We start from the raw sequence: 57,671 nt of genomic DNA on the forward strand, positions 1-57,671 counted from the left end.
GCCAGCGGCGCGGCACCGCATACATGGTCTCCCGGCACCATCAGGATCGACACCTCATGATCGCCAACGCACCGTTCGCGCCCAAAAACGACTGCCATTCCTGCCGCGCCGACCCGTTCGCCGCCGGCGCATGCGCCTCACTCATGCTGCGCACACCCGGTGTCACGGCCGGCCCGCGGCAAATCGACTATTGGCAGCAACCGAACCAGCGTTTTGCCGCCTGCGGAGTGAACAACCATTGCCGCCCGCGCCGATCGCATCGCCGTCCGCAACCTCGCGCCGCCGACAAATCCCCATAGCGTCCCGCGAACCAACCATCGTCGGATCGGTATCCCGCGGTTTCCTTCCCTGGAGGCTTTCCGACGCCGGCCCCGTGCCGCAGGAGTGGCCTTCGCTTGGGCCGGCATCCGAAACCCTACACATTGTCGGCCATAGAGTTCAGTTTTGCGTTTACCTGGAAGCGGACATCTCCGACGACGAGGTCAAGTTGGCCCGCTATGCACCAGTATCGGACGTTCCCGGCGACGGGGCGGCCGCGTTCGATGATTATTTAAGAGCGGAATTGATGCCTGCAATCAGCTTAGTCCATGAGTCCCGTTCGGCCTGGCTAAGATCATCAGCTGTATGATCTCGGGTCCAGCGGACGTAGGCCTTCGCAAGTTTGTATTTCGAGAAGTTCGCGCCGCCCTTTCCGGTTAGGACGTCAACCAGGGGTTTGTCCGGCGTTACCGCAACTTCCGCCGTGACATCGATGCCCAGCTCCTTCGCGGCGAGCGGAACAAGGACATCGCGGAGCAGATCTTCAATTTCAGCCCTCGGGCGGGGCGGGGCGGTAAAGTCCATCGTCCGGAGAATGCGCTTTGCGCCGAGGCGATGTACAAGCACGTCTTGTGTTGCTGCCTGGTCGCCGGCGTTGTCTGAGTCGAGGAGAGCGGCGACCTTGAGGTTGTGTGCGATGAGAATGGTCGCGAAATAGACAACCTTGCTGGCCGTATTGGCTGATATCAGGGCGATCTTGTCATTAAGATCAGCTACCCCCCCGAGCCGCAGCATCTCTGACGTGGCCTCAAGATACCAAAAGTCGGTCAGGCCTTCTAGGATCAGGTTACGCTGCTGCGCAAACAAGCTTTGCGCGAGATCGTAGCCCAACGCCTCCTGAAGCGGAAGCAAGGCCGCCGGGTCCGCTGCAGTAATCGTCGTATGCACCTTCGTGCCCACTTTCCGATCCGCCATTTCGACGACCCGCACCAGGTCGAGCTCATTCGGTCCGACAAGGAAGGGCGAATGCGTCGTGTAAACGGTCTGGTTGGATTCAGAAAGCATGGAGATGGTGTTCCGGAAATCGCGCTGTTTGAGCGCGTGCAGACTCATTCCCGGCTCGTCGAGGAGCAGAATGGCATTGGAATGCTTATCCTCCGTCTCGGAGAAGAAAACTACGAAGAACGATACCAGCCATTGGAAACCCTCCGAACGTTGATCAAGTTCGATCTCCACTCCCAGGCCGTCCTCCACGACCACTTTGAGGTACTGGCCGTCCGCCGTGATCCTGAGCCGGCTGGCTTCCGCCCGTTCAGGGTTGGGGTTCCAGACTTTGACGATTTGGTCAGTGAGACGAACGCTTGCAGCGTTCAGCTGGTATGAGCGATTGTCCAGCTGATCCCTGTACTTCTTCTGGGCGTCCACATCCGTGGCCGCAGGTTCGGCCGCTTTGCCTAGGTTTGAGAGCTCGCGCGCGGTAAAGCCAAGAAGCTTGAGGAGGCACTGATTTCCGTAGTCGTATTGGGCATCGTCCAGCAGCTTCTGTTCGACACGGGTTGCCAAGTGGTCAAGATGAATGAGCGGACGCACCCGAAAGTAGTTGCTAAACAGCACAAACACCGGAAGCCTCTTCCGCAGCAGATGCCGAGCTGCCTCCATACGACCGGTATATTTGCAGCGATCAATGAGCTTATTATATCGCCCCTCTTCCTTCTCATCGGCTTCATCGACGAGGGGGTAGAACTTCTCCAACCAAGTGATCAACCCCGTGGCGAGATCGCCCTGAATGTAGTAATTGCCGTCTTTATATTTAGCCAGGATGGTTTCCAGCTCTTTGCTGGGCAGGACTTCTCCGTCTTTTTGCCTACCATCCACATGAGCTGCGAAACGCAATAAATCCTTGTTCAACTCACCCGTGGTCCCCTTTTCGGGAACGCCTGCGAGGTTATGCCACCACGTGTTGTCGAGGCGTCGTCCGAACACGTAGATCGCCGACTGAAACTCCTTCTCGAGCGCCTTCTTGTCATCGTCCTCAAGCTCGAAATGGGCTACGACAACATCGATTTCCTCGGGCTTCGCTCGCTTCGTGGTGATGTCATTGTAACTGCCCCGGGGATAATCGCGGAGGGCGTCAAAACCATCTATGCCTGCAGGCGGGTTGATTTGCTGCAAGGCCTTCAGGAAAGCTGACTTGCCGGCTTCATTTGGGCCGACAAGGATTGTCTTGTTGGGCTCAAAATCAGTCCAGCCAGAATCTTTCACACTCCGATAGTTTGTGACCTTCGCCTTTTTCAATCTCATCGTCGTCCCCTACCCAAATTTTCTCTCTGTTTTCTTAGACGACTGGGTTTTCAAAGAAAATGGCGCGGCTTATAAAAACGGTTAGTTAACTCTTGAAGGTTGGCCTCAAGCGTCGCGCATTCCGCTTGCTCAGCCATCTTGCGGATCGGTCGGATATTCGGACATATCGAAGCCAATAATAGTTGCGTATTGATGCGCACGTGCGGCATCGGCCTTTGGAAGCGCGTAACTTTCATAGTTCACCGCCTCCGCATCCCGAAGGAAAACGCCCTTTTGCAAATCCGCGAGGTTCGTCCGGATAGGAATCTCCCCACTTTTGCTAATGATCGTCGCCCCGTCGTCACGCAGGAACAGCGTATTACTTCCCCCGTGCCTCGGCGGTGTCACGTCAACAAGAAAACCGTCCTCTGTCTCCCAAACACTGTGATGTTCCGCCATCATCATGGGGTGGGATTCGCCCGTGGTGTGATCCGTGTCGATCACTCTCCAAAAAGACCAGCCATGCACACGCCTGCCGCCCTTTTTCAAAGCAATGTCTTTAGCGGATATATGGCAGAAAGCGGGGCGGTAGCTGTGGTCTTGAAAAGTTAGGAGGATCGGAACGCCCGAAAGGCCATTTAATTGGCATAACAGCGCAACGTCTGCATCTGTTGCGCTAGGCAATTCCCAGCTTGTCGAAACCACGTGTATGCCCTCCACCTGCGTATGCCTGACCCGGTAACCGCGCCCATGCCGAAGTTGCGGCGCGGCGTGTAGCGGAAATTAAAATTCCTGCAGGAATGTCCAGGTAAGTCAATTCTCCACCTTCGTCATAGCAGGCCGAACGGCTGCAATCGTTATTGCGAATCCAGAAGCTGCCTGTCCGCTTCCGGCCCAACTCTAGCCATTCGCCACGTTGTCACTAACTAACCTCTGCAACTGGGATCGCAGGAATTCTTCGCCTCTAGTCCGCAGCCCGCAGCGAGGTGCGTCCTACACCTGTGACGACGAACGCATTCGACTCGGATTTCGGCCTCGACGCGCTACGCGACCTGCCCGACTTCGAAGCGCTCGAAGACGCCGGCCTGCTCAGCAAAGGTGTTGGTCGGGGATCTGCAAACGAGATGGCGTCGCCTGCGTGCTCATAGGAGCCGGTCTGTTTCAGGGCATGTATAGCCAGCCCGCGTCGCTTGCTCCCGGGCGGTCTCATCCATATAGCTCGGCGCAACAGAGGAAGCCCAGACGTGCAATAGTCGTCAGCCGCGACTTCTGCACAATTCGTGCTAACAAGGAAGAAACTATGAAGCGGCAGACCCGACCGTTCACTGTGGAGATCAAACAAAAGCGCAGTTATCAAAAACGGGGTCGTTCCATCTGGAGCGATGTCGATCTCTCCGCAGCAATGGCCGAGACAACAAGGGAACTTAAGAAGATGGAACTGCCGAATCGTCGGCTTATTGACTCTAATGTCATAGCCCTTGATGCTGAACACATGCACAAACCGCGAGCGGAGCATCTCATGGCAAATCCCCTGGACGCTGAATCAGTAGAAACTGCAACTAAACCGACAGCCAAAGTGGAGACGCCTGAAACGAAGAAGAAAGTCCCAAGGTCGCGGAAGGCGAAGGCTGAGCCTAGGCCGCCTGCTCGGAAGAATGGCGCCAATACGGTGTCTCAGGCGGAGGCAGCACCAGCAGCGGCCGTGCGGACCGGGCGGAAGATCTACTCTGAAAAGGAGCGCGCCCAGATGCTCGCCCAGATCGAGAAGTCTATCAGTGGCGGCGCCACTCACAAGAGCGCCGTAAAGCAGGCCGGCATATCGGAACAGACCTATTATCATTGGAAGAAGGCTGCGGCGCCTGCATCAGATGGTGACGATCTGAAGGACCTGGTCGCGCTCGAGGACGAAAACAAGCGACTGAAGAGCCTGCTCGCGGAACGCCTGCGCAAGGAGAACGCGGAACTGAAGAGGAAGCTGGGGCTGAAATGACGCTGAAAGTCCGCTGAATCGCAGATCGGAGCGGCAGCATTTCATCTTCGCCGCGTTAGCTAAGACGCCCCGCGTCGCAAACATTAAGTGGCGATGCCACGTACGCACCGTCCACGGTGCAGTGGCCACGATCAGGCCTCCCCATTTGACGCAACGCATTCAGACTCTCGATGGGCTACGAACCTACCTGCAGGTCCAGCGCCTGCCTCAGATCGGCGATCAAGTCGCCGTCGTCTTCCAGACTGACCGAGAGACGCATGAGGTCCTCGCCGACGCCATCGGCAAGATGAGCATCCTTGTGGATGCTTTTACGGGCACGTGTCAGACTGGCCGGATGGTAGATGAGACTGTCAGCATCACCGAGGCTGACCGCTCGAGTGATCAGGTTGAGCCGGTCCATCATCCGGCGCGCGCCCTCGAACCCGGCGTGGAGGCCGAAAGCCAACATGCCCGATCCTTTGGACATCTGCTTTCGGGCAATCGCCTGATCGGGATGAGAGTCGGGAAACGGGTAACTCACCTCTCGGCGGCCCCGGAATTGCTGCAACTGGCCGGTGATCGTCTGGAGCGACAGATCGGAGGTGGCGCATGAACGCCCTCAGCGCGACCTTGCAGGTGTTCTTCACCCGCTCGAGGCCGCCCACCCGGCATTCTCATACTGACTGATTGACGCGACGCCCCAGGGGAACTTTATGGTGAGGCAACGGAAAGATCGTTCGGGAGCATTCCAGGGTGAGGCAATACGCGCCCTCATCCAGTTTGTGGCCCCGCACAAAGCGAGTCAATGAGGGTGGCGACTGCCTTCTCGATATGTTCTTTCATCACCACGCAGGCCTCAGCATAGCGGCCCGCCGCGCAAAGGCTGAGTATCCTGGCGTCATCGCCAATGCCGATGTCCCGACTGGCATCATATGAGAGTTGCAGGCGCGTGTGTCGTTCGCTGTCCTGTAGCAGTCCGGCGACGATGCTGAGCGTCTTCTTTTGCCCAGCGTGACGGTATAGCCCCAGATGAAAGGCCGTGTTGAGCTCGGCGCATTCGGCGATGTTGCCTGCGCGATGGCCCTCGACGTAGCGCGCGGCGACTTCCCTGAGGTAGCTATAGTCTTCCGCGGTGAGCAGGGGCGCGCTGATCCTGAGCAGGCGAGGTTCGAGCAGCGCGCGGAGTTCGAACACTTCCCGGATTTCTTCCACGGAGGGGGTTGAAACCACCGCGCCGCGATGTGGATGGATCTTTACCAGGCCCTCGGATTCCAGCAGCACGAGCGCTTCTCGAATTGGCACCCGGCTGATGCCGAACTCGTTAGCCAGCATGTCCTGCCGCAGTGGAAAGCCACCGGCAAACCGTCCCGACACAATTCGCTTGCGCAATTCGCTCGCCACCGCCGAGGCGATAGTTTTGTGTTCCAACCCTTTATGGGGGCGTGGGGAATCTGTGTTCTCGATCATTGTGATTCAACCATGACTTGCCTGATTCTAGGGTACGTGAGCCGCTGTGCGGAGGCAAACCAAATCTGCGTTTTGAAGATTGTCGAAAATATACTTGCAACTTAGGCACGTTTGTGGTTCTTACCCTCGTGGCCAAGTTCGGGAGGAGATGAACTATGACCTTGACGCGTAGGAACCTGATGAAACTGACTGGTGCCGGCCTCGCCGGTGCCGGACTGCTGGCCTTAACCGGCCGCAGCTTTGCCGACGACAAAATGCCCTCGACGTTGCGCGTCGGTATGTCCAACCAGCTGCCCTATGCCTTTCTTGATAAGGCAGGCGACCTGACCGGGCAGTCCCCTGATGTGCTTCGTGCCGCGATGCGCGATGCCGGCGTCGAAAAGCTCGACGCCTCGCTGACCGAATTCGGCGCGCTCATTCCTGGCCTCGTCGCCCGTCGTTTCGACGTTATTTGCACCGGTCTCTTCGTCCGGCCGAAGCGTTGTGAGCTCATTGATTTTGCCAACCCCGATTCCCTGAGCCGCGAGGGGCTGGTGGTAGCTGCCGGCAACCCGATGGGCCTAAAGTCGCTCGGCGACGTGGCCAAGAATGGCAACGCCAGGATCGGCTTCATCCGCGGTTCTGTCGACGAGGAATACGTCAAAAACGCAGGTATTGCCGAATCGAACTGGGTCGTTCTGCCCGACGTGCCGACGCTGTTGTCGGCGGTCAAGGGTGGCCGCGCCGACGCCGTGATCAGCTCGCTTGTCATTATCGCCTCGACAATCAAGGCGATGAACGATTCCAGCGTTCAACTCGTCGACGACTTTGTCGACCCGGTGGTTAATGGCAAACCGGCGATCGATTATGCCGCCATGGGCTTCCACAAGGACAGCAAAGCCCTGCGCGAGGCCTACAATACCGGTCTCGCCAAGCTCGTTTCCAGCGGCGAACTCGCCAAGATAAATGAGAAATGGGGCTTGCCGGCCGCGCTGACCCCCACGGCCGAGACGCCGTCCATCGAAACGCTCTGCCAAGCCTGACTGCAAGCGGTCGGGTTCTACGCCCGGTCGCCCACCGGCTTCCCCGTGAAAGGCGACGATGACGGCTCTGCTCGACTTGCTCCCGCAATTGATGAAGGGACTGCAGACGACCCTCCTTGTGACCGCGTTTGCGGCACCGCTCGCGCTGGTAATGGCACTGGCGAGCGGCCTGGCGCGGCTCTCGCCGATCAAGCTACTGCAGTGGCTGGCCGTCATCTATGTCGAATTGTTCCGCGGCACCTCGCTGTTGGTTCAGCTGTTCTATTTCTTTTACGTGATGCCTCTGTTCGGGTTGTCGCTCGACCCGGTGACCACTGGCGTCCTGGTGCTGGCGCTAAATACAGGCGCCTACGGCTCCGAAGTGGTGCGCGCCGGCATAGGCAGTGTGCCCAAGAGTCAGCGCGAGGCGTGTATCGCCCTCAACATGTCGCCTGCAATGGCGCTGCGCCGCGTGATCTTCCCACAGGCTTTCGTGACGATGCTGCCGCCCTTCGGCAATCTGTTGATCGAACTGCTCAAGGCGACATCACTGCTGTCACTGATCACCATCTTTGACCTCGCCTTCGCCGGCAACACATTGTTCCAGACGACGGGCCGCACGCTCGAGATCTATGGCCTGGTGCTGATGATCTATTTTGCCACCGCGATGGTGCTGACCCTGGGGATGCGTTGGTTGGAAAAGCGCATGGGCGCCGGTCGTGACCTCGAGTTCCGCCCATGAATTTCGATCTCACCTATCTTCTGCAGATCGCGCCGCTGCTGCTCAAGGGCGCCGTCGTCACCGTGCAGGCAACGGTGCTCGGCACGTTGCTGGCGGCAGTGCTCGGCCTGCTCTTGGCAATCCTCAATCGTTCACGCCTTCGCATCGTCCGCTACGCAACGACGGCGGTGGTGTTGTTCATCCGCAATACACCGCTGCTGATCCAGCTCTTCTTTCTATTCTACATCCTGCCGCAGTTCGGCATCGCGCTTCCCACTTATCTCACCGGCGTCATCGCGCTTGGGATCCACTACGCCGCCTACATGTCGGAGGTTTACCGCGCTGGCATCACCGCAGTACCGCGCGGCCAATGGGAGGCGGCGCACGCGCTCAACATGCCCCGCGCGCTGGTCTGGCGTCGGATCATCCTGCCACAAGCGCTGCCGCCGATCATTCCACCGCTCGGCAACTACGCCATCGCCATGTTCAAGGATACGCCGGTACTGGCCACCATCGGCATTCTCGAGATGCTGGGCGTCGCCCTTGCCGAGGCGAACCGCAGCTATCGCTACTATGAGCCGCTCACCATGGTCGGAATCCTGTTCCTGATCTTTAGCTTGTTTTCCGCCGTGGCCGTCCGTTTGCTGGAGAAGCGCTATGCTGCCCGCTAATATCCCCCCATCGCCGGCTCTGCGGCTGCGTGGCGTCTCGAAAGCTTTTGGTAGCCTGACCATTCTCGACAAGCTCGACCTCGATGTCGCGCCGGGCGAGCGCATCTCGATCATCGGGCGTAGCGGCTCGGGAAAGACCACGCTGCTGCGGGTGCTGATGACGCTCGAAAAACTCGACGCTGGCTCCATCGAGGTCTTCGGGCGCTACCTGGGCCAGCGCCCAGAGGGCGGTCGTCTGGTCCCCGCCACGCCGGAGGAGACCCGCGCCGTGCGTGGCGACATCGGCATGGTGTTTCAGCAGTTCAACCTGTTCCCTCATCGCACGGCCATCGAGAATGTCATCGAGGCGCCAATCCACGTTAAGAAGATGGGGTCAAAGGAAGCCCGCGACATGGGCATGGCCTTGCTATGCACGGTGGGGCTCGCCGACAAGGCCGACCACTATCCCAGGCAACTTTCCGGCGGCCAGCAGCAACGGGTAGCGATTGCCCGCGCCCTCGCCATGCAGCCGCGCATCATCCTGTTTGACGAGGTGACCTCGGCGCTCGACCCGGAGCGCGTCGATGAGGTGCTCTCCGTGATCCAGGGATTGGCCCAGGAAAGCACTATCACCATGCTGATTGTCACCCATGAAATGCGCTTTGCCCGGGACGTGGCGACGCGCACCATCTTCATGGAGGAGGGCCTGATCGTCGAAGACGACGCGCCGGCGGTGATTTTCGGCAAGCCCAACAAGGCGCGCACGCAATCCTTCCTGCAAAGTGTGCTGGGGAGGGGGCTCTGACGGGCCATCCGACCCCTCCACCTATCGACCCGGCGCGGTTGGCGCTGGAGCCGGGGACCGTGCATCTGCTGTCCGGGGGGGAAGCCCCGCTGCCCCGCGCCGGGATCGCCGCCTACTCGCGCTATGCCACTGACAAGGGTGACGGCATTTTCGGCCGCCGGCGTCTTGAGGCCAAACTGGATGAAGTGCGCGGTCGCCTCGCCCTCCTGATGGGCATTGAGCAACGGGAGCGGATCGGCTTTCTGGCTTCTGCCAGCGCGGCATTGACGGCAGCACTTAACGCCATCGACTGGCGCGAGGGCGACAATGTCGTCGCCCTCGCCGACGACTTCCCTTCCGTCGTCCTGGCTGGTGCCGGCCTCGCTCGGTTCGGCGTAGCGCTACGCGTGCTCGATGCCAATCCGGATGCCGTGGAGGATGCCCTGCTGGCCGCCATCGACAGCCGCACCCGGCTCGTTCTCGTCAGCCATGTCAGCTATCGCCACGGCCGTCGGCACGACATCGCCGGCCTCGCCTTGCGCCTGCGTCAACGCGGCGTAGCGCTGGCGCTCGACGTGTCCCACTCGCTCGGAGTGCTGCCGGTTCCATCCGATGCCGCCGACATCATGGTGTCGTGCGGCCACAAATTCCTGCTCGGCAGCCACGGCACCGGCATCCTGGTCTGGAACGAGGCGCGGCTGGGCGAACCGAAAAGCCCTGCCTCTGGCTGGTTCTCCGTCACCGACTATGCGGCTGCCAGCAATGGCGTTGATTTCGCGCCCAAACGTGGTGCTGCAGCATTCGAACTCGGCAATCCAGACTTCCCGGCCCTTTATGCCCTTGGCGCCGGTCTTGACGTGCTGGCCAGCGCCCAGGCCAGCGCCGTGGCAAGCCACGCAATGGCGCTTTCGGGTGAGTTGCGGAACCGTCTTGAACGGCTCGGATGGCCGGTATGGACGCCGGCCGAAGAGGAACGCCGCGGCACGTCGATTGCGCTTCGCACTAACCACTCCGTCGAACTTGCGACCCGCCTGGCCGAGGCCCGCATCCTGGTGGCGTCGGGTGATGGCCGCCTGCGCATCTCGGTGCACGGCTTCAACAGCATGGCCGATATCGAGACCCTGCTCGTGGCCCTTGGTGCCCCCTGATCAGCCAAACGAAAAGGACGACGACCAATGACTGCAAAGGTACCCTACGGGTGGACCGATCGCGAACCCTGGCTGGAACTGGATTTCCCCGTCGCCGAGTTCGAGGGTCGCGTAGCTACGCTGCAAACCGCGATGAACGCCGCCGACATTGATGCCCTTCTGGTCTGGGAAGATGCAGATCGGGGGGGCAATATTCGCTATCTCTCCGGATTTAACATGATCTGGGGTACCTCGGTTGTGCTCATCCATCGCGAACGCGCGCCGGTTCTGGTGACCAATGCCACGGCTCACGGCGAGCCCATGCATTCGAATATCCAGACGAGCTGGCTCAGGGACATTCGGGTCTCCTTTGCCGGATCGGCCGACGACTTATTTGAAAAAAGCGCTGCAGTACTGGCCGAGTGGGGCATTCCCGACGATCGGGTCGTCGTCGCGGGCCACGCGCAGATCCCTTACGGGACGGCGCGATTGCTCGCCAAGGCTTATGGTGAAAGGGCGCTGCGCACCGGCGATAGCCTGCTCGCCCGGCAGCGTGCGATTAAGAGCCCGGCAGAGATCGCGGTCATTCGTCGCGTCGCGAACCTGACCTCGCGCGCCATGGATGTGGCGATGCGGGCAGCCGTGCCCGGGGCAAGTGAAAGCGAGGTCGCCGCCGTCGCCAACAGCGCTTGCATCGCGGCGGGCGCCGAGCGGATGTCATTCGGCTGCTTTCCCGCGACGGGCCGGCGGGGCAGCCTCAAAAACGTCTTCGCTCGCCCGGGCGGCATCATCGCGCCTACCGACCTCGTCGTCATCGATCTCGGCTGCAAATTGCTTGGCTACCAGTCGGACATGTCACGCAATGTCGTGGCGCATCCCTCCAGGCAGATCATTGCTCTTCTCGAGGCGGCAACAGCAGCGAACGATGCGGTATTTCGGCATACGCGGCCCGGAGTGACCACCACTTCTGTGGTCGAGGTCATGAACGAGGTAATCGCCGAGCGCGGTTTCTCCGCTTGGGACTTTTCGCTCTGCCACGGCTTTGGGCTCGACCTGACGGAAACGCCCCTGTTTCGCGGTCATCCCCCGATGCAGCTCGAAGCTGGGATGTGCTTTTACGTCGAACCGATCATCGCCGACCACAGTTTCGGCTGCGTGTGCATCGAGGACATGCTCCTTGTCACGGACGATGGCTGCGAAAAACTGTCGCACACGCTCGTTCCCGCCACCGGAAACTGAGATATGGCGCCCTTCCACAGCTGCTGGGGAGACGGCCGATGCTGATCGAATTGGAGGAGGCGCGGTCCGTCGCATTGCGAGTGCTGCGTGGTGTCGGGACGCCGCAGTCCCATGCGGATCTGCAGGCCGAAGTCTTGATCGAGGCCGAATTGCGCGGGCTGGCTTCACACGGCCTTTTGCGCCTGCCACGCATAGTCGAGCGTGTCCATAACGGCGTGGCGGATCCTCGCGCCACCGGCCGGCAGAACTGGCGCGGCGATGCGCTTCTGGACGTGGATGGCGAGGGCGGTCTCGGGCCAGTAGTAGCGTGCGAGGCCATCGCGCGGACATGCGAGCGAGCCGGCCGCCTCGGCATGGCCGTCGCTGCGATCCGCAATAGCGGCCATCTTGGAGCCATCGGCTGGTACGCGGAAAAGATTTCTCGCGACGGACAGATTGCCATCGTGCTTTCCACCAGCGAGGCGCTCGTTCATCCGTGGGGCGGGCGCAAGGCGCTGATCGGCACCAATCCGATTGCCATTGGCGTGCCGGTTCAGCCGGACCCCTTCGTTCTCGACATGGCGACCGGCTTGATCTCCATGGGAAAGGTGCATGACTACGCCAATCGCGGACAGCCGCTCGAGCCGGGCTGGGCGCTGGATGCCGAGGGCAACCCGACCACGGATGCCGCTGCCGCGCGCCAGGGCGCCATCGCGCCCTTCGGCGATGCAAAGGGTTACGGCCTTGCGCTTGGGTTCGAGCTTCTCGTCGCCAGCCTTACGGCCTCGGCACTTGGGACGAATGTCACTGGCACGCTCGACTCCACTTTGCGGGCCACCAAGGGCGATGTAATCATCGTCATAGAACCACACGCCGAGAGTGGGGCAAGTCTTGCTGCCTATCTCGACGAAGTACGTGCATGCCCGCCCATCCGCGAAGGCGAGACGGTCACCGTACCCGGCGACCGCTCACGTTCGCGGCGCGCGGAGAATCTGACGCGTGGTCTCGAAATCCCCGATGCGATCTGGTCGCAACTGCGCCACCTCGCCGATTGTTCATCTCTGGAGAGTTAGATGTTTGGAACCTTCCGCAGCCCGAATGCCGTCTATTTTGGTGCGGGGCAGCGCGCCATGTTGGGCCGCGTCGTCTCGAGTTTCGGACGCCGGACCCTGATATGCACCGACGAGCGGTTGGCCGCCGATCCGATGTTCAGGGCTATGGTAGAGGACATCGGAGCGGCCGGTGTCGACGTCTCTGTTTTCAGCCGCACCATACCCGACCTACCGCTCGGCTGCATCGACGAGGCGCTGGCGCACGCGCGCTCGGCAAAGCCGGACAGCATAGTGGCGATCGGCGGCGGAAGCTGTCTCGATCTTGCAAAGACCACCGCCCTTATCCATACCCTTGGGGGACGACCCCAGGACTACTATGGCGAGTTCAAGGTGGCTAAAGCGGTGTTGCCGGTCATTGCCGTGCCGACGACATCGGGAACGGGGTCCGAGGTCACGCCGGTCGCAGTTCTCTCCGACCCAGACAAGACCCTGAAAGTGGGCATTTCCGATCCGCGACTGATCCCGGCCGTCGCCATCTGCGATCCCGAGCTGACGCTCTCCTGCCCGGCCTCGCTGACCGCTGTCGCGGGTGCTGATGCGCTGACCCATGGCATCGAATCCTTTACCGCGATCCGCCGCAACGAGGGAGCGGACCTACCACTGGAGCGCGTCTTTGTCGGCAAAAACATCATTAGCGACCATCATGCACTGGAGTCGATCCGGCTGATTTCCGGGGCGCTGGTCGGCGCAGTCGAGGACGGGAGTCGGCTCGATTTACGATCACAACTCATGTTTGGCGCGATGCTGGCGGGCCACGCTTTCGCCAATGCCGGCAATGCCGCAGCGCATGCTCTACAATATCCCGTGGGCGCGCTGACTCACACGGCGCATGGCGTCGGCGTCGCCGCATTGATGCCTTACGTCATGCGCTTCAACCTTCCGGCCCGTCGGGACGAATATGCGCAGGTCGCGGCGGCGATGGGCGTGCCGCCCAAAGGTGACGCGAAGGCCATGGCCGAAGCCAGTATCGATGCGGTCACCGCCCTGTTTGCCGCTGTCGGCATCCCACGCACTCTCGCCGAACTGGGTTTCCAGGAAGGTAGGATCGGCTGGGCGGCTGAACAGGCCATGACTGCGGCCCGCTTGGTTCAGAACAATCCCATGCCACTCGACGTCGAGAGCATGAAGACCATCCTGCAGGCGGCATATCACGGCGACCCGCGGCTGCTTTCGTAGCTGCAGCCGCCTTTGCGGCCAGTTGACAAGAAACTCATTCAACGGATGAACATCATGGACGAAGCACTGAAGTCTTCCACCTATGCCTTCGACAACCTGCCGACTCGATTGCTGATCGGCGGAAACTGGCGAAAGGGACGGGGAGGCGAGGATATCGAGGTTCTTAATCCCTCCACGGAGGCTGCCATCACCTCCGTCGCCAACGCCTCGGTGGAGGACGGGATTGCCGCGGTCGATGCGGCAGCTGCCGCAGCTGAAAACTGGGCGAAAACCGCACCTCGTCAGCGCGCCGAAGTCCTACGGCGCGCGTTTGAGCTCATGACGGAAAGAGCGGATTTTCTTGCCGCACTGATTGCCACGGAAAACGGTAAGGCACTAGCAGATGCAAAGGGGGAGGTCGCCTACGCGGCCGAATTCTTCCGATGGTATGCGGAAGAAGCGGTGAGGCTTGCGGGCGAACTCGGCCCTTCGCCGTCAGGCGCCTACAATATTATGGTCCAGCACGAACCTATTGGCATCGCACTGCTGGTCACGCCATGGAATTTTCCGGCGGCCATGGCAACGCGCAAGATTGCGCCGGCCCTTGCCGCCGGTTGCACCTGCATTCTGAAACCGGCCACCGAAACTCCATTGACGGCCTATGCCGTCGCGGAAATCCTTGGGGAAGCCGGTGTGCCGGCCGGCGTCGTCAATGTGGTGACAACACGCAGCACCGGCAAAGTCGTGAGCGCCATTCTACAAGATCCGCGCGTGCGCAAGCTCTCCTTCACAGGCTCTACGGAAGTCGGGCGGGTTCTCCTGCGCGAGGCGTCGCATCAGGTGATCAGTTGCTCCATGGAGCTTGGCGGCAACGCCGCCTTCCTCGTCTTCGAGGATGCGGATTTTGATGCGGCGCTTGACGGCGCAATGCTCGCCAAGATGCGAAACGGCGGCGAGGCGTGCACCGCGGCCAATAGGTTCTATGTTCATCAGGCGCTTTACGAGCGGTTTGTGGAGGCGTTTGCCGCGCGCATGAGCGCTGTAAAAGTCGATGACGGTTCGCTGCCGTCCACACAATGCGGCCCGCTCGTCAATCAGGACGCTGTCGAAAGAATCGATGATCTCGTCAAGGACGCGGTCGCGTGCGGTGCAAAGGTGGTGACGGGCGGGCACCGGCTGAATCGCTCCGGCTATTTTTACGCGCCGACCGTTCTTCGTGATGTCCCGGGGCATGCGAAGATGATGAACGAGGAAATCTTCGGCCCTGTGGCGCCTGTTGCATCCTTTGTCGATGAAGGCGCCGCAATTGCCGCGGCCAACGCCACCGAATTCGGGCTGATTTCATACCTCTATACGAGCGATTTGCAGCGCGGGCTCAGGCTCTCATCGCAGTTGCAGACCGGCATGGTCGGTCTCAATCGCGGACTCGTTTCCGATCCGGCGGCGCCGTTTGGTGGAATGAAGGCCAGCGGCCTCGGTCGCGAGGGCGGGCGTCATGGGATTATGGAATATATCGAAACCAAATACACTGCTGTTGCTTGGTAGGCGCACCTTACGCCCTTCCGCTTTTTGATAGCGACTCCCTCGACCAGTTGTCATGCCTCATCATCGACAGCCACACCCGCACGCCCGACGGGATCACGGCAGTGCCTTTACCACCGCTGTAACCAGCGTGGGCATCGCTCCGGCGAAGATACCCACGCGGCTGCCCTTTACCACCGCGACGACAATAGCCGGCAGGTCATCATTGACAGCGGTGAGTGACATCTGCTGATTAAGGATATTCTCGTCGGCGCGATGGGCGTTCCGGAGCGATTGGCACGGGCGTTCTGAGAGCGCCTACACGGCACCATCGGGAAGGGAAATCATGGCTTTCATGAAGGTCACGGCATTCCCGACCAGAATGACTCGATCTTCGGTCAATTCGCAATCAAGCCAGCCGCCGCGCGCCGAGGCCTGATAGGCCATCAGCCTTTCGCAACCCAGCCGCTCGGCCCAGTAAGGAACCAGTGTGGCATGGATTGACCCGGTGACTGGATCCTCTGGAATGCCCGCTCCGGGGGCAAAGTAACGGGACACGAAATGCGCTCGCCCTTTGTCGGCTTCCTGCCCCGTCACGACAAGGCCCGTAGACCCCAGGCGGGCAATCGAGGCAAGATCAGGGACAAAGCTACGCACAGCATCCGCGCTGCCGAGATCGGCGAAGATGTTCTCGAAGTTTCGGAAGATGCCGACAGGTGGATTGCCGAAAACACGTGCGATTTCTGCGGGAAGCGCCTCCAATGGCTCTGGCGGCAGACGGGGAATGTCCAGTCGGTAGCCATGCGGGCCATGTGTAACTCGCAGCTCGCCGACGCGCGTGTGAAAGACAAGCGGAGCTTCGGCCTTGGCCTCGGTCAGTAGCACATGCGCGGTAGCTTAAGACCGGTCCCAGAAGGAGCTCACAGTCGATGCTGTTAATGGGCACTGTCGTTCGCAATGATACGGCAGATCGATGAACGACCTAAATTAGCTGCCGCGCGATCTCGACCGGTCCCAAACCAAAAGAATGCGTGGTGGACTATCGTCACGATGCGGCGATGAAGCTCGACTAGCCAATTTCCATACCGATGGCATTGAAATCATTATATTTTTGCTCTATTTGTTGCGCGGTTTGTTATACACAAATCTGCTTTTCCAGCTAAGCTGAATCGGGGGATTGATGTGATTGCGTGTCGGCTTCGCATTGTAAGCATACTTCGAGGTGCCAGAAATGTGACATTCCCTCGGGGGTGAAGCGCTTTCAAAAACCTTGCGCTTACTGGGGCCGCTCCGAGCCTGTCACGACCAAGCTCAAAAATTGTCCACCCCTAACTTCTCGATCTACTCTACGGTATAAAACTTACAGTTGGAGAGTGAATGCCAAAATCGAACTTTGTATTCACCTAAGCTTTAGTGGCGCGACGCTATTGGGCGTCATGCAATCTATTGATGCCTACTGCGATTGCTTCACGTCCCAATTTTCACCGGGCACGCCGCGCCAGTTATACAAATCTCTACAGCAGCGGCAATGAAAACCTTGCCTAGAGGGCAGCACGCCGGAAAGCCCATCGTGTTAGGCAGCAGAAGGTCCGAACATCTCTTCAGGGTCAGGAGCGGGCATTATCGAAATCTTGGCCTGATCTGACAGGCCATTCAATTTCGTAATTCGTAATTTGCAATAAGGTTCCAACATGGAAACGACGTGTTTCTAGTTTGCTGAAGTTAACACGGATCGTTTGTTGTTGCAGCCGGAGCTTGGGTAGGCTCTATTCGCTCCTGCTTTGCAGGGGGGCTACAATTGTCGGACGTCGAAAAATCTGTCTTCCAGAGTGACCTCCCTCTGAAGGAAAAGCTCGAGCGCGCCAGAACCGAGTTGCTGGATCTTTCCGCCCGCAATCGCCTTTTGAATGTGCCCCGGTTCTCAAAAAGCGCGAAGACAATCGATGTAGTCGATGAGAGGTCTTCAGAAATCTACCGACTACTGGTGAACGAAGGGAAGGCGTTCACTTTTCTGGCCGGGAAGCCTGACAGGTCGAAGGCGGTTCAGGCAGAAAGCGACGTTCCGGACGAAGAGATCGACTATTCCCTGGTTGGCCTTGCTCAACCAGAGGACGATCAAGGCGACGATAGGGGAGTGTCTGCGCGGCATTTGGATACCAAACTGCAGACGCGGATGACACCAACTGGTCTGCAACGACGGCTCCTCGACCTCTACCACGACGCCCGGACCCTTGAAGAGGAGCAGGGCGTTAACATCCTCTTCTTGGCGCTCGGCATGCTGAAGTGGGTGGACCCGAACAACAAAGAGAATATCCGGCACGCTCCGCTCATACTGGTGCCGGTTCGGCTCGAACGAGGGGCGGCCGGGGAAAGGTTCCGACTAAGGGCTCGGCCTGAGGATCATACCGCAAACCTCTCACTTGAGGCCTATCTCGACCGGCTGCACCAGCTCGCAATGCCTCCTTTCGAAGCGGGAGACGATTTCGATACCTCGGGCTATCTTGATGCTGTCGCGGAAGCAGTCTCGACGAAGGAGGGCTGGGAGGTGCTCCGCGACGACACGGTGCTGGGATTCTTCTCGTTCGCGAAGTTCCTGATGTACCGCGATCTTGATCCGGACATCTGGCCGGACGGCACAAGGATTATCGACCAGCCGAAGATTCGCTCGCTTCTTTCGGATGGATTCGAAACACGTGAGCCGCTGATGTCCGACGACATCGCGATCGATCCGCATATCGCGCCGGCCGAAATGCTGCATATCGTCGACAGCGACAGTTCTCAGACACTCGCGATCCATGACGTGAGGAAGGGCCGCGACCTGGTTATTCAAGGCCCGCCAGGGACGGGAAAATCGCAGACGATTGCGAACATCATCGCGTCGGCGGTAGCCGATGGCAAGACCGTGCTGTTCGTAGCCGAAAAGATGGCAGCGCTGGAGGTCGTAAAGCGACGGCTTGACACTGCCGGGGTGGGGGACGCCTGCCTCGAGCTCCATAGCAACAAGGCGAACAAACGCATGATGCTGGAGGAGCTGCGCCGCACCTGGCAACTCGGATCGCCTCAGGGACAGTTTCCCACGTCGCTGACCGACCGCCTCCTTGAGGCACGTGATAAGCTGAATGCTCACGCAGCCCGCATGCACGTTCCGCGCGGGGTTTCCGAACTCACCCCCTACCAGGTTCTTGGCGAGCTGATCCGACTCCAGCAGCAGGGGCAAAGACCCGTAGATATCCAGCTTGACGGCGCCACCGACTGGCCAGCCGACGGTGTCTCCATGCGTCGGGGGCTGCTGGACGAGGTTTCTCGGCGAATCGACGAGATCGGCCTGCCGATCCATCATCCCTGGCGAGGAGTGGGTCTCGACGGCGTCCTCCCGACCACCGTCGAGAGGCTGGTTCCTCGCATTGAGTCCTTACTGGCCCGGGCAAGGCCGCTCCGGGAGCAACTGGCGGCCATCTCCAAGGAGATTGAGTCCGAACCTTCGCAGATCCTCGGCGACAGCGGCCCAGTGCAGGATCGCGCGGAACTCCTTGCGGCAGCACCCTCGTTTCCTCCCGAGGCGCTGGCCTCGTCCTCCTGGGATGACCAGACAAAAGACATCTCATCACTGCTATGGACAGGCGCCGACTTCGCGCGCAAATCCGCAGAACTCTCTGAGCACTTGGCGATGGGGGCCGTCGACACTTTCATTGAAGGCCTTGAGCTGGAGCTCGAAAAGCTCCCCTCGGAGTTTCCCAAAGAAGGTTTTGTCCGCGCGCGACAGCTCACCATTCTGCTACCGCGTCTGAGAGAAGAGGCTGAACGGCTTAATCAGGAATTGGGGTCGACAGTCCTGCCAGACACGCTGGCAGGCCTCCTCAGGCTGGTCGTGACTGGCGAGCGAGTAGCGGCTGCTCCTAACGCGAGTCCTGAGGCCTTCGCCGCCACCGTCTGGGAATCTGGACTTGAGCAGGCGGGCGATCTCGCGGACAATATTGCGACGCTCGAAGCCGCTCGCGCCGAACTCCAAGGGAAGGTCGTGGACGCCGCGTGGAGCACCGACGTGGCCGCGGCACGGCAGGCGCTTGCCATCCACACAGGTATCTTGAAAGCGTTGAACAGCGACTACCGTCGGGCGACAGCGCTTATGCGTTCCATTGTAGTCGATTCCAAAGCTCCTACGGCGGACTTGGTCCGTCTGCTCGACATTCTGATGAAGGGACAGGCCGCCGCTGCAAGAATCCGCGAGGGCGACGCCTTTGGCCGTTCAGCTTTTGGCGGGGATTGGCGCGGGGAGCGGTCGCCTTCTGCACCGCTTCTGGCATTGGTGGAGTGGATGCGGACGCTGCGGGGGCTGGGCGCGGAACCTCGGCTCATCGCGGGCCGAATGGCGGAGCGCTCCGAGGCTGGCGCGCGTGCAGGGCGGGTTCGCAAGGTTATCGAAATCGGTAGGCCTATCATCGAGGGTTTCTGGAACGATCTGGGGCATCTCGCTTCGTCTGCGCTGGGTAACGTGGCTTCCGTCGAGCGTGCCGCATTGCACCTAGTGGAAGCGAAGGCGCAGGCCCTCAGCCGAGCGGACGAACTCTCACGGCAGGTTTTAGCTTCGCCGCCAGATCTGATCGTAGATCGCCTGGACCTCGTCCGCCGTATAGGGCAGCTACAGGAGCTTGCTCAGGCGGTCGACGCCGCCCACACTCTTGGGAATTCTGCTTTCGGCTCGGCGTGGGCCGGCCGTATGTCCGACTGGACTGGTCTGGCGGACGGCGAACTGTGGTTACGGCAGAATGGCGCGCTACGACATCTCGCAGCGCGTTTGTCCGGAAGGGTGGAGGTCGCCGCATCGGCGCGTGCCGCGCACGAAGTGTCCCAGGAGGTAGTCGAGGAACTCAAGGCGCTTGCAGGAGACTTGAAGGCTGACGCGGCTTCCTTGTTTGGAGCACAGGACTTTTCAGAGGTCGAGATATCCGAGCTCATTTCGAGGCTGAACTCGTGGCTTGAGCATCTGGAACAGCTCTCGAAATGGGTTGCCTACCGGGAACGATCCGACAGTGCGCGAAAGGCAGGGCTCGGGGAGTTGATAGATGCCCTAGCCAAAGGCCAGGTGGCTACTGGATCGGCGCGATCGACCTTTGACATCGCCTACTACGAGCGGATGCTGATGGCGATGGCGACCGACGAGCCGGAGCTAGCGAGGTTCGACGGAGAACTACACTCCAGGGCCGTGCGCGACTTCGCTGACTTGGACCGGCAGAGAATCAAGGCTGGTGCGATTGAGGTGGTAACCGCCCATCATCGAAGGATTCCTCCGAGAGACGGCGGAGCTGGACCAGTCGGACTGCTTCGTTCGGAGATGGCGCGTAAACGCGGCCATATGCCTATCCGGCAGCTGATGCAGAGGGCAGGTCCTGCGATCCAGGCGCTCAAGCCGGTGTTCATGATGAGCCCGCTCTCCGTTGCGCAGTTCCTGTCACCTGGGCGAATGTCTTTCGACCTGCTGGTGATGGACGAGGCTTCGCAGATACAGCCCGTGGATGCGCTTGGCTCGATCGCCAGAACCAGACAGGTCGTAGTCGTTGGCGACGAACGCCAGCTGCCGCCCACGACATTCTTCGCCAAGATGACGGGATCGCAGACTGAGGACGATGACGGGGAGGGTGCACAGGTTGCCGACATCGAAAGCATCCTGGGCCTGTTCACGGCCCGTGGTCTGCCGCAGCGTATGCTCCGGTGGCATTACCGGAGCCGCCACCAGTCCCTGATCGCCGTCTCGAACAGCCAGTTCTACGAGAACCGGCTCTTCATCGTACCGAGCCCCTACACCCAAGAGGCAGGTATGGGGCTGCGGTTCCATCATGTGCCGGAGGGAGTCTTTGACTCCGGCGGCACTGGAACAAATCCTGTCGAGGCCCGAACCGTAGCCGAGGCGATCATCCGCCATGCGAAGTCGAATCCTCAGGAGTCCCTTGGCGTTGCGACATTCTCAGTGAGCCAACGTCGTGCCATTCAGGACGAACTTGAGGCGCTGCGGCGGTTGAATCCCGATACCGAGGCGTTCTTCCACGCTCATTCGAGCGAGCCTTTCTTCGTCAAGAACCTTGAGAATGTTCAGGGTGATGAGCGCGACGTCATACTGATCTCAGTGGGCTACGCCAAGAATGCGCAGGGCTACATGGCTATGCGTTTCGGCCCTCTTGGAGCGGAAGGCGGCGAGCGCCGCCTGAACGTACTGATAAGCCGTGCCAAGCGTAGTTGCGAGGTCTTCGCTTCCATAACAGACGAGGATATCGACCTAGAGCGGGGCAAGGGAAAAGGCGTCTTCGCCTTCAAGCTCTTCCTGCACTATGCGAGGACGGGACGACTGTCGCTCGCCCAGGTCACTACTCGGGAGATGGATTCCGTCTTTGAAGAGCAAGTAGCAAATGCGCTGATCGCGAAAGGTTACCAGGTTCATGCCCAAGTGGGTATCGCCGGCTTCTTCATCGACCTTGCCGTTGCCGATCCCGAGCGGCCAGGGCGTTACATCCTCGGCATCGAATGCGACGGCATAGCGTACCACTCTTCGCGTTCGGCCAGAGACCGCGACCGTCTCCGGCAGGCGGTCCTGGAGGATCACGGCTGGATCATTCACCGCATCTGGAGCCCTGACTGGTTCCAGCGCCCGCGCGAGCAGCTGGAGCGCACGGCTGTGGCCATTGAGGCTGCGAGGAAGGAACTCGATGCGCGCCTCGAGTTGGGGGTCCAGAGACATCGCGCTGTAACCGTCGAGGTGGTTACCGTCGACCGAGGCAACGTGACTGAAATCGGGTTGGAGGACGCATCAGAAGCCGAGACTCCGCATCGAGCCTATGTGGAGACCGAGCTGAAGCGACCCGGACACTTCGACCTGCATGAAACACCAACCGGCATGCTGGCCGGACTGGTCGAACAAGTTGTAGCAACGGAAGCACCGGTTCATCTCGACGAAGTGGTCTCGCGTATACGAGACGCGTGGGGTTTGCAGCGCGCGGGCGGTAGGATTCTGGATGCTGTTGAGCGAGGTCTGATCGTGGCTGAGAGTCGCGGCGCGGTGGCCCGGCGTGGGAATTTTTGCTTCAAGCCAGATGCACCAATCTCCCTGAGGGATCGAAGTCAGGTTCTGTCCCCGGGCTTGCGGAAGCCGGAAATGATTGCCCAAGAGGAGATCGCCGAAGGTGCTATCGAGGTAGTGACGTCGAACCTTGGGGCGACAGAAGAGGAGATCGCCATGAGGGTTGCCCGGATGCTTGGCTTCAAAGCTACCAGCGCACAGTTGAGGTCTGTGATCTCGGCAGCCGTCTCGGATCTTGTTGTCAAGGGAATGCTGAGGTCTCAAAATGGGTTGCTAGTCATCGACAGCGCTAGTCCACTTTAGCGCGTAAGCGCTAGAAGAATGATAGCTCGAGCTGGAGACGACAACACCGAGTGTAGTGTAATTTTCTTATCGGCCGCGGTCGAACCCCGTATTTCCCGTGGCTGGAGACCGCCGAATGGCATTTCGATTTATACATACGGCCGATATTCACCTCGACTCGCCGCTCCGTTCCCTCGCGATGCGAAACCCCGATCTTGCCGAACTCGTCGGAGACGCCAGTCGCCAGGCATTTGTCGCAATAGTGGATCTCTGCCTTGCGGAGCGTGTCGACGCGCTCGTCATTGCCGGCGATCTTTATGATGGCGATCAGACTTCGATGAAAACGGCGCGGTTCCTGGCGTCGCAGATGACGCGCCTTCACCAGGCCGGCATCAGGGTTTTCAAGATCCGCGGAAATCACGACGCCATGTCGCGGATATCGAAACAACTCCTGTTTCCGGACACAGTAACAATCTTCGGCGGCCGTCCCCAGTCCGTGCTCCAAACAGCCGGCGGGCTGGAAGTGATGTTTCATGGATTGAGCTTCGCGAACCCCAAGGCGCCGGAAAGCCTGCTCGCCAAGTATACAGCTGCCCGTGAAGGGGCGGTCAACGTGGGCATCATGCACACCAGCCTGGCAGGATCGCCCGGTCACGACGTCTACGCCCCTTGCAACGTCGCTGATCTGCACGGCCATGGTTTTGACTACTGGGCACTCGGGCACATCCATGTCCGGAAAGTCCATCCTGGAGCGAGCACGGTGGTGATGCCAGGAATGCCGCAAGGCAGGGACATCAACGAGGCCGGAGAGAAATCCGTCACCTTGGTCACGATACGAGACGACCGTTCCATCGAGATCGAGGAAAGACTGACGAGTGTCGCGCAGTTCGAGCGGGTGAGCGTCGACCTGACTGGGACGGTCGAATGGTCTGAGGCCGTCGGGCGAGTACGATCCGCGTTCGAAGTTCTCCGGCCTTCGGTCAGGTCCCGCCATGTCGTGGCCCGTCTGGCCGTGACCGGGTCGTCGCCATTGTCGTGGGCGATTATCCGGGACAGGGATCTGCTTTTGGCCGAAGCCGAGCAGGCAGCGGAACAGGCAGGCGACACATGGGTGGAAAAGCTCGAGCTGGATCTTTCTCCACCCAGGACGGAAACGCTCGAAGGCATCGCGGATCCGATTTTCGAACTCGCCGAGTCCATGCGCACCGATGCCAGTTCGGAAGCCTTTCGTGCCGAAGCGAGGGCGTTTGTGCAGAAAACGATCGCGGATCTCCCGCCTGACGCGCGCGACTTCGCCGGAAAGGACGATGCTGCACTGGAGCTCTTCCTCGACAGCGTCCTTGCCAGCGGCGCCGACCTGGTCACGGCCCGCCTCAAGGCAGGTGGAGCGCAATGAGGCTCCGGCGCCTTGATCTCATTCGTTATGGAAAGTTCACCGACAGGACGATCGAGTTTGGACCAAAACCGAATTCCGGGCCCGACTTGCATATCGTGTTCGGGCTGAATGAGGCCGGCAAGTCGACCGCGCTTTCCGGCTGTCTGGACTTGCTGTTCGGGATTGAAGAACGCAGCCGCTACAATTTCCTGCATGAGTACAGCGCGATGCGCATCGGCGGTGTGCTCGAATTCGGAGGAGAGGAGCATGCGTTCTCGCGCACGAAACAACGCAACAACTCGCTGCTGAACGCGACAGGCCAACCGGTAAGCGAGTTGGCGATTACGGCGCATCTCGCAGGTTTGTCCCGGGACGCATACCAGACCATGTTCTCGTTGGACGACGAGACACTGGAAGTAGGCGGCAAATCAATCCTGGAGTCGCGTGGCGACCTGGGCAAGCTCCTGTTCACGGCCAGCGCCGGACTTGGGCATGCAAGCGACACATTGAGCGCGCTCGAGGCTGAAGCGGACGGGCTCTATCGCAAGCAGGCACACGGAACCGAACTTGCGCTGCTCAAGAAACGGCTCGCGGAACTGAAGTCCGGGAGAGAGGCGATCGACACCCTGGCGTCGACCTTCGAGACCCTTGAATCCGAACGGCTGGACGCGACGGAAAATTACGATCGCAGCATCGCCGAACGGTCAGTGCTGTCGGCTCGGCTTGATACCATTGCGAAGTACCTTCACGCAGTCCCGATCCTCGCGGATATCCGACGAAAGACAGCCCGGCTGGCTGAGTTGCCCGACATCGCCTCACCACCACGGACCTGGACAGGCAGTGTCGCCGAAATGATCGATGACGACGCCAGCCTGAGGACAAGGTTGTCAGGGAATACCGACGAGGTCGAGCGCGTGACGATGAAAATCGCATCGGTTGACGTAGATGAGGTGATCCTTGCGATCTCCGAGCGGGTTCGCAGCCTGGTGGATCGCAAGGTGCGCTATGTCTCGGCAGGCTTGGATCTGCCAAGTCGCAGGACGGAGCTGCAGATACTCGATAACGCCGTGGCGATTTGCCTTGCTGCTCTGGGAAGATCCTCCGAGCCAGACCCCGCTGCGCTGCTTCTGCCTGCTGCCACCGTTGGCGCTGTTCGCAATATGGTCGAGCAACGATCCGGAATTGCTACCCGTGCGGGCGTCGCCCGCGACGAAGCCGCGGCTGCCCTGGATGCGCTTCAGACGGCACGCGAGCGGGTTGGCGAAGAAAGGGCAGTGCCCGAACCTGCCAGGGCAAGGCTTGCCTCGGCTTTGTCGAAAGCGCGGGGGGGTGGGCACCTGAAAGACATCAAGGCGGCACGCGAGGCCGAGGACGCGAGCACAATCCGATGGGAGGCGGCAATTAGTCGCCTGCATCCCTGGTTCGGGGATGCTCGGGCGCTGGCCAGGGTGCCAGTCCCGAGCGCTGGGCAGGTTGGCGCATGGAAAACGCTCGCAGCAGAGCTTGGAAAGAGCAGGGCCGTGCTTTCCGAACGTCTTGCCGAACACCGGGGCAATCACGAATTGCTCTCAGCGCGGCTGGATGCCCTTCGTGCCTCGGCTGATGTAGCTGACGATGAAGCGGCCGCCGCCATCCGGCGCGCCCGCAACGAGGCTTGGGCAAAGCATCGAGGTGAGCTTACTGGCGAAACAGCCGACGATTTCGCGGTCGTGCTGTCTCGCGACGACAGTATTGGAGCGGTTCGGCTGGTCAACGCGCGGGAGCTCGCCGAGATCCGAACAACGATCCGCAGCCTCGCTGAAACGACGGTCGCCATCGCGCGTACGCGCGACCACCTTGCACAGATCGACTTGAAAGAGGAGGCAGCGCTCTCGGAACTTCGCGCGGCGGCCAGCGAGCTTCTGGCAAGCCTGGAATTCTCGCCCGAGCGTCTCATCGAACTGATCGAGAACTGTGCCTCTGCTCGCACCGATGCGCTCGCGGCCTGGGAGGTAATCGAGCTCGCACGGAAGAAGGCAGGGCGCGCGGTCGACGAGGGAGACCAGATACGCCTGGAGTTGATCCGGGCGCTGGAGAGCGTCGGGATAGGCTCGGATCCCTGCGAAGATCTGGAGACGCTCATGGCCGTCGCAGAACTGTTCCTCGACAGGCAGCTCAAAGTGGACGCAGAACGTGCCGAGGCGATTAGAACCGTGAGCGCGAAAGAGGAGGATCTGGCAGCGAGACGACGGGCTTTGGACGTGGCGGAAAGGCGCGAGGAAGAATGGCTGGCTGGCATTACCGAAGCGCTTGAGGGCACCTGGCTCGAGAGCGGCATTTCGGCGCCCGGCGTCGGCAACGTACTCGATCAATTGGCTGAACTGTCCAAAAGCATTCAGGAGCGGGATGCCATGCGGCTCCGCATCGAGAAGATGGAGGCAGATAGAGACAATTTCATTGTCGAGGTCACCGCTGCCGCGGCTGAAGCTGGTGAGTCGGCGAACAGCGACGAACCCGAACAGTTAGCGATCCGGCTTGCTGAGCGCCTGGAGCGCGCCGATCGCGCTCGCGAGACGAAGGCAGCCCTCGTCAATGACCTGCAGCGCCTGCAAGATACTCGCGACATTCTGAATGTCGAAGCAGCGGCGCATGAGCGGCGCAAAACCGAGGTGCTGGGCGTTTTTGGCGTAGCTACCCTGTCTGAAGTCGTGGAACGCGACGAGTTGCTGCGGGACAGGGATCGTCTGCGCGCTGCCGCAGCCGACCTTGAGGAGCAGTTGTCGGCAGAACTTGGGGTGGAAGGGTTCGCGCAAGCGCGGTCGATATTGGATGCTCTCGATTTCGATAGCCTCGCAATCGAGAAGGCTGAAGGCGAGCAACGGTTTCGGGATCTTGATGAAGCCATACAAAATCAGCTTATCCGGCAGACGCGAGCGGCCGACAAGCTGGATGCCATTGGTGGCGATAGCGCCGTTGCCCGAATAGATGCCGAACGACGCACCGTACTACTCGAGATCGAGGAAAAGGCCGTCCGTTACATCGAGCTGAAACTGGGAGTTATGTCCGCCGGGAACGCTCTGCGCGTATACCGTGAGCGTCATCGCTCCGGGATGATGAAGCGGGCATCTGACGCTTTCGCCCTCATCACGCGCGGTCAGTACTCGGGGCTGGCAACCCAACCTGTGAAGGGCGGAGAAGTCCTCATCGCATTGCAGCGCGACGGGCAGTCCAAGGTCGCCGACGCGCTGTCAAAGGGCGCGCGTTTTCAGCTCTACCTGGCCCTGAGGCTTGCCGGTTATTACGAGTTTGCCCAGTTTCGACCCTCAGTGCCATTCATTGCCGATGACATAATGGAAACCTTCGACCATTTCCGGTCCGAAGAGGTTTTCAGGTTGTTTGGCGAGATGGCAAGTGCGGGTCAGGTGATCTACCTTACGCATCACCAGCACCTATGCGAGATCGCCAAGGCTGTTGTGCCGGGCGTAACGATCCACGACCTCGGATAGTTGTGCGTCGTCGTGGCCGACGCACTGCTGCCAGTGTCCTGTCGAGCGCGCGGAGACCGCCATCTTGCGTGCGCAGACTGAACCACTCTCCCAATATTGCGATATTGGGAGAGGGGCCGCTTGTGCAAATGAAGCCACTCGAGAGGTCTCTTCTCTCACGACGCGCCTTACAAAGGGGTTCCTTTTGACGCCGCGGGTTATGGCCCCGCCTCGCTTCAGCGAGGCTGGGCCTGTTTTTGAATCGGCGGAAATGTCTGATTTGGCTGGCTTTAGCTTCCCAGTATTTGAGTTCGTGTTGAACGGTGCGCGTTCGATGTCGGCCCAACAGGGGGGTCGAGATGAGCCCGCCAGCAACGCTCAAACGTTACTGCGTGTCACGCACACTGGCGCAGGTTCAGGCCAATCCTCAGCACGTCAGTACCCCTTCCATCACGACTACACATTGGCCACTAAGCTGAACGACAGGGTCATGGCCTTCGCTCCGCGTGACCCTCGTCAAAAGAGTGCTAGGCCTCCCCATATCCACCCCCTGCCGGGTTCGGAGTGCAAGGTTATCGCTTTTCCTCAAGTCCGCTTGCAAAGCGGAAACAGCAGCGGTCCCGCTGCCGCACGCAGGATCCTCGGCCATGAAGCCCGTGAACATTCGTGCCTGAAGATCACAATCCGGCTGCTCTGGGTCCTCGGCAAGAGTGTAGGTGTAGACCGAACGCGCGCCGTCGAGCGGAAAGACCTTCGAGTAGGCAGCCTTGTCCGGTCGAGCCCGGCGCAGAGCATCGCGCGTTTTAAGCTCAACCGCCAGAAAGGGCAGACCTACGGAAACGACTTGAGGCGGGTGTTCTTCGGTGTGAATATCAGCAGGGTCGAGACACAGGCAGGCGGACGCCTGTTCGGCTGTGACCTGAGAGCGACGGCTGAATGGTTCGGGGCAGACGAGCTCGGCGGTCTCCAGCTTCGCGTCCTTCCACGTCAGGTCGATGGCGACCAGACCAGCCTTTTCCTCAAATGTCATTTGGTTCAGCTGGTTGCCATGCTTCGCGAACTCCCTCCCCAACACAAAAGCGGTGCCGATGTTGGGATGGCCCGCGAAGGGTACTTCCCGCACGGGCGTAAAGATGCGCACCTGAGCGGTGTGAGCTGGGTCTTTCGCGGGCAGCACAAAGGTGCTCTCGATATAGTTGAATTCGCGAGCGATGGCCTGCATCTGCTCCGTCGAGAGCCCTTCAGCATCGAGGACAACGGCCACCGGATTTCCCTGAAACGGGCGATCGGTGAAGACGTCTGCGGTAACGTATCGACGTAAGGAGTGCGCGGGCTGTTCCATGGCCGCCTTCTTGGCACACCTAAACAAACTGATACAATCGAATCATTGTCTCAGATACAATGGAGGGGCTGTTGAGATCCCGCGCGACGGAGCTTGCCACGGCGCTCGAAAACATGATCCGAGATCGGAGCCTTCCGCCGGGCGCAAGGCTGCCGACACATCGCGCGCTTGCGTATCAACATGGCGTGGCGCTCAACACGGCTTCCCATGCGGTGCGTCTGCTGACCGCCCGCGGTCTGGTCGTGGGAGAGGTCGGACGCGGCACCTTCGTGCGCTCGCCGCACCACTTCGACGCTAGTGCGTTCGATCTCCAACACACCGCCACATCGATCGATCTTTCGCGCAACGTCCTGCCATTGCCGGGCTTGGCGGAGCGGTTCGAGGGGGCGGCTCGCAAAGTGCTGAGACGCGAACGCGCATCTCTCTTGGACTACCATCCCCACGCCGGGCGGATGAGCGACCGTGCTGCGGCTGCTCGCTGGCTATCACGCAATGGGCATCTGCCCGACGACCCTTCTCGCATTATCTGCAGGGCCCAGCATGCACTCACCGTGGCGCTGATGGCGACGACTCGCCCAAGTGACACGGTCGCGGTCGAGAATTTGACTTGGCCCGGCATCCAGGCCGACGTGCAGGCGCTGCTGGAGCCGATCCTCAAGGCCGACGGCTTTTCGACCGAACAATGGGACGCCTTGCCGGGGCGGCCCAATCTGATCGGCGATGCAACGCCGCTCGTCGCAAAAAGTTGCTTTGATTGGCTTCTTGCTCAGACCCGCTTCTTGCTCAGAAATGTGTCGTCAGTGCGGACGCCGAAGCCGGCGAGGCTTGCGCAAAAGCGCAGACCTATTGGTTTGCCGGGTCGGTCTCAGCCTCATAAGCCATGCGAACGACTGTGATTAGGACATACACCGACGGCACAGCAAAAATCACGCCGAGGATCAGCGCCGCGGTTCCCGTGAGGCCGAGCGTTTCGGCAATCGCCCAATAGACGATTCCGATGCAGATGAGCGCCTGCACAGAGAGGAACAATGCGGCTGCGGCCGCGCAAGACAGGGTTTTGACTGTTTTGATGCGTTGCATTGAAAATATTCCGAACATGACGCGGCCGATGGACGGCCGACAGCCGCCGCACGGGTCGCGACGCGAAAAAGGGATGGGCTGGAAAAGTGCGGTCCAAGACCGCTCAGGTCAGGTGGACGGCGGCGCGCGGGGCTGGTTGGCACTTGCCTGCGGCGCAGGCACGGTCGCCGACGCAGCCACTGCCGAAACCGGCAAAGCTTGGTCGAGCAGGAGGAAAGCAGCTTCCGGCGGAAGCGCGCCCGGATTGCCGCCCGCGAATTTGATCGGGATCGGCCGGCCGGTGCGAATTTCGAGAGCTTGTGTCTTGCCGCGCAGCAGCGCAACCGCATCGCCCTGCCGGGCCATGCTGATGCTGGCGCCGCCCGACACGGCGGTCGTGGATGCTGTCGCCTCCGACTGGACCAGGCACAACAGCGACAGCAGCAGCAGGGCCATCAGGCCCGAGCAGGCTGTCATTATCGGCGAAGCAGGTGTCCTGGTGCGCTTGATCAAAAGGCGCGGTCTCCGAAATCTGCTACCGCCCTATCGTACGAGGACAAAAAAGGAAAGCTTCCGCGAAGTCCGATTGCCACGCTTGGAGCGAAGCCATCACCAACCGATAAATGGCGGACTTTCTCCACGAACTTCTCGGCGAACTCATCATGAACGCCCGACTGGACGTAAAGGCGATTCGCCGAAACGCAGGTCTGGCCGGCGGAACTTCGCCTGGATCGCACCGTCAACGGCAACGTCGACATCGGCGTCATCGAAGACGATGAACGGTGCATTGCCGCCGAGTTCGAGGCTGACCTTCTTGATCTGGTCCGAGCACTGGCGCATCAGCAGCCGCCCGACTTCGGTCGATCCGGTGAAGCTGATCTTGCGGACCTTGGGATTGGCGCAGAGTTCGCAGCCAACCGCATCACCTTCGGACGCATAGATCAGGTTGACAACGCCCTCGGGAAAGCCGGCCTGATGGGCGAGGGCGAACATTGCGCCAGCCACGAGCGGCGTCTGTTTAGCGGGCTTGAGCACGATCGTGCAGCCCGCCGCCAAGGCCGACGAGATCTTGCGCGCCACCATGGAAGCGGGGAAATTCCATGGCGTGATCGTGCCGACGACGCCGATGGGCTGCTTGATCACCAGCATCCGGCGGTCTGTCGACGGTGCCGAGATCGTCTTGCCGTAGATACGATTGGCCTCTTCGCGCCGATAAGCGGCCCTCCGCGCGCCCAGTTGATTTCGGCGGAGCCTCGTTGATCTTACAGGTCGAGGCCGCGCTGCGGCGGGCACTTCGCTACCTACCTTCATCGCCCAGCGAGGGCTCGTGCCAAGAGCTCGCCCGCGCGACCGGCGGCCTCAAGCCCCTTGCGTGTGCCCTCCAAGTCGGCGGCGTTCTCTTCCTCATTCAGTTTCCATGCTCCCTCGAGGCGCTCGACACGAAATTCCAGACCGACAATGCCCCGCATCATCCTGTCGATATATGCTTGCGGCGCATCCGACACGCTCCAGGGCGCTGTGCGTGTGGCCTCGTGCAGGTCCGTCAGGTCCTCAACCTGGCTCCGCAGCCAGGCCTTATCCTCAATCGCCGTCAAGCTTCCGTGCGCGTGTATGGCGATATAGAGCCATGTGGGAACGACCTTTCCCGTCTCGCGCTTGGTCGGATACCACTCCGGCGACATGTAGGTGTGAGGGCCCTGAAAAATCGCGAGACTGGCGTTGCCCTCTGGTACCCGCCAAACGCGCGACGTGGGCCGCGAGGATCAGGCGTCCATCCGGAGCCTGCCGCGCGATGGTCGGCACATGCGTGGCCTCGATGCCTGCAGGCGTTGGCGTAACGATTGTGGCGAAGCCGATCTCGCGGATCGCGGCCAGAAGCACTTCGGGGCGGTCTTCGACAGATCGACGGGGCCGGTACATCTAAGCTTCTCTCGACTGCGCGGCTTAAGCAGGGGTGGACGTATTCAACCCAGCGATTTCGATCTGGGCATCTGGGCACAGTGCCTCAATCACTCCGCTCAATTGCGCCCCAGCGGCCCTCAACCGCTCCGAAGGCATGGGCTCGAGCGCCTCGAGTACAAGCCAAAGGGAACGCGAAGCGGCCGTCACCATAGTCCGCCGCCCCTGCCGCCAGTTCCAGCGGCGGCAGGTGACTCCGGCGTCATCGCACCAGACGACTTCTCCCGGCTCAGGATGCTCGGTGACCGGTTCGCCTTGCTGGACGGTGTCGAACGGCTCCGCCCCCGTTGCGATCAGAAGTCTCGGAAGACCCTGATAGTGATCCAGGTCTTCACCCCCAACCGGAACGCCGTAGAGCAAGCTGACGGCGTTGTAGGCATCCACCAGGGGGGAAATCCGTGGCAATGAGCCATCCTTGCGAATTCGCTTGAGAAGCGCCGCAGCCGAGCAGGGTGTTCGATTAGCGTTGGCACCGAAGGCCCTGTAGGCTTCGGCCCAGGCTGCAAGATGCGCATCCCGTTGGGCATCGTCGCCAAGCGCGGCCTGCTCCGCGGCCGCGATCGCGTCGGCGAGCGCCGGGGCCTGCGGCACGCCGACTTCCGCGTTTCGCACGACGATGCTCAGCAAGTGAAAGTCCGGGTGCCGGGCGTAAATCTCGGGGGCGATCATGGGCGTGAAGGACATGGGCTGCACCGTGCTGGGGGAAGGCTCTTCGCTGCGGTTCATTTAGGGCGATATCCAACATCGCGGGCAAGGCGGACGCCCCGGAAGGCGCCGGGTCGTCCGGCCACCGACAAAGCCTGATCGAGGTCGTCGATGATGTCCTGGGGATGCTCGAGCCCGACGGAGAGTCGCAAGAGCCCCGACGGAGCCATCGACCTCGGCCCTTCGACGGAAGCCCGGTGCTCGATCAGCGAGTGCGTGCCCCCAAGGCTCGTGGCCCGCACCACGAGTTTGAGCCGGCCAGCAACCGCCACGGCGGCCTCGGCACCGCCGCCGACGATGAAGGAAAGCATGGCGCCATAGCCCGACATCTGCCGCCCGGCCAACGCATGCCCCGGGTCGCCCGGTAGGCCGGGAAAGAGGACGGCCTCGACAGCGGGATGCTTTCGCAACGCTTCGGCGACCTTTTGAGCGCCCTCGCAATGGGCTCGCATACGAACCGGCAAGGTCTGCAGCCCGCGCAGCGCAAGCCAGCAGTCGAACGGAGCGGCGGCGGTGCCCTTGTGCTTCTGGATCATGCGCAACGGGCGTTCCAGTGGCGATGCGTCCGGCAGGACGACGACCCCTGCCATCAGGTCGGAGTGGCCGCCGATGTATTTTGTTGCTGAATGCATGACGGCATCAGCCCCAAGTTCGAACGGGCGCTGTAGGATCGGTGTCGCCCAGGTATTGTCCACCACCGCGAGCGCACCGGCCTCGTGCGCAATATTGCAAGCCGCGCGGACATCCACGACACGGATGAGCGGATTCGAGGGGGTCTCGATCCAAACGAGGCCGGTGGGCGCGGCACCGACGGCCGCGCGCAACGCGTCCATGTCGCGCATGTCAACGGCGACGAAGTCGAACCGGTGCCCGATGTCGGTTTCATCGATCAGCGATCGGATACCAAAATACATGTCGTCCGGCACGATGATGCGATTACCCTTGCGGGGATACGCCTCGAACACTGCAGTAATCGCGGCCATGCCGGAGGAAAAGGCGACAGCGGCCTGGCCGCCTTCGAGTGCCGCCATCGCCGTCTCGAACGCGTGCCGAGTCGGGTTGTCATCCCGGATGTATTCGTAGCCCGACGGGAAGGATCCGTCCGCACCGCGCTCGAAGGTCGTACTGGGATGCAAAGGGATGGTGACGGCCCCGGTGGAAGGGTCGACGCCGCGACCCGCATGTATTGCCTTGGTTTCTAAGTGCATCGAGAACCTCCTTAGCTGGATTTGAGAAGGAAGATCGCAGGGATGACCAGAAGCAGTCCGATTGCCTGGGATCTCGAACGCCGCTCCCGCAGAGCGGCGATGGCCAGAAAAATCGTCGCGACGGGATAGAGCGAGGCGATGGTCGAGGTTTCCGCAAGCCCTCCGGTGGCGAATGCCATCATGAGCAGCAGGTTTGCCGTTCTATCCAGAAGACCTGCCCCGGCGGCGATGCCCAGGGAGCGCGGGTGCATCGCCTCACCTCGGCACCTCAGCGTCACGGCGACCGTTGCCACAAACGCCGTAGCGCGGACGAGCAGCACGCCCCTGATGCCCCCGCCTGCCGCGTCGACCCGGTCGAGCCCGATGAAGAAGAGGCCAGGCTTGCGGCCATCACGCTCATGCGCCGAACAATGCGGAATGAAGCGCGCCCGAATGTCGATGCACGTCCGCTCGCCCGATTGCCGGCCGAGCATCCTGCTGAGAAGTCATGGTCTTGCGAGCGCCGGGCGGGGCCATCCTCGTCGATCCTTGGGGCTTGAGACGGCGCGGTTGAACTGTCAGCACCGGTCATTATAGTGACCGTATGCGATGCGTTAGTGGAAGTCAATATAATGACCGACGATGAAACAGCAGCGGCAACGGAGAGGCAACTTGGGACGGCACTATCGTTGAGGGTGCAGCATCTGCGCCGGGCCCAGAACTTGAGTCTGGATGGACTTGCTACGCTCTCCGGCCTGTCGAAGGGCACCGTCGTGGCCATCGAACAGGGAAAGGCCAATCCGAGCATCGGCGTGTTGTGCCGGCTGGCGGTCGCCTTCTCTCTGTCAGTTACCGATCTGTTGGGCGCGTCATCCGAGGAGGTCTCGGTTGGTCCGATAGAGCGGACCAACCCCGCAACACTTTGGAAAACACCGCAGGGAAGCGAGGCGAAATTGGAAGCCTCGACCTCAGGCCGGACGATGTTCGAGATCTGGTCCTGGACGATTGTGCCTGGCGACGTTCATCGCTCGGACGCTCACAGCCGGGGCACCCGTGAGCTTCTTTCGGTCGTGCGAGGAAGTCTCAAGCTCACAGTCGGCTCAGAGACTATGACATTGCAGGCCGGCGAAGCCGCGCGACTCGTAACCGATCAGCCGCACTCCTATGCTGCCGCGGACGATCAGCCTGTTTCGTTTTCAATGGCTATACTCGAACGCGGAGAGGAGACATGACCCATCCGTCGTGATCGGCTTCGGATCGATGTGGCTCGTGGGCAACCGCCATCGTGGCAATCGCGCAAGACATCCGGCGGCGGCTCAAGGGAGCGACTTCAAATAGCGAATGCAACGTCCGGCACTGACCGCCTGCGCCGCATGCGCGATGGCATTCGCATCGAGTCCGTGGTGACGATAAAGTTCTGAAATCGTGCCGGTCTGGCCAAAATGCTCGACCCCCAGAGCCTTGACGCGATGACCGTTCACGCCGCCGATCCAGGCGAGCGTCACAGGGTGACCATCGATCACGGTGACGATCCCGCAATCGCGCGACAGCGGCGCCAGCAGGCGCTCGATGTGGCTCGTCGCGTCGACTGTTCCGCGCTGCCGGGCACGCTCCGCGGCCTGCCAGCCCGCATTGAGCCGATCAGCGGATGTAATCGCCAACAGCCCGACATCGCGCCGGTCTTCCGCCAGAAGACCCGTCGCGGCAATCGCTTCCGGCGCGACCACGCCCTGGTAGGCGATGATAACGCTGGCGTTCGGTCCGGGCGGGCGCAGCCAATAGGCACCGTTGACGATGTCGCGCGCCAGCTCCGCACCTATGTCGCGATGAGGCTGCTCCAGCGGTCGGGTGGACAGGCGCAGATAGACCGATCCGCCCGTCTGATCACGCAGCCACGTCGTTTCATCGGGATCGCCCTCGCCGTTCCGCTGCATGTAGTCGAAGGCGAAACGCATGATCACCGCGAGCTCATCTACGAAGGCTGGCTCGAAGGCGCAAAGCCCGTCCTGCGCCATGCCGATCAGCGGCGTGCCGATCGACTGGTGCGCTCCTCCCTCAGAGGCGAGGGTCACGCCGGAGGGCGTGGCGACCAGCAGAAAGCGCGCATCCTGGTAGCAGGCATAGTTCAGTTGATCGGCCGCGCGATAGATGAACGGATCATACACAGTCCCGATCGGCAGCAACCGCACGCCATTCACGGAATGCGACAGCCCCAGCGCCCCGAGCATAATCATGAGATTGGATTCGGCGATGCCGAGTTCGAGGTGCTGCCCCTTGGGGCCGAACTCCCAGGTGTAGGTTGAAGGGATACGCTCGGCCTTGAACGTATCGGCCATGCTCTCGCGGGCGAAGAGTCCGCGTCGATTGACCCAAGCGCCGAGATTGGTCGACACCGTGACGTCCGGAGAAGTCGTGACGATGCGCTCGGCGAGCGGCGTTTCACCGCGCGCAATCTCGTTGAGGATCTGGCCGAAACCCATTTGGGTTGAGACCTGCTTGCCCCCCTGTGCCGGCGCGGGCAGTGCCTCGGGAACCGGAATCCCGGGCGCGGTAAGCCGGCGTCGGCCCTCGCTGAAGAACGGCGCTTGGGCGATGAAGGCCTCTAGTTCTGCCGGAGGCAACGTCGCCGCAGCCCATTTATCCCATTCCTCGCCGGGCCGGACTCCCATCCGCTGGCGGAAGCCTTCCATCTGGGTGGGCGTCATCTGGCCGGCATGGTTGTCCTTGTGGCCGGCCAGCGGCAAGCCATTACCCTTGATCGTGTAGCAGATGAAACAGACCGGTCGGTCATGCTGCGAGGCCGCCTCGAAGGCTTCGAGAAGGCTCGGCAGGTCGTGGCCGCCCAGGTTGACCATGAGCGCTTGCAACTCGTCGTCAGAACGGCGTTCGATCAGTTCAGTGACCGGTCCCTGATCGCCAATCTCGTCGAGCAACCGTTTCCGCCACGCCGCACCACCCTGAAAGGTGAGCGCCGAATAAAGCTGGTTGGAGCACCGCTCAATCCAATCGCGCAGCTTTTCCCCTCCCGCTTCGGCAAAGGCGGCCTGCTGGAGGGAGCCATGGCGCAGGATCACCACTTCCCAGCCGAAGTTCTTGAATATCTGCTCGAAGCGCTGCCAGAGACCTTCGCGGATAACCGCATCGAGCGACTGACGGTTGTAGTCCACGATCCACCAGCAGTTCCGCAGGCCGTGCTTCCAACCCTCGATCAGAGCCTCGTAGATGTTGCCCTCGTCCATCTCGGCGTCGCCGATCAGGCTCACCATGCGCCCCTCGGGCCGACCCTTCATCCAACCATGGGCGGACACATAGTCCTGCACGAGGGAGGAAAAGAGCGTTTGAGCGACCCCCAGGCCCACCGAGCCGGTCGAGAAATCGACATCGTCCACGTCCTTAGTCCGCGAGGGGTAACTCTGGGCGCCCTTGTAGCCGCGGAAGTTTTCGAGTTTCTCGCGCGTCTGATTCCCCGACAGATACTGAATCGCATGGAAGATCGGCGCGGCATGAGGTTTGACCGCCACCCGGTCCTGCGGACGCAGCGCAGCGTAATAGAGCGCAGTCATGATCGTGCCGAGAGAGGCGGAGGAGGCCTGGTGGCCACCAACCTTGATCTCGTCGCCTTCGCGGACGTGGTTGGCATGGTGGATAGTCCAGGCGGCAAGCCAAGAGACGCAGCGCTCGATCTGGCTGAGATAGGCGAACTTCGATGTCATCCAAGTCTCCGCAACTGATGCGTCGCACCGGTGCTTCCGGATAGGGCTGTCTTCACAGATCGAGTCTCAGCACGCCGGTTGCGCGCGATATACATGGGATAAAACGATGAGTCCGAGCCTCCTTGGACAGGACAGCATCCCGATGGAGCGGCTGCCCTTCCAGGATTCCGCATTCGCAGGTTCCGCAAACTCCGTTCTCACAGGACGCCATAAGCAGTACGCCCGCCCTCCGCAGCGCCGCGAGCGCCGTCGTGTCGGCCGCGACAGGAACCACTGTCCCGTCGCGAAGGGTGATCGTGAAAGGTTCTGGTGGCGCACCGTCCTGCTCCGGCGGCTGAAAAGCCTCGAAATGCACGCTTCCTTCCGGCCAGTGCGCGGTCGCCCGATCCACGGCCGCCATGAAGCCCGGTGGACCACAATAATAGAGCTGTGCATCAGAGGAAGGGGTCGTAAGCAAAGATTCAAGATCCTGCCTGGTCTCCGGTTCGTCGTCGAAATGCAGCCACACGGTGCTGGAGTCGAGCTCCCGCTCGATGACCGACAACAGAGGCGCAAGTGCTCGGCTGCGGGTGAAGTAATGCAGTTCGTACGTCATGCCCTGCCGCTCCAGGGCGCGTGCCATTGCCAGGATCGGGGTGATCCCGATGCCTCCCGCCAGCAGCAGGGTTGGCCCTTCGCGTTGTGCAAGCGGAAAATGATTGCGAGGAGCAGAAACCGGGAGTGTGCATCCGGCGGCCACTGCCTCGTGGATCCACGCCGAGCCGCCGCGACCAACGTCTTCGCGCTTCACCGCGATTGTGTAGCGGCTCAGATCTGTCGGATCGCCGCAGAGCGAATACTGGCGCACTTTCCCGTCAGGCAGATGAACATCGACGTGAGAGCCCGGTTCGAAGGGTGGCAGCAGAGGTTTGCGTGTGTGTTTCAGGTCGATGACCAGGACGTCGCCTGGCTCCTTGCGGGCGGCGGTCACTGTCAGCTTCATGATGATGCGGGGCGAGGCCATGTCGATTTTACTCGTCAATCGGAAGAAACGGATCACCGGGGCGGATCACGCCGCCAACCTCGATCGCGCAGTTCAGGCCTGAGCGGTTTAGAAGCCCTTCGTAGAGACCGGGAATGCCGAGCAATTGCTCGATATACTTGCAGGGAAAATTCATTCGCGCCGCCCGCAGGACTGTTTCGCCTACCCGGAAGCGCTTGCCGATCAGATGACCCAGCGGTACGCCGCGCGTGGTCAGGTTTCGCCGATGATCTTCGGGCGCGAGCTTGGCCTTGAAACCCGGAATCCTGGGCTCGCCCTGTGCGATGGCTTCGAGGACTTCGACCTCGATCAGGGTCACTTCGCGCACGTCGGGTTTCGCAGAGTAGGTACCCGTTCCAAGATAGTACCGATCCCCGACAATGCCGCGCCCGGCAATGAGTTGTGCCTCCGTCAACTCCTCCATTTCGTACGATGCGGCTGGCGCGACATGGATGTGGAGCAGCGTTCCCTGCCACGTCATGCTTCTTCGCCCTCTATGACCGCAGTCGCGGCGTCCAGCTTCCAGCCGGACTTGGGGGTATCCTCGAGATGTCCGTTTGCCATGTTTGCTTCCGTGCTCCGGGGCAGGGTCACAGCCTGATCCAGCGAAACCTCTGCCCGGGAACTGGCCTGACTGACAGAGCCAGTTTTTGCGATTGTGCCTGATCCAGTCAGCAATCCCGCAGATCGCTGAACGTCGCTCTAACCGACAATCAAACCCAGCGGCTTGACGGTTATATCTGAGACGACGCACGGATATTAGGTTCGTCATCATGAGCGCGGTGCCGCGAAAACCTCGCGTTGGACTGGAGCAATTCCCCGTTTCAATCAAAACAGGACCGCTCTCGGACGACGGGGTGACCAATCCTTTTACACCTGCTCGCGGAAGGCCCGCCTTCATGCCGCTGGCAAAGCCCTTCCAAGACCGCAAATCGCTTGTCGTGGATTTACGCGGGTCCGATGAATGAGCTTCCATCAACGAGGTTCGTGTTCAAACTCCCAGAAGCTTGGCGGTTGTCTGCGCGCCCGGGCGGCGTAACTTCGTTGGCCGGCTGCGAAGCCTTCAGCCCGCCCATTTGCAAAGTGCGGCGAAAATTTACGCTTCTCGAGCCTGTGTTGTCATGACAAAGCCCTCCTCTGAGGGCGCCAAAGTAATCTTGACATCACCGATATCCGAAAGCCTCTCTACATGGGTCCCTCCGCAAGGGATGATGACCTCGGTGCCATCGAGGTTGCATCGCCACTGCCGAATTCCATCAAGCAATCCCTCGGAAGGCGTCAAACTGACCAACGTGTTCGTTTCCAGCCAGCGGCGTATCATTCCGTTAATTTCCACACCCACGGTTTCAAGGTTGTTGAGAAAACCATCACGATCAAAGCCCTTCTTCCTGAGGGACTTGCCCAATCGATAGACGTCCGTGGACACAGCTGGTTCGATCGAGGAGTTCTCTATTGCGGCCTTGTCGAGATTTGGCCGCCCAAGCGAATCGAGATCCGCAAAATCCTTGGTCCAGAAAGGAACTGAAGCCGCATTCAGTGCCAACGCGGCAAGATGCGCCGCCGTATGCGGTACCGATAGCGCCTTACGTCTACGCGGTTCAACCGTGAAGCGTGCTTCCTCACCGATATAGGCACCGAGGTCACGATCTGACTGAACGATATGTACTACCACGCCCTGCCACTCGCCCTCACCCTTCCTGACGGCTTTCGCTTCCTCCCCAATCAAAAGCACACCGGCGCCAGCATCGATCAAGCCTGTCCAAGCATCCGCAATCTCAACCACTACTCCATCCGCGAAGGTGATCTGGCCTAGATCGGCGGGTTGGTCCGGCCAACGAAAGCTGACGGGATGCACTGGCGTTCGGTCCGCTATGACGAGCCAACCATTTACACAAGGCGCTGCAAATTCGATCCTGCCTTGTCCTGCGAGGGCACCGCCCGGGAAGGTAACGAGGGTGCCGGTCTTCATCGACGTGTCGAATTTCATGCTTCTGCTGCCTCTCCGATATTCGGAATCCGGTTTATTTGTTTGTCTTACAGAAGGAGGTGCGCCGTGTCCCAACTGTTGTGCAGGGGCCCCCAAGTTCGGGCGAGCGCCCAGCGACGACACCAGCCGCAACTCGAAAAACCAGCCAGGCGCCATGGGATGGGCCGGGGATAATCGCACGTGCCTTCGAAGCCGCAGATCACCGGTCGGTCGTACGCCCGGAGAACCTCAATCAGGTGGTCATGCTCGGAACGATTGTGGCCAAGGGCTTCGATTAGAAGCTTGCCGGCTGCAGGATTGTGATCCCGGTCAAACTGGACGTGCTCTAGCGTGCGGCCGAAGTGTCGGGAGAGTTCCTTCTCACCCGTTCGACAGCGTCCGTGAGGAACCGAACGCCGTTCTCGATTTGCCCTGTGGTCAAGGCGGAATAGCCCATCACCAATCCGATCCGGTCGGCGCGGCCTTCATCCGTTTCCCGGCGGTAGAGCGGCGATATTGAATGGACACCCACGCCTTCTCGTCGCGCCTCTTCTACCAGCACGTCCTCCAATGACCGACGGAGGTCCTTGAACCAGACGACGACATGCAGCCCGGCATCAGCGCCTTCGATGACGATGCGGTCTGCGAACGCGCGTCGAAGGGCGGCGAGCAGGGTCTCTCGGCGCTCGCCGTTCAGACGGCGGACGCGCCGCACATGGCTTTCATAGCCGCCGCTCTCGATGAGCGAGGCCAGGGCCTCCTGCTCCGCCACCGGAGAATGCCTGTCCAGAAGCTGCTTGGCCGTCGCGAAGACGTCTTGCAATTCCGGTGGAACCACGAGGTAGCCGATGCGCAGCATCGGCGACAGCGTCTTGGAGATCGTTCCTAGATAGATAACGGAACTGCGGTCCTCCAGCTTGTGCAGCGGGGGCACCGGACGAATGTCGTAGCGGTACTCGCCATCGTAGTCGTCCTCGATCACATAGGCGTCGTTACGCCGGGCCCATTCGAGGAGCTGATACCGGCGCGAGACCGGCAAGACACCGCCGAGCGGAAACTGATGCGACGGCGTGACATAGGCCAGCCGCGCCGTGATCCCCTCAAGCAGCTCCGTCTTCATCCCTTCTCCATCGACGGCGACAGAAAAAGGCCGCGCGCCTGTGCTGGCAAAGACCTGGCGCGCCATCCTGTAGCACGGGTCCTCGACTACGAAGCTGTCGGAAGGATCGAGCAGCAAGCGCGCGCAAAGGTCGAGACCCTGCTGCGAGCCGCTTGCGATGATGATCTGCTCGACCTCGCAGCTTAGGGTTCGGGCGCGCCACAAATATCCCTGAAGCGCCTGGCGCAGGCGAAGCGATCCGCGCGGATCGTCATAAGCCAGGCGCCTAGGGCGTTGCGACATCGCCGCGTTCATGGCGCGCTTCCAGATCAGCGCCGGGAAATCGGACGGCGCGAGGTCGCCATAACGGAAATCCACTTTCAACCGGTTGGGCAGGTAATCCGGCCAAGGCGGACTGGCGCGCAGTCTCTCGCCGTAGGCGGAAAGATGAATCGGGCCGGCGCGTTTTGAGACGGTGCTGCTCGCCTCGTGACCGATCAGAGAAGATGCAACGCGAGGTCGTGCGCCTTGACGGACTTCAATGAAACCTTCTGCGGCCAACTGCTCGTAGGCGACGGTGACGGTCGTTCGCGAAACGCCGAGGTCGTTTGCGAGGCCCCGCGACGAGGGCAACTGACTGCCGGTTTCGTAGACGCCCCCGAGGATCTGCTCGCGAAGAGATTCATAGATCTGGCGCGCACCCATACCGTGCGAGCGACCTGCAGAACCGGCACCTGAAGACTGGACCATTTTATTAATCGCCAACTGGACGTTACATGTGAGCCAGTTTGGCGACTATCTTCCGGAATTCCAAGAAACTTCAGAGAGAGCCATGACCCGCCCCAAAGATCGATTCGAAATCGATGCATCGACGCGGCCCCTGAACGAGGCCGATCTCGCATTCGCCACGCGGGCGATCCATCATGGCTACGATCCGGCCGGCTTTTCCAATGCCGTTCAGCCGCCCGTTTTCCTGACCTCGACCTACGGGTTCGAAAGCGTTGCGGCGAACGAGGCGGCGGCCGCCCTTGGCGGCAGGCTCTACGCACGTGAATACAACCCAACGACGGATATCCTCGAAAAGCGGCTCGCCAATCTCGAAGGAGCCGAAGCCGGGCTGGTCGTGGCCTCGGGGATGGCGGCTTTCGGCACGCTGATCCTGTCGCTGCTGTCGCAGGGCGACGAACTCATCGTCCACAAGACGCTCTATGCGAACACGCTCGCCATGGTCGAACAGGCGGTCCCGCGGTTTGGCATCAAGGTCGTTCCAGTCGATCTGTCGGAGCCCAGCAATCTCGATGGCGCGATCACCGACCGGACCCGGCTTGTTTTCTTCGAGACCCCGGTCAACCCGCTGAGCCGCACCCTCGACATCGCCGAAATCGCCGCACGCGCCCACGCGCGCGGCGTGAAGGTGGCGGTAGACAGCACCTTCGCCTCGCCCGCACTCCAGCGGCCGCTGGAACACGGGGCCGATATCGTGATCCACTCGCTGACGAAGTATATCAACGGCCACGGCGATGCTCTCGGCGGGGCGATCTTGGGTGACGCGAAAACACTCCACACGCTGCACGAAACGGGTCTGCGCTATATCACCGGTGCAGCACTCTCGCCCATGTCAGCGTTCATGATCCTGCGCGGGCTGAAGACGCTGACGATCCGCATGGAACGCCACAGTGCCACCGCGCTGAGGGTCGCTCAGGCGCTCGAGGTTCACCCGGCTGTGGCGTGGGTGAGTTACCCGTTTCTCGACTCTCATCCCGATCAGGCGATTGCCCGAAAGCAGATGTCCGAGGGATCAGGCATGTTGGCTTTTGGTCTCCACGCCGGGTTCGAGGGCGCGCGCCGGATGATGGACCGGCTCAACCTGATCACCCGAGCGGTCAGCCTCGGTGATGCTGACAGCCTCATCTACCATCCGGCCAGTCTGACACGTGCCCGTAAAAGCATCCGCAAGGATGCTCACCTTGCCGATGGCGTCGGCGAGGACCTCATGCGTCTCTCGGTCGGTCTGGAAGACGCCGGCGACTTGATCGCCGATCTGAGGCAGGCGCTGGACGTGCTCTGATGAGCCGGTTCCCATCTCGCTTCCAACACTGGCGCTCATGCAGAAATCTGGAGCAACGCAATGGCATTCCTGAGCGGGCTTTCCGCATTTCCCATCACGCCGAGTGACCGTGACGGCCGCATCGATACCAAGGCCCTGCGCAAGCTGATTAGACGACTTTGCGCCGCAAAGGTCGATTCCATCGGCCTTCTCGGCAGCACTGGCACCTACATTTACCTCACGCGCGGCGAGCGGCGACGGGCCATTGCCGAAGCTTTGGACGAAGCCGGTGGACAGACGCCGGTCGTGGTGGGCGTGGGCGCGTTGCGCACCGACGAGGCGGCAAGGCTTGCGCAGGACGCCAAGGCCCTCGGCGCTGCCGCAGGGTTGCTTGCGGCTGTCTCGTACACCCCGCTTACCGATGACGAGGTGTTCGAACATTTCTCGATCGTGGCGCGTGAAGGCGGCCTGCCGATTGTCATCTATGATAACCCGGGGACGACACATTTTCGGTTCACCCCAGCACTTGTCGGCCGTCTTGCTAAGGTGCCAGGTATCGTTGCCATCAAGAATCCGACCGACAAGACCGACGAAATCCGAAGCCATCTGGCCGGACAGAGAGGCATCGTGCCGGAAGGCTTCTCGATTGGCTACAGCGGCGACTGGAATGCCACCGAAGCCATGATCGCCGGAGCCGACACCTGGTACAGCGTCCTCGGCGGCATCCTGCCCGAGGTCTGCATAAAAATTGTCAGGGCGTCGCAGGCGGACGATACCGCGGAGGCACGTCGTCTCAATTCCGAACTGACGCCAATCTGGGATCTATTCAAGCAGTTCTCCAGCCTTCGCGTCGTCTATGTGCTCGCCGAATTGCTCGACATTTGCCGCGCCGAACCTCCGCACCCGATCCTGCCGCTCTCTGCTGCAGCGAAGCGGCAGATCGCCGAAGCGCTGGAACGCCTGCCAGCAGGCACTTTCCGATGAACCGCGAAACTGGCCGGCAGTAAGGAACCGTCATGTATGTACCCCCACATTTCGACGAACCCAGCCAAGAGGCTCTCCACGATCTGATCGAGACGAGCGCCCTCGGCGTATTGATCACCCATGGCAGGAGCGGGCTCGATGCCAATCATATTCCCTTCGAACTTGACCGGGCGCAGGGAAGGTACGGCGCTCTGAACTGCCACGTCGCCCGTGACAACCCGGTCTGGCAGGACGTGTCGACCGGCGATGAGGCACTCGTCGTGTTCCGCGCGGCCGACGCCTATATCTCGCCGCAATGGTATCCGAGCAAGCAGGAGTTCCACCGGCAGGTGCCGACCTGGAACTACCTCGTTGCACATGCATACGGACGGATCACCGTCCGTGACGACGAGAGCTATGTCCGTCACAATGTCGCCAGACTGACCCGCAGGCATGAGGCGGCCCACCCTGTCCCATGGAAGATGGGTGACGCGCCTCGCGACTTTATCGACACAATGGTCAAGGCGATCGTCGGGCTGGAGATCGAAATCACCCGTCTAGTGGGCAAAGCCAAGCTCAGCCAGAACAAAGAACCGCGCGACATTCGCAACGCCGGCGAAATGCTGAACGCCCAAGGCGACCGGCGCGTGGGTCAGGCGATGGTTGCAGCCGCTGCCCGGAAGTCCGAACAGGGCTGAGGAAGTTGCCCCATCGCCTCGTTTTCACGGACTGACCTCCAATTCGAGCAACTATCTATGGGAAGCAAATTTTTCGATCAGCCATGCTCCAGCGGGACCCAGGGCCTTTTCCTTCCTGTAGGCGATAACCAATGGGAAGCTAGGCATCACATCAGAGCCCTCCCAGCTTTCTGGTCTCAGCTCGATCAACCGTCGGGCGGCAAAATCCCCCTCAACCCGTGACCGTGGCATTGAACCCCAGCCGACGCCGGCGAGGAGGAGGTCGTATTTCGTCTGAAGGTCGTTTACCCGCCACCGGTTGGCTGCATGCACGCCATAGTCTCGCCCACTGTCAACTTGGGGGGCTGGGCTAATAACCAATTGGGTGTAGTCCCGCAGGATCGTTGCGCTGAATGGCCCGTCAATTTTGCCAAGTGGATGCGTTGGTGCCGCGACCGGAACCAGATCGATCCGCCCGCACACCCGCCGCTCGAATTCATCAGGTTGGCGCTCAGCAAGCAAACCCAGGTCAGCTGTTCCATCGCGTAAGGCTTTGGCCGCCGCATCGAAGGTTTCGGTCAAGATACGAATTTCGACGAAAGGGAAAGCCCGGGTGAATTCCCCAAGCACATGGCTCAGCAGCGTCGCGGGGGCGTAGGACACAATTGCCAGGGTGAGTTGTGCCTCGAGCCCCTTTGAAATTCCTTGCGCCTGGTGCCGCCAATCGGCGACGTCGTCAAGAATCCGCCGCGCGCGCGGTAACAAGGTTTTGCCCGCTTCCGTTAGAACCGGGCGGTAGGCGGAGCGATCAAAAAGAGCAAACCCGCTCTGTTCCTCCAATTTCTGAATTGTATAGGTGATCGCCGATTGCGCCCGATTCATGCGGCGAGCGGCTGCGGCAAAGCTGCCTTCTTGGACGATCGTGACGAATACCAAGAATTGATCGAGGGTGAGCGCGTCCATAGTTATGCCCAAAAATCTGAACGTTTTCAGAGACGATCCGAGATTCCCGCGATTCAGCATTCCCGATGCCGAGTGCGGTTGCATCTGCCCCACAGCCCCAGTCATCCATGCTTTCGCTTCCCTCGATTGTTGGCCAGAAGCCTCTGCAAGGACCAGCGCCGCAGATCGTCGGCATAGGGCATTTCCGCTCGGATCGCCGTGTACAGCGACTATATCAGTTTATTCGAATGACTACACCGAAATTTGATCGCTTTCTTTGGTGGTGCTGCGATCTAAAATCACTCCAACAGGCAGGAAAAAATGCGCCAGCCCGATGTATGTGTGCTGGCTACCTTGCCTGCGCCCCGAGAGGTGGTGCTTTTCAGGCTTATGGAGTTATCAGATGTCAAATACCTTGAGTTTTGCGCCTACACAGCCAGCAGGGAAGCTGCTGAGAGCCGGGCTGTGGGTCGCCCAATTGCTCGTTTTCACGTCCTTTACCCTGTTTGGTGGCATGAAGCTGTTCATGCCCGTCGATCAATTGGCGGCAATGTGGGTCTGGCCCGGCGCTGTGCCCCCATGGTTCCTTCACCTTATGGGTCTCATCGACATTGCGGGTGGATTTGGCGTGCTTTTACCTGCACTGACTCGAATTCAGCCACGGCTCACCGTCCTGGCTGCACTTGGTTGTGTGCTGCTGCAAATCGCTGCGATAATCTTTCATTTGTCGCGGGGTGAAGCCTCGGTCGTACCGCTCAACATCATCCTGCTCGCCCTTTCAGCGTTCATTCTGTGGGGCCGTGGTAAGAAGGCTCCCGTCCCGCCGCGCGGATGAGAGTCGGGGAGAGTCGAACCGCAAACTGTCCGATTGCTGCGCCATCATGTCCGGGTGGCTGACTTCTCGCACCCGGAGTTGCATTAATTCTGCGGCGAGTCGGCACCGCCGATCTTTGGGGCCAGAACCTCAACCCCACCTCCATTGCATCGTGCCTGGCGGAGGTCTCTCCCCTGACGGCACGCGCTGGTATCTCTTGCCGGCCCGGCTTCTTCCTGCCGGTGCGCGTCCTGTCGCGCCTGTTTAGACGCCTCCTCTTGGAAGAACTGCAGGCCGCCTATGAAGCGGGCAGGCTGAACTTCTTCGGCGAGATCGCCGATCTTGCGGAGTCCGCCGATCAATCGGCGGCTTGCCGAGGTCCGCCGCCGTGAGTGCAGCGGTTGCCGCCGGTTCGCCAACGGGGTTCTGGCGCATGTCAGGACACCCGGCGGTCCAACAAGCCCTGCGCATACTACTTCGACGAGTTCCGTCTTCCCGTCTCTATGTCTCCGCCCATGCTTAATTCGGTCGACCCGCCGTGGTACGTGAGCCGTATGCCCGGCAGCGGGGGAGGGGCGCCGCCGTGAGGCGTCCGCCATCCGATCAATGTCGGATTTCCGACGGTTTCGGATTTCCGATTGGACAGCAAATCCGCTAACTCATTGCTTTAATAGAGTTTTCGTCTCTGGCGCGGTCTTTGCACGGGGGTCTCCAAACGCATCAGCGAGACGTCGTCCCATGATCATGCTCACCGAAAATGCCGTCGCCGCCGTGAAGACTGCGCTCTCGGGTGCCGCCAGGCCAGCGGAAGGCCGAATACAGGGCCGGTACGTGGATAGGGCCGCTTCCGTCGCAGCCGGGAAACAGCCATTCTTACGGTGGGGGCAGCCGCCGGTAGCCCCGTAAGATGCGCCCGACAGCATCACATAACGGTGCCGTGCCAGACCCGGATGACGCCGCGCCCGCTGCCGAAATCGGCGACCTTGAGACCGACGGTCTCAGAGGTGCGCAGGCCTTTGGCTTACTCGCACATCCGGTCGGACCGTGGCTCGAGAATGCCCGCGAGGGGGAGTAAGCCCAATGGCTATGGCCGATATTCGCCGCGAACATGCCGCAGGTTTGGGAAACACCTATAGGAGCAAGACAAGTGGAGTACTCTTGCGTTGGGGTCGGAGCCGGGCCGTCTAATTTGAGTCTTGCGTGTCAGATACACGAAGAAATTGGGCAAGGGGCGCTGTTCCTGGATCGGCAGGTCGACTTCCGCTGGCATCCAGGCATCGCATTCGATTCCTCGGAGCTCCAGGTCAGCCACTTCAAGGATCTGGTCACGCTGGTGAACCCGCGATCAGCCTACACTTTCGTAAACTACCTGTATGAGAACGGGCGTCTGTACCACTTCCTGAACGCGCAGTTCGAAGCCGTGCTCAGAGCTGAGTTCGAGCAATACCTGAACTGGGCCTTCCACAGGAACCCACTTGTCCGTGGCGGCGAGACGGTGCGCGAAATCCGCTTTGACGGTGAGTTTCGGGTGCGGACGGATAACGCGGTTCTCGGCGCCAGAAACGTCGTGGTCGGCATCGGCAAGCAGGCGCAAATTCCGCCTCAGTTTCAGGGCTGGACTGGCCACAACCTGTTCCACTCATCTGTTTTACTGCACATCCATCCTGAGGTGCGGAAAAAGCATGTCTGCGTGGTTGGCGCAGGCCAGTCGGGAGCCGAGGTGCTGTTGCACCTTGTCGGCCTGCCGAAAGAACGGCGGCCTGCCTCGATCACTTGGGTCTCGCAGCGCGAAAACTACCTGCCCATCGACAACAGCCCGTTCACAAACGAGTTGTTCATGCCCTGCTTTTCGGATCGTTTCGCGGCGATGAGCGAGTCGCAGCGCAAGCTGCTCCTGCGCCGTTTCGTGCTTGCCTCGGACGGCATTTCGGAAACCACGTTGCGCGCGATCTATCAGGCGCTATACCGCCACGCATTTCTCGAGCCAAACCGATGCGACATCACACTGCGGCCGGGCTGCACCGTCTCGCACTGCATCAACGCCGGCGCGGGTCACAGGCTGACCCTGCAGCACGGCATGGACGAGGTTGAAGAAGTCACGGCCGACATCGTCATCCTGGCCACCGGTTACGAGAACGCCGTGCCAGGCTTCTTGGAACCGATAGCGGACCGGCTGGAACAGATCGACAACGAGTTGGCTGTTCGCGAGGATTTTTCGGTGTGCTGGGACGGACCGCGTGAAAGACGCATCTTCGTACAGAACGCGAACCTTGGGCAGCGCGGGCTCGCCGATCCGAATCTTAGCCTGCTGGCCTGGCGCGCGCGCCGCATCCTCAACAGCCTTCTGGGGCGCGCGCCATGCGCGAACCCCGAGCATCCTGGCTTCATCAGCCGTACCTCCATCGAGAGCCGGCCCGACCCCGTGGCCGAAGAAATGGGCAGCGGGATATGACTCGTCGACTACTGATCATCGGCGGTGGCATCCAAGGAATGATGTCCGCCTCCGCTGCGGCGAAGGCCCGAGCCTTCTCCGAAATCATCGTGACTGAACAAGCCCTTGGACCCATCGGCGCATCGCATTATTCTGGGGGCGTGCATTTCCCCTATGGGGCACGGCTCCCCTATGGGGCACGGCGAGCGCGCCAGAGTCGGCGCAAAGTATCGAATGTTTGCGCGGATCCCGGCGATGGTATCGAGGGCCGACTGGCTGCAGCCGAGCGGACAAAATCCCCGTGCCTGGTCGCAAACCTCGAGCGCAGCGGCGGTCGCGATCATGTGTGGCAACATCCTCTCGCGATTGCGGCTGGTCAGTGAAAAGATTCCCTGCGGCTGCTCATCCATGATTCCGTTCGATTCACCGAGCTCGGCGAAGGCCGCGGTTCAGGTGGCCTCAAGCTGAAAATTCGAGTCCTTCACGGGGACCAATTCCCTTGCCTCGCCTCGCAGAACCTGTTTCCGGCGGATCTGCAAGGGCAACCAGGCTTCGGTCCAATCAAGCATGCTGCGACCGCTCACGGTGCGATCCTCGCACCCAAATCCAGCCGCTTGTGGATCTCCAATGAGGATGGAGGGCTGCAGCAGGACAGAAGCAGAACCGGCCTGGTCTAGAGGCTCGTATTCCTAAGCAAAACATCGCCCTCCACTCCGCGTGGATAGCGGGTCACCAATTCGAACGAAGGCAAAAGATCAAGAATGGCTTGCAGGGACAGCTGCCCTTCATAGAGCTCGTGGTCGCTATATTCCGTGTAGATAAAGCGCGTGTTGCTCAAGGTCTGTCTGCCGCCAGCAATGACATCTGACTCGGCTCCCTGCACATCCATCCAGATGAAATCGATCTTGTTCAGGTTCGCTTCGCTGCACCAGTCGTCTAGCCTTCGAGTTTCAACTGAGATGGGGCGATCGAACCGAACCCAAGCATGTTCGACAAGATGATTCTTGGGTCGGCGTATCGAGCCAGATTGGTCCCATTCCTTTGCGCTTCCTTCTCCATTGCTTGGATGGAAATCAATCGTGCCATTTCGGTTGCTGAGCGCGATTTCAAACAGTTTCACCTTGTCCAGGTACGGATTCATGTTTTTCTTAAAGCGAGCAGCCGCGCGAGGGTCTGGCTCAAAGCAGTAGAGCTGAGCCTTCGGGCAAAGCCTGAGAAAACGTCGCGTATCGGTTCCGTCATTGCAGCCGATGTCCAAGATGACGGGATCGGGTTTTTGCAGTAGTGAAACGATATGCCGATGTACTTTTAATGAAGAGATCGGTTCCTGCATAGGTATTTCCATCGAACTTTACCCTCAACGCCTCAATTGCACACGCGACATCCCTGGAAGGTATATCAACCGGAACTCCGGGGGCTAGCGCCAGCCAACTGCGATTTGTTTCGAATGATCCCGCCTCGACCGCGCCGGTCGGTCCATGAATCTTTTGGAAGAAGTTGGACAGTTTGGCTGGTCGGCGAGTGGCAGCTCGCATTCTCAGTAGACCTGTTCTCCCCGCCGACGTTTTCATATCCGCTATTCTCTATAATTCGTAAAATCGATTGTATTGATGGAACGCATCCGCACGATGGATGTTTGGCAAGCCATGCACCTGTGATTGGCCGGGAGAGGACTACGCTTCGCCGGGTGGCGGTTACGCGGACCCGATCACGCTTCGAGGATGGACTAAGGGCGAATTTCTTCCGGGCCCAGTGTAGTGAGCAAACGCAACGCTGACTTCGACCCATTCCGCAGAAGTGACATTCCGACGGCTTCGCCAAAGGCGCCCAAGGGCGATTGACAGCAAGGGCAACATCGACTCCGGCTTCATGGGCTTTGGCCACTGTATGGTCCGGCACAGTAAGCAATGTTGTCGTTAGCAACTGCAATGCTCGAGGGCGGGACCTCGCGGCCAATCTCTCAGTTAGACGTTGGGCCATGTCCAACCGGAAATCGCGCGCATCCGCATTAACCGCCAACACGCAGAACGACGAGTCGATCGCCGGGGCGTTCAAGCGATCGCCGGGTGCTCACGTCTTTCCGACTCTTGCAGTGTCATTGATGAGCTTGGCGCTTCCTGCATTGCTCCAGGAATTGCAGGCCCGCGGCGCGATGCCTTCGGGATCAGCGGCTATTCGACCGCTTGCGGCAAAGTTGCTGAGCGTTTCGACTTGCGCGGCAGGCGTCGAGATCCGTCTGAGCTAAAGCGTCACCCATTCGACGGACAGCATCAGTGGTATTTCAGCGTTGCGAGAACGCTCTCTATAGCTGTCGCCGAAGTTGCAGAGCTAGCGCGACGAGGAGGTTTGGAGCCTCTGCGAGAAGAAACGGATTAAGAAAACCTCCCTTTGTCGCTGAAGTACGGGGACGACATTACGGGATTCTCTGCTTTATACTTGCCATTCCAATTCTTCGCAAAATATAAGACTTCACCAGCGAAAAGGTCTAATATTCTATTCCTCCCGGAATGCCCGACTGATTTGGTCGGATAGCGGCTTCACAAGATAGGAAAGCGCCGTACGCTCACCCGTCTGGACCATTGCTTCGGCCGGCATGCCAGGCACGAGCGTCAGGTCCTTGAGCTTTGTCAGTTCCGCATGCGGGACCGATATGCGCACCAGATAATAGGAAATGCCGGTTTTTTCGTCCGTCGCCAGATCGGCTGCGATCCGGCTGACATATCCGTTCAATTCGGGCGTGGTTCTCAGATTGAAGGCTGACATCCGCAGCACGGCCTTGTGACCAAGCTGGATTTGATCGATGTCCTTGGGGGTGATCCGTACTTCCAGCGCGAGATCGTCGTCTTCTGGCACAATTAGCATAATCGGATCGGCGGGCGTGATCACTCCGCCGACCGTATGAACTGCGAGTTGTTGAACGATACCGGATTGCGGCGCGACAATATCGATCCGTCGCAGTTCGTCTTCAGCCGCCACCTTGCGCTCGACATATTCCCCAACCTGCGCCTGAACCTCTCTAAGCTCCTGGCCAACTTCCGTCTTGAGATCCTGATCGATCTGCAGGATCTGCAGGCGCGTTTCGGTTATGCGGCCTGCCGACTGTGCCTGATAGGCAATCTTCTCACCGCGTTCGCCGCCGAAAGTGACAACCTGCGTCTTCAGGCTGTTCAAGCGTTGGTCCGAGACAATTCCTTGTTCGCGCAGCCCACTCAGGGCAGCAATTTCCTTTTGGAGAATCTCGATGCCTTCCTCATAGGCAATCTCCTGCGCCTTGAGTCCCTCCATCTCGTGCTCATATTGGGTAATGCGCTCCGCTAGCTGGGCCTGCCTTCCTTCACGGGACCGTCTGCGGAATTCGAACAGCCGCGTCTCACTATGTATTGCCGAAGCTACGTCCGGAACATCTCTGCGGGCGAGCAGCCAGCCCGGGAAGGCGATCTCCGCCAGATCGTCACGCTCAGCTTCGAGCCGTGCTAGCCGGGCGGCTAGCTCATCGAGCCGCTTGGTGACGATGGCGAGATTGGCGCGCGTCTGGGTGGCATCGAGCCGCATGACGATGTCGCCGGCTTTTACCTTGTCGCCTTCGCCCACCAGGATTTCTCCCACAACCCCGCCGGTTGGGTGCTGCACCTTCTTCACATAGGAATCGACGACAAAGTGTCCGGACGCGACAACCGCACCGGAGAGATTCGTGACGGCCGCCCAGCCTCCGGCTCCCCCGACAAAGATCACGCTCGCCAGTAGGCCCGCCGACAGGTGCCGGCGAATGGAGCTGGAAACGTCATTGTTCTGATCGATGCCGGACATCGGGATCCTCCATGTCAGCGCACTCTCGCACGTTATCCTGTGTAGACCCGTTGGCCTTGACCCCGGCGCCTGGTGCCATCGCTGCAGCCTTCAGGACCTTGGGAAGCACTTCATCACGCGGACCAAAGGCTCTCTGCCGCCCACCTTCCATCATCAACACGTAATCCACGGCGCGGATGGCACTCGGCCGATGGGCGACGACAACCGCAACGCCCCTACGCTGGCGGACGGAGGCGATCGCCTCAACGACGGCGGCCTCGCCTTCCGCATCAAGATTGGCATTGGGTTCATCAAGCACAACAAGGAAAGGGTCGCGATAAAGAGCACGGGCAAGACCGATACGCTGACGCTGCCCGGCGGAAAGTGCCGATCCGGCCTCACCGATCCGAGTTTCGTAACCGTGCTCAAATCGGAGGATCAGTTCGTGCGTGCCCGCTGCCTTCGCCGCGGCGACAATAGCCTCAGGGTCAGGATTATCCTCAAAACGAGCGATGTTTTCGGCAATGGTGCCGTCGAACAGTTCAACGCCTTGCGGCAGATAGCCGACATGACGGCCTAGTGCTTCCCGGTCCCATTGATCTAGGCTTGCGCTGTCGATGCGAACCTTTCCGGCGGCCGGCGCCCATGCGCCGACGATGGCGCGCGAGAGTGTCGACTTGCCGGAACCCGATGCACCGATGACCCCGAGTGCGCTTCCCGCCTGAACGGCAAACGCAAGGCCGGTCACGGTCGGCTTCCTTTCGCCGGGCGGAACGATTGTCACGCCTTCGACGCGCAGTTCGCGTTCAGGTGCAGGCATTGGCATAACAGGAGCGGTTTCAGGGATCTTTGCCAGGAGGTCCTCCAGCCGCGCCCAACTCTGGCGCGCCATGAGGAAGGGTTTCCAGCTTGAAATGGCCAGATCGACCGGAGCCAGGGCACGCCCCATCATGATCGAGCTGGCAATCATGACCCCGGCCGTAGCCTCCTGCCTGATGACAAGGTAAGCGCCGACGGCAAGAATGGCCGATTGCAGCATCACGCGCAGCGACTTTGAAATGCCACCGAGCCCACCTGCGACGTCCCCGGCTTTCCGATTGGCGCCCAGATACTCGGCATTGGCCTTGTGCCATCGGGCAGCGATCCGCTTTCCGAGACCGAGAGCTTGCACGACCTCGGCATTGCGGCGTGCTGCTTCCAGTAGGCCATTGCGGACCATGTTGTGGGCAATGGTATCGCGTATCGGCCGCTGCGAGAGACCGTTGGTAAGAAATGTCAGAGATATGAGGACGATCGCCCCAATAAGCGCCGTCATGCCGATCCAGAAATGAAAGAGGAAGCAAATGCCGAGATAAAGCAGCATCCATGGCAGATCGAAGAAGGCGGTCGGACCGTTTCCACCTAGGAATCCGCGAACATTGTCGAGATCGCGAAGCGGCTGCAAGCCGTCGCCCGGCATGCGCGTTGAAAGCGGAAGGCGAACGATAGCATCGTGAACGCGTCCGGAAAACTGTCCATCGAAACGCTCGCTGATCCGGAGCAGCACGCGGGCGCGCAGAATGTCGAGTATGCATTGGAACGCAAAAAGCCCCGCAGCAAGCACGACGAGTCCCACTAGCGTCGGTACGCTGCCACTTGCCAGAACGCGGTCGTAGACCTGCAGCATGAACAGCGGCGAGGTCAGCGCAAGCAGGTTGACCACACCACTGATCAATAAAACTCCCCAAATAGTGGAAGTCAGAGGGAAGGGTCTCAAAGCTGAAATGTTCAAGGAATGGTTACTCAGGGAGGGCCTCCGTTAACAAGCATTGTGAGGATCTGGCGATCCAGCACCGGATAGTGCTCGCCGAACGGGCCTACGACACCGATCGCATCCGCTCGCTGATTCAGGATCAGTGCTCCCGCCGACTATGTTAACCCGGCATTTGATGGAGCGGGTCAACAACACCGTCCGGCTGAAGCATTGGAAGGGCAACGTCATCGTCGCCGGCCGAAAGAGCCCGAACAGCCTTACCGCCTCGAACCTTCAGGGAGGATTCGGTGTACGACCAGCGCGACGCGCAGGGCTTCATCAATCTTGCACGCTGCGCCGGCTCCCGGGCACCACGGCCAGCCGCAAGTAGCGGAAAAGGAAAGCGCCCGCCGGGGGTGGCGGGGCGCGGGTTCCGTACGGGTTTTCCGGATCAAACGAAGGTGAAGTCCGACGCGGTCAGGCCCAGGTTGGCCAGGTCGGCCAAGGTGTTCACACCGCTCAGGTGAACGAACTCATGCGCGTTGTTCTCGGAGGTGACATAGGCCAAATTCGCGATTCTGTTGATGCCGTCGTTGTAGTGGTAGACGATGATGTCGCCGGCGGCCTCGCCGGAGATCGCACTTGCGGCGGCAGAGGCAGAGGTGAAAGGTTGGTCGGTGATCACCACGACGTGCTCGCCGTTTGCACCCGAGGCCGCACCGCTGTAGAAGCTGCTCACCGGGGACCCAGACTGTACGCTGGCGTTATTGACGAAGTTCGCGCCAAAACCGTCGTTGTCGAGGCCCACCGCATCGAAGGCGAACTTATCCTCCGTCCGGTTGAAATCGACGATAGTGCTGATGTCCGACTCCGACCCGTACCTCGGGTCGGAGCCAGACATCGGATTGTGGAACTGGAACAGGAACGTGTCATTGTCGGCGCCCCCGATCAGAGTGTCTGCGCCGTCACCCACGTAGAGGACGTCCTCGCCGGGACCGCCGTCGAGCCTGTCATTGTCCTCGCCGACGATGCGTGGTTCGTAGCGGCCGTTGTCGCCGGAGAGATGGTCCATGCCGCCGTCCCCGAAAATGCGGTCGTTGCCCTCGCCGCCTATGGCTTGGTCACTACCCTCGCCAGCCGAGATTTCGTCATTGCCGCCACGGCCGTCAAGCCAGTCATTGCCCTCGTAACCCGCCATCCAATCCTCAATCTCGGTGCCGAGGAGCGTTTCGGAACGCGGGCCACCCTCGATAATTTTTGCCATCGCAAATACTCCTTATGATGCGGCCCACCACGCCAGCTGGCGAGCCTTCATATTCTTTATCGGATCATCAGAGTAATCGTTTGCATTGATAGAACACATTTACGGGATGGATGCGTTCAGGTGCACGTCGCCTCTCTGCTTAGCAGTTGCGGACCTCCCTGGCGGCGGGCGGACGCTGGTCGTCCGGGCAATTCGGATCTGAGGATCCGACGCGTCAGGGGGGGCGTGGAGATTCCCGAGTCGCGCTGCGCATTTTTACGCCGGAGCCTTCCTGTGAGATGGCCCAGGGCTCCTGCACAAACTGCCAACCGTGATGTTCGTTCGGCGCAATATCGATGTGTCGATCTCATAAGCGCGCTCGACTCGGGTCGGCGACAGGCCTGACCACGGCATTGCCCGGAACCCCATCCCGGGGGATTTCGCCGGGCTGGGGACAGGCAGGCAGCTGAGCGCGTTTCAGATCATCTGCGTCATGCAGTGGACTTGGCGGGTGGCGCCTCCGCCCTGAATTTGGATAGGGCGAGCCAATGCGAACATGGTGCGTTCCCGGCCGCGCCGGTCGGCGCCCTGAACCCGGAGTCCGGCCGCCTTCAACGTCGTGGCAGGTCGCGCGCGGTCCCACACCGGTCGCCGTCCGCAATATGCCGACGATGACGTCCCTGGCGTGTGCTAGCGGCCTAATTTGGGGCGAACCGGGCCGTTCGCCGGTATATGGGGCTTCACGCACCTCTCGCGGCGGCGATGCCAGATTTGAATGGCGCAGGATAGGGGCGTCCACCCGTCAGGACCAGATTCACGAGGGTGCCAGGACTTTCACAAAGTCGGGAGATCTTCGGGCGAGTTGTCAATAAAGCTCAAACCACCCGGATCGTTCAAATCGAATTCAATAATCCGTGGCACGACGAGGCGGGCATAGCGCGAGAAGGCGCTAGTCGGCGGGAAGCGGACCACGGTATCGCATCGCCCGAGGAGGTACATCTCGACGAGAGCAGAAAAACCGCCGTCAACGCCCAGTGCTGCGCTGTGTAATGGCCCGGCCCGATCCGCCTGGAAGTGTTTTGGAATTGTGAAAAGATCGGAAAACTCGCCCGACAAGTCATGACGCACCTGCTCACTGTCAGTACACAAGAACACCCTCACAGGTTTTGGATGCGATAGCGCTTTAGCCTTACGAATGGCCGTGCATACCTGCCGGAAGGCGAGTTCCGGATCAGCCCAGTAGGGAGCGTGCTCCATTATATCTTCGCCGTTGCCGTGCCGGACATGCACCCCGATTATGCTGTGCTCCTTAAAGTGCTCCTGGTAGATGGCGTCAATCCGAGCTTCAATTTCAGGCCTCGGTTTGATACTCCGAAAAATCTGTCGTTCGGCACCCATATCGCAACGCCACATCAAGCAAGCATCACACACTACTGTGTTGGCTTCAGTATCATCTTGGCCCTCGAAAAGCTCTCTCAGCTCGTCACGTTCTCGGAAAATCTGTTCATCTGGGCGGCAAACGCAGTCGATCG

Annotated in this window: 48 protein-coding genes and 2 pseudogenes (1 of these 50 running past the window's edge); 24 read left to right on the forward strand and 26 right to left on the reverse strand. The window is 60.5% G+C overall.

Translation table 11 applies throughout. From position 1 onward, the window contains the following. On the forward strand, window positions 1–299 hold a 299-nt coding region (locus IQ26_RS29085), incomplete at its 5' end, for a hypothetical protein (RefSeq protein WP_208760237.1). Window positions 300–546: 247 nt separating this feature from the next. Here IQ26_RS29085 and IQ26_RS29090 read toward each other — a convergent pair. Together IQ26_RS29090 and IQ26_RS29095 are read right to left on the reverse strand one after the other, a co-directional pair. Continuing rightward, the gene (locus IQ26_RS29090; RefSeq protein ID WP_145721785.1) at window positions 547–2,559 is read right to left on the reverse strand and encodes an AAA family ATPase; all 2,013 of its coding nucleotides are present in this window, start codon (window positions 2,557–2,559) and stop codon (window positions 547–549) included. 129 nt (window positions 2,560–2,688) lie between these two features. Then, a complete protein-coding gene (locus tag IQ26_RS29095) occupies window positions 2,689–3,243 on the reverse strand; it encodes a hypothetical protein (RefSeq protein WP_145721786.1) in 555 nt (184 codons plus the stop codon). A 595-nt stretch (window positions 3,244–3,838) separates the two neighbouring features. On the opposite strand from IQ26_RS29095, the gene IQ26_RS29105 reads away from it, so the two are divergent. Beyond that, on the forward strand, window positions 3,839–4,528 hold the full coding sequence (locus IQ26_RS29105; RefSeq protein ID WP_240547290.1) for a transposase: 690 nt from the start codon (window positions 3,839–3,841) through the stop codon (window positions 4,526–4,528). A 175-nt stretch (window positions 4,529–4,703) separates the two neighbouring features. Here the strand turns inward: IQ26_RS29105 and IQ26_RS29110 are convergent, their stop codons facing one another. After that, a complete protein-coding gene (locus tag IQ26_RS29110) occupies window positions 4,704–4,994 on the reverse strand; it encodes a PLP-dependent transferase (RefSeq protein ID WP_322791123.1) in 291 nt (96 codons plus the stop codon). A gap of 284 nt (window positions 4,995–5,278) precedes the next feature. Continuing rightward, on the reverse strand, window positions 5,279–5,974 hold the full coding sequence (locus IQ26_RS29115; protein ID WP_145721788.1) for a GntR family transcriptional regulator: 696 nt from the start codon (window positions 5,972–5,974) through the stop codon (window positions 5,279–5,281). Window positions 5,975–6,129: 155 nt separating this feature from the next. Here IQ26_RS29115 and ehuB point away from each other — a divergent pair, with 155 nt between their 5' ends. Genes ehuB through IQ26_RS29160 form a run of 9 tightly spaced genes read left to right on the forward strand, consistent with a single transcriptional unit; the run spans window position 6,130 to window position 15,287 of the window. After that, window positions 6,130–6,996 (forward strand): ectoine/hydroxyectoine ABC transporter substrate-binding protein EhuB, encoded by an 867-nt coding sequence (ehuB, locus tag IQ26_RS29120; protein ID WP_145721789.1) that lies wholly within the window; start codon window positions 6,130–6,132, stop codon window positions 6,994–6,996. Window positions 6,997–7,054: 58 nt separating this feature from the next. After that, on the forward strand, window positions 7,055–7,717 hold the full coding sequence (ehuC, locus tag IQ26_RS29125; RefSeq protein ID WP_145721790.1) for an ectoine/hydroxyectoine ABC transporter permease subunit EhuC: 663 nt from the start codon (window positions 7,055–7,057) through the stop codon (window positions 7,715–7,717). Then, entirely contained in the window at window positions 7,714–8,367 is a 654-nt protein-coding gene (gene ehuD, locus IQ26_RS29130) for an ectoine/hydroxyectoine ABC transporter permease subunit EhuD (protein ID WP_145721791.1), read from the forward strand. Before ehuC ends, ehuD begins: the two co-directional genes overlap by 4 nt. Next, on the forward strand, window positions 8,354–9,151 hold the full coding sequence (locus IQ26_RS29135; RefSeq protein ID WP_145721792.1) for an amino acid ABC transporter ATP-binding protein: 798 nt from the start codon (window positions 8,354–8,356) through the stop codon (window positions 9,149–9,151). Before ehuD ends, IQ26_RS29135 begins: the two co-directional genes overlap by 14 nt. A gap of 38 nt (window positions 9,152–9,189) precedes the next feature. Beyond that, entirely contained in the window at window positions 9,190–10,278 is a 1,089-nt protein-coding gene (locus IQ26_RS29140) for an aminotransferase class V-fold PLP-dependent enzyme (protein WP_162458104.1), read from the forward strand. Window positions 10,279–10,305: 27 nt separating this feature from the next. Beyond that, complete coding sequence (locus tag IQ26_RS29145) at window positions 10,306–11,496, forward strand: M24 family metallopeptidase (protein ID WP_145721794.1); 1,191 nt, start codon at window positions 10,306–10,308, stop codon at window positions 11,494–11,496. 38 nt (window positions 11,497–11,534) lie between these two features. Beyond that, a complete protein-coding gene (locus tag IQ26_RS29150) occupies window positions 11,535–12,548 on the forward strand; it encodes an Ldh family oxidoreductase (protein ID WP_145721795.1) in 1,014 nt (337 codons plus the stop codon). After that, window positions 12,549–13,763, forward strand: a complete 1,215-nt coding sequence (locus IQ26_RS29155) for an iron-containing alcohol dehydrogenase (protein ID WP_145721796.1) — start codon at window positions 12,549–12,551, stop codon at window positions 13,761–13,763. Window positions 13,764–13,808: 45 nt separating this feature from the next. Continuing rightward, on the forward strand, window positions 13,809–15,287 hold the full coding sequence (locus IQ26_RS29160) for an NAD-dependent succinate-semialdehyde dehydrogenase (RefSeq protein ID WP_145721797.1): 1,479 nt from the start codon (window positions 13,809–13,811) through the stop codon (window positions 15,285–15,287). A 294-nt stretch (window positions 15,288–15,581) separates the two neighbouring features. Here the strand turns inward: IQ26_RS29160 and IQ26_RS29165 are convergent, their stop codons facing one another. After that, window positions 15,582–16,025 (reverse strand): PhzF family phenazine biosynthesis protein, encoded by a 444-nt coding sequence (locus tag IQ26_RS29165; RefSeq protein ID WP_240547292.1) that lies wholly within the window; start codon window positions 16,023–16,025, stop codon window positions 15,582–15,584. 1,036 nt (window positions 16,026–17,061) lie between these two features. Between IQ26_RS29165 and IQ26_RS29170 the strand changes: the two genes are divergently transcribed. The 3 genes from IQ26_RS29170 to IQ26_RS29180 all read left to right on the forward strand — a co-directional run bounded on the left by IQ26_RS29170 (window position 17,062) and on the right by IQ26_RS29180 (window position 27,474). After that, window positions 17,062–22,635, forward strand: a complete 5,574-nt coding sequence (locus IQ26_RS29170; protein ID WP_145721799.1) for a DUF3320 domain-containing protein — start codon at window positions 17,062–17,064, stop codon at window positions 22,633–22,635. 115 nt (window positions 22,636–22,750) lie between these two features. After that, a complete protein-coding gene (locus IQ26_RS29175; RefSeq protein WP_145721800.1) occupies window positions 22,751–24,010 on the forward strand; it encodes a metallophosphoesterase family protein in 1,260 nt (419 codons plus the stop codon). After that, entirely contained in the window at window positions 24,007–27,474 is a 3,468-nt protein-coding gene (locus tag IQ26_RS29180) for an ATP-binding protein (protein ID WP_145721801.1), read from the forward strand. Before IQ26_RS29175 ends, IQ26_RS29180 begins: the two co-directional genes overlap by 4 nt. 406 nt (window positions 27,475–27,880) lie before the next feature. Here IQ26_RS29180 and IQ26_RS29185 read toward each other — a convergent pair whose 3' ends face one another. Continuing rightward, complete coding sequence (locus IQ26_RS29185; protein WP_145721802.1) at window positions 27,881–28,795, reverse strand: PhzF family phenazine biosynthesis protein; 915 nt, start codon at window positions 28,793–28,795, stop codon at window positions 27,881–27,883. Between the two features lie 71 nt (window positions 28,796–28,866). On the opposite strand from IQ26_RS29185, the gene IQ26_RS29190 reads away from it, so the two are divergent. Further along, on the forward strand, window positions 28,867–29,691 hold the full coding sequence (locus IQ26_RS29190) for a GntR family transcriptional regulator (RefSeq protein ID WP_162458106.1): 825 nt from the start codon (window positions 28,867–28,869) through the stop codon (window positions 29,689–29,691). On the opposite strand, the gene IQ26_RS29195 is transcribed toward IQ26_RS29190, so the two are convergent. The 8 genes and pseudogenes from IQ26_RS29195 to IQ26_RS29225 all read right to left on the reverse strand — a co-directional run bounded on the left by IQ26_RS29195 (window position 29,639) and on the right by IQ26_RS29225 (window position 34,199). Then, window positions 29,639–29,875 carry a hypothetical protein gene (locus IQ26_RS29195; RefSeq protein WP_145721804.1) on the reverse strand — a complete coding sequence of 79 codons (237 nt, stop codon included), beginning with the start codon at window positions 29,873–29,875 and terminating at the stop codon, window positions 29,639–29,641. The two genes, IQ26_RS29190 and IQ26_RS29195, sit on opposite strands and share 53 nt — an antisense overlap. A 108-nt stretch (window positions 29,876–29,983) precedes the next feature. Next, complete coding sequence (locus IQ26_RS29200) at window positions 29,984–30,310, reverse strand: hypothetical protein (protein ID WP_145721805.1); 327 nt, start codon at window positions 30,308–30,310, stop codon at window positions 29,984–29,986. 125 nt (window positions 30,311–30,435) lie between these two features. Further along, window positions 30,436–31,060, reverse strand: a pseudogene (locus tag IQ26_RS29205) (aldehyde dehydrogenase family protein); the annotation flags it as partial. A 101-nt stretch (window positions 31,061–31,161) separates the two neighbouring features. Continuing rightward, window positions 31,162–31,536 carry an FMN-binding negative transcriptional regulator gene (locus IQ26_RS41135; protein ID WP_276316447.1) on the reverse strand — a complete coding sequence of 125 codons (375 nt, stop codon included), beginning with the start codon at window positions 31,534–31,536 and terminating at the stop codon, window positions 31,162–31,164. Further along, window positions 31,436–31,774 carry an FMN-binding negative transcriptional regulator gene (locus IQ26_RS41655; RefSeq protein ID WP_208760238.1) on the reverse strand — a complete coding sequence of 113 codons (339 nt, stop codon included), beginning with the start codon at window positions 31,772–31,774 and terminating at the stop codon, window positions 31,436–31,438. Before IQ26_RS41655 ends, IQ26_RS41135 begins: the two co-directional genes overlap by 101 nt. Window positions 31,775–31,798: 24 nt before the next feature. After that, complete coding sequence (locus tag IQ26_RS29215) at window positions 31,799–32,539, reverse strand: B3/B4 domain-containing protein (protein WP_240547293.1); 741 nt, start codon at window positions 32,537–32,539, stop codon at window positions 31,799–31,801. Then, window positions 32,536–33,726, reverse strand: a complete 1,191-nt coding sequence (locus tag IQ26_RS29220) for a trans-sulfuration enzyme family protein (protein WP_145721806.1) — start codon at window positions 33,724–33,726, stop codon at window positions 32,536–32,538. The genes IQ26_RS29215 and IQ26_RS29220 overlap by 4 nt, the downstream gene beginning before the upstream one ends. 11 nt (window positions 33,727–33,737) lie before the next feature. Next, window positions 33,738–34,199 carry an EamA family transporter gene (locus IQ26_RS29225; protein ID WP_145721807.1) on the reverse strand — a complete coding sequence of 154 codons (462 nt, stop codon included), beginning with the start codon at window positions 34,197–34,199 and terminating at the stop codon, window positions 33,738–33,740. A 138-nt stretch (window positions 34,200–34,337) separates the two neighbouring features. On the opposite strand from IQ26_RS29225, the gene IQ26_RS29230 reads away from it, so the two are divergent. Then, window positions 34,338–34,937 carry a helix-turn-helix domain-containing protein gene (locus IQ26_RS29230; RefSeq protein WP_145721808.1) on the forward strand — a complete coding sequence of 200 codons (600 nt, stop codon included), beginning with the start codon at window positions 34,338–34,340 and terminating at the stop codon, window positions 34,935–34,937. A gap of 84 nt (window positions 34,938–35,021) precedes the next feature. Here the strand turns inward: IQ26_RS29230 and IQ26_RS29235 are convergent, their stop codons facing one another. The 5 genes from IQ26_RS29235 to pdxR all read right to left on the reverse strand — a co-directional run bounded on the left by IQ26_RS29235 (window position 35,022) and on the right by pdxR (window position 42,254). Then, on the reverse strand, window positions 35,022–37,418 hold the full coding sequence (locus IQ26_RS29235; RefSeq protein WP_145721809.1) for a transketolase: 2,397 nt from the start codon (window positions 37,416–37,418) through the stop codon (window positions 35,022–35,024). Window positions 37,419–37,470: 52 nt separating this feature from the next. Next, complete coding sequence (locus IQ26_RS29240) at window positions 37,471–38,457, reverse strand: PDR/VanB family oxidoreductase (protein ID WP_240547294.1); 987 nt, start codon at window positions 38,455–38,457, stop codon at window positions 37,471–37,473. Next, window positions 38,429–38,920, reverse strand: a complete 492-nt coding sequence (locus IQ26_RS29245) for an MOSC domain-containing protein (protein WP_145721810.1) — start codon at window positions 38,918–38,920, stop codon at window positions 38,429–38,431. The genes IQ26_RS29240 and IQ26_RS29245 overlap by 29 nt, the downstream gene beginning before the upstream one ends. Window positions 38,921–39,535: 615 nt before the next feature. Beyond that, a complete protein-coding gene (locus tag IQ26_RS29250) occupies window positions 39,536–40,426 on the reverse strand; it encodes an alanine-tRNA synthetase second additional domain-containing protein (RefSeq protein WP_162458107.1) in 891 nt (296 codons plus the stop codon). 325 nt (window positions 40,427–40,751) lie between these two features. Beyond that, entirely contained in the window at window positions 40,752–42,254 is a 1,503-nt protein-coding gene (pdxR, locus tag IQ26_RS29255; RefSeq protein WP_208760239.1) for a MocR-like pyridoxine biosynthesis transcription factor PdxR, read from the reverse strand. A gap of 82 nt (window positions 42,255–42,336) precedes the next feature. On the opposite strand from pdxR, the gene IQ26_RS29260 reads away from it, so the two are divergent. Genes IQ26_RS29260 through IQ26_RS29270 form a run of 3 tightly spaced genes read left to right on the forward strand, consistent with a single transcriptional unit; the run spans window position 42,337 to window position 45,212 of the window. Further along, window positions 42,337–43,572: a trans-sulfuration enzyme family protein gene (locus IQ26_RS29260; RefSeq protein ID WP_145721812.1), complete on the forward strand. Its 1,236-nt coding sequence runs from the start codon at window positions 42,337–42,339 to the stop codon at window positions 43,570–43,572. Window positions 43,573–43,632: 60 nt separating this feature from the next. Next, on the forward strand, window positions 43,633–44,535 hold the full coding sequence (locus IQ26_RS29265; RefSeq protein WP_145721813.1) for a dihydrodipicolinate synthase family protein: 903 nt from the start codon (window positions 43,633–43,635) through the stop codon (window positions 44,533–44,535). Between the two features lie 32 nt (window positions 44,536–44,567). Beyond that, the gene (locus tag IQ26_RS29270; protein WP_145721814.1) at window positions 44,568–45,212 is read left to right on the forward strand and encodes an FMN-binding negative transcriptional regulator; all 645 of its coding nucleotides are present in this window, start codon (window positions 44,568–44,570) and stop codon (window positions 45,210–45,212) included. Window positions 45,213–45,263: 51 nt separating this feature from the next. Here the strand turns inward: IQ26_RS29270 and IQ26_RS29275 are convergent, their stop codons facing one another. Beyond that, window positions 45,264–46,154, reverse strand: a complete 891-nt coding sequence (locus IQ26_RS29275) for a LysR family transcriptional regulator (RefSeq protein WP_162458108.1) — start codon at window positions 46,152–46,154, stop codon at window positions 45,264–45,266. A 382-nt stretch (window positions 46,155–46,536) separates the two neighbouring features. Between IQ26_RS29275 and IQ26_RS29280 the strand changes: the two genes are divergently transcribed. The 4 genes and pseudogenes from IQ26_RS29280 (at window position 46,537) to IQ26_RS39540 (ending at window position 49,846) form a co-directional block, all read left to right on the forward strand. Then, entirely contained in the window at window positions 46,537–46,968 is a 432-nt protein-coding gene (locus IQ26_RS29280; protein WP_145721816.1) for a DoxX family protein, read from the forward strand. A 133-nt stretch (window positions 46,969–47,101) separates the two neighbouring features. Next, window positions 47,102–47,300, forward strand: a pseudogene (locus tag IQ26_RS39535) (transposase); the annotation flags it as partial. Between the two features lie 794 nt (window positions 47,301–48,094). Continuing rightward, complete coding sequence (locus IQ26_RS29295; RefSeq protein ID WP_145721817.1) at window positions 48,095–49,399, forward strand: lysine N(6)-hydroxylase/L-ornithine N(5)-oxygenase family protein; 1,305 nt, start codon at window positions 48,095–48,097, stop codon at window positions 49,397–49,399. Window positions 49,400–49,612: 213 nt separating this feature from the next. Next, a complete protein-coding gene (locus IQ26_RS39540; RefSeq protein WP_162458109.1) occupies window positions 49,613–49,846 on the forward strand; it encodes a hypothetical protein in 234 nt (77 codons plus the stop codon). Window positions 49,847–50,051: 205 nt separating this feature from the next. Here the strand turns inward: IQ26_RS39540 and IQ26_RS29305 are convergent, their stop codons facing one another. Further along, window positions 50,052–50,699 carry an FkbM family methyltransferase gene (locus IQ26_RS29305; RefSeq protein WP_095492525.1) on the reverse strand — a complete coding sequence of 216 codons (648 nt, stop codon included), beginning with the start codon at window positions 50,697–50,699 and terminating at the stop codon, window positions 50,052–50,054. Then, on the reverse strand, window positions 50,617–50,949 hold the full coding sequence (locus IQ26_RS41660; protein WP_145721820.1) for a GNAT family protein: 333 nt from the start codon (window positions 50,947–50,949) through the stop codon (window positions 50,617–50,619). Before IQ26_RS41660 ends, IQ26_RS29305 begins: the two co-directional genes overlap by 83 nt. Before the next feature lie 407 nt (window positions 50,950–51,356). Between IQ26_RS41660 and IQ26_RS29315 the strand changes: the two genes are divergently transcribed. Continuing rightward, window positions 51,357–51,623, forward strand: coding sequence for a hypothetical protein (locus IQ26_RS29315; protein WP_145721821.1), 267 nt, complete (start codon window positions 51,357–51,359; stop codon window positions 51,621–51,623). Between the two features lie 248 nt (window positions 51,624–51,871). Here IQ26_RS29315 and IQ26_RS29320 read toward each other — a convergent pair whose 3' ends face one another. The 4 genes from IQ26_RS29320 to IQ26_RS29340 form a co-directional block, all read right to left on the reverse strand. Beyond that, complete coding sequence (locus IQ26_RS29320) at window positions 51,872–53,185, reverse strand: HlyD family type I secretion periplasmic adaptor subunit (RefSeq protein ID WP_145721822.1); 1,314 nt, start codon at window positions 53,183–53,185, stop codon at window positions 51,872–51,874. Continuing rightward, window positions 53,160–54,935, reverse strand: a complete 1,776-nt coding sequence (locus tag IQ26_RS29325; protein ID WP_240547295.1) for a type I secretion system permease/ATPase — start codon at window positions 54,933–54,935, stop codon at window positions 53,160–53,162. Before IQ26_RS29325 ends, IQ26_RS29320 begins: the two co-directional genes overlap by 26 nt. 412 nt (window positions 54,936–55,347) lie before the next feature. Next, window positions 55,348–56,160 (reverse strand): calcium-binding protein, encoded by an 813-nt coding sequence (locus IQ26_RS29335; protein ID WP_145721824.1) that lies wholly within the window; start codon window positions 56,158–56,160, stop codon window positions 55,348–55,350. Window positions 56,161–56,973: 813 nt separating this feature from the next. Beyond that, window positions 56,974–57,671, reverse strand: the 3' portion of a protein-coding gene (locus tag IQ26_RS29340; protein WP_276316449.1) for a nodulation protein NodZ. The gene runs 319 nt beyond the window's last position; only the last 698 of its 1,017 coding nucleotides appear in the window; its start codon lies beyond the right edge, outside the window; the stop codon is at window positions 56,974–56,976.

It is taken from the genome of Mesorhizobium tianshanense (assembly GCF_007830515.1).
GTDB lineage: Bacteria > Pseudomonadota > Alphaproteobacteria > Rhizobiales > Rhizobiaceae > Mesorhizobium > Mesorhizobium tianshanense.

Excerpts from the sequence above, each read along its gene's own strand:
- IQ26_RS29265 (WP_145721813.1), top strand. The coding sequence starts at position 43,633 with ATGGCATTCCTGAGCGGGCTTTCCGCATTTCCCATCACGCCGAGTGAC.
- IQ26_RS29260 (WP_145721812.1), top strand. The coding sequence starts at position 42,337 with ATGACCCGCCCCAAAGATCGATTCGAAATCGATGCATCGACGCGGCCC.
- IQ26_RS29090 (WP_145721785.1), bottom strand. The coding sequence starts at position 2,559 with ATGAGATTGAAAAAGGCGAAGGTCACAAACTATCGGAGTGTGAAAGAT.
- IQ26_RS29105 (WP_240547290.1), top strand. The coding sequence starts at position 3,839 with ATGAAGCGGCAGACCCGACCGTTCACTGTGGAGATCAAACAAAAGCGC.
- IQ26_RS41660 (WP_145721820.1), bottom strand. The coding sequence starts at position 50,949 with ATGAAAACGTCGGCGGGGAGAACAGGTCTACTGAGAATGCGAGCTGCC.
- IQ26_RS29220 (WP_145721806.1), bottom strand. The coding sequence starts at position 33,726 with ATGCACTTAGAAACCAAGGCAATACATGCGGGTCGCGGCGTCGACCCT.
- IQ26_RS29145 (WP_145721794.1), top strand. The coding sequence starts at position 10,306 with ATGACTGCAAAGGTACCCTACGGGTGGACCGATCGCGAACCCTGGCTG.
- IQ26_RS39540 (WP_162458109.1), top strand. The coding sequence starts at position 49,613 with ATGTTTGCGCGGATCCCGGCGATGGTATCGAGGGCCGACTGGCTGCAG.
- IQ26_RS29230 (WP_145721808.1), top strand. The coding sequence starts at position 34,338 with ATGACCGACGATGAAACAGCAGCGGCAACGGAGAGGCAACTTGGGACG.
- IQ26_RS29275 (WP_162458108.1), bottom strand. The coding sequence starts at position 46,154 with ATGGACGCGCTCACCCTCGATCAATTCTTGGTATTCGTCACGATCGTC.
- IQ26_RS29135 (WP_145721792.1), top strand. The coding sequence starts at position 8,354 with ATGCTGCCCGCTAATATCCCCCCATCGCCGGCTCTGCGGCTGCGTGGC.
- IQ26_RS29250 (WP_162458107.1), bottom strand. The coding sequence starts at position 40,426 with ATGAAATTCGACACGTCGATGAAGACCGGCACCCTCGTTACCTTCCCG.
- IQ26_RS29320 (WP_145721822.1), bottom strand. The coding sequence starts at position 53,185 with ATGTCCGGCATCGATCAGAACAATGACGTTTCCAGCTCCATTCGCCGG.
- IQ26_RS29315 (WP_145721821.1), top strand. The coding sequence starts at position 51,357 with ATGTCCAACCGGAAATCGCGCGCATCCGCATTAACCGCCAACACGCAG.
- IQ26_RS29155 (WP_145721796.1), top strand. The coding sequence starts at position 12,549 with ATGTTTGGAACCTTCCGCAGCCCGAATGCCGTCTATTTTGGTGCGGGG.
- IQ26_RS29335 (WP_145721824.1), bottom strand. The coding sequence starts at position 56,160 with ATGGCAAAAATTATCGAGGGTGGCCCGCGTTCCGAAACGCTCCTCGGC.
- pdxR (WP_208760239.1), bottom strand. The coding sequence starts at position 42,254 with ATGGTCCAGTCTTCAGGTGCCGGTTCTGCAGGTCGCTCGCACGGTATG.
- IQ26_RS41135 (WP_276316447.1), bottom strand. The coding sequence starts at position 31,536 with ATGTCGCCGGAGTGGTATCCGACCAAGCGCGAGACGGGAAAGGTCGTT.
- IQ26_RS29200 (WP_145721805.1), bottom strand. The coding sequence starts at position 30,310 with ATGGCCCTGCTGCTGCTGTCGCTGTTGTGCCTGGTCCAGTCGGAGGCG.
- IQ26_RS29110 (WP_322791123.1), bottom strand. The coding sequence starts at position 4,994 with ATGTCCAAAGGATCGGGCATGTTGGCTTTCGGCCTCCACGCCGGGTTC.
- IQ26_RS29195 (WP_145721804.1), bottom strand. The coding sequence starts at position 29,875 with ATGCAACGCATCAAAACAGTCAAAACCCTGTCTTGCGCGGCCGCAGCC.
- ehuC (WP_145721790.1), top strand. The coding sequence starts at position 7,055 with ATGACGGCTCTGCTCGACTTGCTCCCGCAATTGATGAAGGGACTGCAG.
- IQ26_RS29245 (WP_145721810.1), bottom strand. The coding sequence starts at position 38,920 with ATGACGTGGCAGGGAACGCTGCTCCACATCCATGTCGCGCCAGCCGCA.
- IQ26_RS41655 (WP_208760238.1), bottom strand. The coding sequence starts at position 31,774 with ATGTACCGGCCCCGTCGATCTGTCGAAGACCGCCCCGAAGTGCTTCTG.
- IQ26_RS29270 (WP_145721814.1), top strand. The coding sequence starts at position 44,568 with ATGTATGTACCCCCACATTTCGACGAACCCAGCCAAGAGGCTCTCCAC.
- IQ26_RS29225 (WP_145721807.1), bottom strand. The coding sequence starts at position 34,199 with ATGCTCGGCCGGCAATCGGGCGAGCGGACGTGCATCGACATTCGGGCG.
- IQ26_RS29185 (WP_145721802.1), bottom strand. The coding sequence starts at position 28,795 with ATGGAACAGCCCGCGCACTCCTTACGTCGATACGTTACCGCAGACGTC.
- IQ26_RS29175 (WP_145721800.1), top strand. The coding sequence starts at position 22,751 with ATGGCATTTCGATTTATACATACGGCCGATATTCACCTCGACTCGCCG.
- ehuD (WP_145721791.1), top strand. The coding sequence starts at position 7,714 with ATGAATTTCGATCTCACCTATCTTCTGCAGATCGCGCCGCTGCTGCTC.
- IQ26_RS29115 (WP_145721788.1), bottom strand. The coding sequence starts at position 5,974 with ATGATCGAGAACACAGATTCCCCACGCCCCCATAAAGGGTTGGAACAC.
- IQ26_RS29150 (WP_145721795.1), top strand. The coding sequence starts at position 11,535 with ATGCTGATCGAATTGGAGGAGGCGCGGTCCGTCGCATTGCGAGTGCTG.
- IQ26_RS29160 (WP_145721797.1), top strand. The coding sequence starts at position 13,809 with ATGAACATCATGGACGAAGCACTGAAGTCTTCCACCTATGCCTTCGAC.
- IQ26_RS29280 (WP_145721816.1), top strand. The coding sequence starts at position 46,537 with ATGTCAAATACCTTGAGTTTTGCGCCTACACAGCCAGCAGGGAAGCTG.
- IQ26_RS29235 (WP_145721809.1), bottom strand. The coding sequence starts at position 37,418 with ATGACATCGAAGTTCGCCTATCTCAGCCAGATCGAGCGCTGCGTCTCT.
- IQ26_RS29180 (WP_145721801.1), top strand. The coding sequence starts at position 24,007 with ATGAGGCTCCGGCGCCTTGATCTCATTCGTTATGGAAAGTTCACCGAC.
- ehuB (WP_145721789.1), top strand. The coding sequence starts at position 6,130 with ATGACCTTGACGCGTAGGAACCTGATGAAACTGACTGGTGCCGGCCTC.
- IQ26_RS29215 (WP_240547293.1), bottom strand. The coding sequence starts at position 32,539 with ATGAACCGCAGCGAAGAGCCTTCCCCCAGCACGGTGCAGCCCATGTCC.